The organism is Hymenobacter monticola, assembly GCF_022811645.1.
In the GTDB taxonomy this organism is placed as follows: domain Bacteria; phylum Bacteroidota; class Bacteroidia; order Cytophagales; family Hymenobacteraceae; genus Hymenobacter; species Hymenobacter monticola.
On record NZ_CP094536.1, the window covers coordinates 57,672 to 113,718 of the forward strand.

54 protein-coding genes and 1 pseudogene (2 of these 55 only partly in view) are annotated in these 56,047 nt (G+C 61.5%); 21 read left to right on the top strand and 34 right to left on the bottom strand.

Annotated elements, in window-relative coordinates:
- The 3 genes from MTP16_RS24375 to MTP16_RS24385 form a co-directional block, all read right to left on the bottom strand.
- On the bottom strand, window positions 1-314 hold the 5' end (the start) of the coding sequence (locus MTP16_RS24375) for a gluzincin family metallopeptidase (protein ID WP_243520684.1). The gene continues 1,615 nt to the left of window position 1, outside the view; the window shows 314 of its 1,929 coding nt (coding positions 1-314); its start codon is at window positions 312-314; its stop codon lies beyond the left edge, outside the window.
- A 24-nt stretch (window positions 315-338) separates the two neighbouring features.
- Window positions 339-2,732, bottom strand: a complete 2,394-nt coding sequence (locus MTP16_RS24380) for an AAA family ATPase (RefSeq protein ID WP_243520686.1) — start codon at window positions 2,730-2,732, stop codon at window positions 339-341.
- 295 nt (window positions 2,733-3,027) lie between these two features.
- The gene (locus MTP16_RS24385) at window positions 3,028-4,053 is read right to left on the bottom strand and encodes a site-specific integrase (protein WP_243520465.1); all 1,026 of its coding nucleotides are present in this window, start codon (window positions 4,051-4,053) and stop codon (window positions 3,028-3,030) included.
- A 289-nt stretch (window positions 4,054-4,342) separates the two neighbouring features.
- Here MTP16_RS24385 and MTP16_RS24390 point away from each other — a divergent pair, with 289 nt between their 5' ends.
- Together MTP16_RS24390 and MTP16_RS24395 are read left to right on the top strand one after the other, a co-directional pair.
- Complete coding sequence (locus MTP16_RS24390) at window positions 4,343-5,362, top strand: hypothetical protein (RefSeq protein ID WP_243520467.1); 1,020 nt, start codon at window positions 4,343-4,345, stop codon at window positions 5,360-5,362.
- Between the two features lie 59 nt (window positions 5,363-5,421).
- The gene (locus MTP16_RS24395) at window positions 5,422-6,345 is read left to right on the top strand and encodes a toxin-antitoxin system YwqK family antitoxin (protein ID WP_243520469.1); all 924 of its coding nucleotides are present in this window, start codon (window positions 5,422-5,424) and stop codon (window positions 6,343-6,345) included.
- A 19-nt stretch (window positions 6,346-6,364) separates the two neighbouring features.
- On the opposite strand, the gene MTP16_RS24400 is transcribed toward MTP16_RS24395, so the two are convergent.
- The 17 genes from MTP16_RS24400 to MTP16_RS24475 form a co-directional block, all read right to left on the bottom strand.
- Window positions 6,365-8,758 (bottom strand): multicopper oxidase domain-containing protein, encoded by a 2,394-nt coding sequence (locus MTP16_RS24400; protein WP_243520471.1) that lies wholly within the window; start codon window positions 8,756-8,758, stop codon window positions 6,365-6,367.
- A gap of 6 nt (window positions 8,759-8,764) precedes the next feature.
- Window positions 8,765-9,973 carry a DUF2231 domain-containing protein gene (locus MTP16_RS24405; RefSeq protein ID WP_243520473.1) on the bottom strand — a complete coding sequence of 403 codons (1,209 nt, stop codon included), beginning with the start codon at window positions 9,971-9,973 and terminating at the stop codon, window positions 8,765-8,767.
- Window positions 9,974-10,322: 349 nt separating this feature from the next.
- Entirely contained in the window at window positions 10,323-10,529 is a 207-nt protein-coding gene (locus tag MTP16_RS24410; RefSeq protein ID WP_243520475.1) for a heavy-metal-associated domain-containing protein, read from the bottom strand.
- 163 nt (window positions 10,530-10,692) lie between these two features.
- A complete protein-coding gene (locus MTP16_RS24415; protein ID WP_243520477.1) occupies window positions 10,693-11,337 on the bottom strand; it encodes a hypothetical protein in 645 nt (214 codons plus the stop codon).
- 162 nt (window positions 11,338-11,499) lie between these two features.
- Window positions 11,500-11,835, bottom strand: a complete 336-nt coding sequence (locus tag MTP16_RS24420; RefSeq protein WP_243520479.1) for a four-helix bundle copper-binding protein — start codon at window positions 11,833-11,835, stop codon at window positions 11,500-11,502.
- Between the two features lie 86 nt (window positions 11,836-11,921).
- Window positions 11,922-12,551: a helix-turn-helix domain-containing protein gene (locus tag MTP16_RS24425; protein WP_243520481.1), complete on the bottom strand. Its 630-nt coding sequence runs from the start codon at window positions 12,549-12,551 to the stop codon at window positions 11,922-11,924.
- 12 nt (window positions 12,552-12,563) lie between these two features.
- Entirely contained in the window at window positions 12,564-12,875 is a 312-nt protein-coding gene (locus MTP16_RS24430; protein ID WP_243520483.1) for a DUF6122 family protein, read from the bottom strand.
- Window positions 12,876-12,878: 3 nt separating this feature from the next.
- Window positions 12,879-16,100: an efflux RND transporter permease subunit gene (locus MTP16_RS24435; protein ID WP_243520485.1), complete on the bottom strand. Its 3,222-nt coding sequence runs from the start codon at window positions 16,098-16,100 to the stop codon at window positions 12,879-12,881.
- A gap of 102 nt (window positions 16,101-16,202) precedes the next feature.
- On the bottom strand, window positions 16,203-16,715 hold the full coding sequence (locus MTP16_RS24440) for a YybH family protein (protein WP_243520488.1): 513 nt from the start codon (window positions 16,713-16,715) through the stop codon (window positions 16,203-16,205).
- 34 nt (window positions 16,716-16,749) lie between these two features.
- Complete coding sequence (locus MTP16_RS24445) at window positions 16,750-17,895, bottom strand: efflux RND transporter periplasmic adaptor subunit (protein WP_243520490.1); 1,146 nt, start codon at window positions 17,893-17,895, stop codon at window positions 16,750-16,752.
- 11 nt (window positions 17,896-17,906) lie between these two features.
- Entirely contained in the window at window positions 17,907-18,536 is a 630-nt protein-coding gene (locus MTP16_RS24450) for a hypothetical protein (protein ID WP_243520492.1), read from the bottom strand.
- Window positions 18,537-18,548: 12 nt separating this feature from the next.
- The gene (locus tag MTP16_RS24455; protein ID WP_243520494.1) at window positions 18,549-19,793 is read right to left on the bottom strand and encodes a TolC family protein; all 1,245 of its coding nucleotides are present in this window, start codon (window positions 19,791-19,793) and stop codon (window positions 18,549-18,551) included.
- 103 nt (window positions 19,794-19,896) lie between these two features.
- Window positions 19,897-20,454, bottom strand: coding sequence for a heavy metal-binding domain-containing protein (locus MTP16_RS24460; protein WP_243520497.1), 558 nt, complete (start codon window positions 20,452-20,454; stop codon window positions 19,897-19,899).
- Window positions 20,455-20,542: 88 nt separating this feature from the next.
- Window positions 20,543-21,268, bottom strand: a complete 726-nt coding sequence (locus MTP16_RS24465) for a DUF305 domain-containing protein (protein ID WP_243520499.1) — start codon at window positions 21,266-21,268, stop codon at window positions 20,543-20,545.
- A gap of 62 nt (window positions 21,269-21,330) precedes the next feature.
- Window positions 21,331-22,278 carry a heavy metal-binding domain-containing protein gene (locus MTP16_RS24470; protein WP_243520501.1) on the bottom strand — a complete coding sequence of 316 codons (948 nt, stop codon included), beginning with the start codon at window positions 22,276-22,278 and terminating at the stop codon, window positions 21,331-21,333.
- Between the two features lie 68 nt (window positions 22,279-22,346).
- Window positions 22,347-22,478, bottom strand: coding sequence for a hypothetical protein (locus MTP16_RS25960; protein ID WP_262922685.1), 132 nt, complete (start codon window positions 22,476-22,478; stop codon window positions 22,347-22,349).
- A 131-nt stretch (window positions 22,479-22,609) separates the two neighbouring features.
- A complete protein-coding gene (locus MTP16_RS24475; protein WP_243520503.1) occupies window positions 22,610-23,092 on the bottom strand; it encodes a hypothetical protein in 483 nt (160 codons plus the stop codon).
- A 379-nt stretch (window positions 23,093-23,471) separates the two neighbouring features.
- On the opposite strand from MTP16_RS24475, the gene MTP16_RS24480 reads away from it, so the two are divergent.
- From MTP16_RS24480 to MTP16_RS24515, 8 genes are all read left to right on the top strand, one after another.
- A complete protein-coding gene (locus MTP16_RS24480; RefSeq protein WP_243520505.1) occupies window positions 23,472-25,745 on the top strand; it encodes a heavy metal translocating P-type ATPase in 2,274 nt (757 codons plus the stop codon).
- A 3-nt stretch (window positions 25,746-25,748) separates the two neighbouring features.
- Window positions 25,749-26,126: a cupredoxin domain-containing protein gene (locus MTP16_RS24485; RefSeq protein ID WP_243520507.1), complete on the top strand. Its 378-nt coding sequence runs from the start codon at window positions 25,749-25,751 to the stop codon at window positions 26,124-26,126.
- A gap of 9 nt (window positions 26,127-26,135) precedes the next feature.
- Window positions 26,136-26,759, top strand: a complete 624-nt coding sequence (locus tag MTP16_RS24490) for a helix-turn-helix domain-containing protein (protein ID WP_243520509.1) — start codon at window positions 26,136-26,138, stop codon at window positions 26,757-26,759.
- Window positions 26,760-26,897: 138 nt separating this feature from the next.
- Complete coding sequence (locus MTP16_RS24495) at window positions 26,898-27,470, top strand: DUF305 domain-containing protein (protein ID WP_243520511.1); 573 nt, start codon at window positions 26,898-26,900, stop codon at window positions 27,468-27,470.
- Window positions 27,471-27,824: 354 nt separating this feature from the next.
- The gene (locus tag MTP16_RS26050; protein WP_315999688.1) at window positions 27,825-28,361 is read left to right on the top strand and encodes a DUF6122 family protein; all 537 of its coding nucleotides are present in this window, start codon (window positions 27,825-27,827) and stop codon (window positions 28,359-28,361) included.
- A 173-nt stretch (window positions 28,362-28,534) separates the two neighbouring features.
- Window positions 28,535-30,802: a TonB-dependent receptor family protein gene (locus tag MTP16_RS24505; RefSeq protein ID WP_243520513.1), complete on the top strand. Its 2,268-nt coding sequence runs from the start codon at window positions 28,535-28,537 to the stop codon at window positions 30,800-30,802.
- 108 nt (window positions 30,803-30,910) lie between these two features.
- The gene (locus MTP16_RS24510) at window positions 30,911-31,546 is read left to right on the top strand and encodes a DUF305 domain-containing protein (protein ID WP_243520515.1); all 636 of its coding nucleotides are present in this window, start codon (window positions 30,911-30,913) and stop codon (window positions 31,544-31,546) included.
- Between the two features lie 79 nt (window positions 31,547-31,625).
- Window positions 31,626-32,603, top strand: coding sequence for a DUF4396 domain-containing protein (locus MTP16_RS24515; protein ID WP_243520517.1), 978 nt, complete (start codon window positions 31,626-31,628; stop codon window positions 32,601-32,603).
- Window positions 32,604-32,689: 86 nt separating this feature from the next.
- On the opposite strand, the gene MTP16_RS24520 is transcribed toward MTP16_RS24515, so the two are convergent.
- A complete protein-coding gene (locus tag MTP16_RS24520) occupies window positions 32,690-33,241 on the bottom strand; it encodes a heavy metal-binding domain-containing protein (protein ID WP_243520519.1) in 552 nt (183 codons plus the stop codon).
- 210 nt (window positions 33,242-33,451) lie between these two features.
- Between MTP16_RS24520 and MTP16_RS24525 the strand changes: the two are divergent.
- The 4 genes and pseudogenes from MTP16_RS24525 (at window position 33,452) to MTP16_RS24540 (ending at window position 37,415) form a co-directional block, all read left to right on the top strand.
- Window positions 33,452-34,702: pseudogene (locus MTP16_RS24525) on the top strand (hypothetical protein).
- Between the two features lie 11 nt (window positions 34,703-34,713).
- The gene (locus MTP16_RS24530) at window positions 34,714-35,559 is read left to right on the top strand and encodes a DUF6615 family protein (protein WP_243520521.1); all 846 of its coding nucleotides are present in this window, start codon (window positions 34,714-34,716) and stop codon (window positions 35,557-35,559) included.
- A 174-nt stretch (window positions 35,560-35,733) separates the two neighbouring features.
- Window positions 35,734-36,081 (top strand): helix-turn-helix domain-containing protein, encoded by a 348-nt coding sequence (locus tag MTP16_RS24535; RefSeq protein ID WP_243520522.1) that lies wholly within the window; start codon window positions 35,734-35,736, stop codon window positions 36,079-36,081.
- Entirely contained in the window at window positions 36,078-37,415 is a 1,338-nt protein-coding gene (locus MTP16_RS24540) for a type II toxin-antitoxin system HipA family toxin (RefSeq protein WP_243520524.1), read from the top strand. The genes MTP16_RS24535 and MTP16_RS24540 overlap by 4 nt, the downstream gene beginning before the upstream one ends.
- 97 nt (window positions 37,416-37,512) lie before the next feature.
- Here MTP16_RS24540 and MTP16_RS24545 read toward each other — a convergent pair whose 3' ends face one another.
- The 12 genes from MTP16_RS24545 to MTP16_RS24600 form a co-directional block, all read right to left on the bottom strand.
- On the bottom strand, window positions 37,513-37,899 hold the full coding sequence (locus tag MTP16_RS24545; protein WP_243520527.1) for a hypothetical protein: 387 nt from the start codon (window positions 37,897-37,899) through the stop codon (window positions 37,513-37,515).
- A gap of 16 nt (window positions 37,900-37,915) precedes the next feature.
- On the bottom strand, window positions 37,916-38,455 hold the full coding sequence (locus tag MTP16_RS24550; protein ID WP_243520529.1) for a hypothetical protein: 540 nt from the start codon (window positions 38,453-38,455) through the stop codon (window positions 37,916-37,918).
- A gap of 4 nt (window positions 38,456-38,459) precedes the next feature.
- Window positions 38,460-39,347 carry a hypothetical protein gene (locus tag MTP16_RS24555; protein WP_243520531.1) on the bottom strand — a complete coding sequence of 296 codons (888 nt, stop codon included), beginning with the start codon at window positions 39,345-39,347 and terminating at the stop codon, window positions 38,460-38,462.
- Window positions 39,348-39,374: 27 nt separating this feature from the next.
- Complete coding sequence (gene traM / locus MTP16_RS24560) at window positions 39,375-40,790, bottom strand: conjugative transposon protein TraM (protein WP_243520533.1); 1,416 nt, start codon at window positions 40,788-40,790, stop codon at window positions 39,375-39,377.
- Window positions 40,791-40,802: 12 nt separating this feature from the next.
- Entirely contained in the window at window positions 40,803-41,711 is a 909-nt protein-coding gene (locus MTP16_RS24565) for a DUF4138 domain-containing protein (protein WP_243520535.1), read from the bottom strand.
- 27 nt (window positions 41,712-41,738) lie between these two features.
- Complete coding sequence (locus tag MTP16_RS24570) at window positions 41,739-42,503, bottom strand: conjugal transfer protein TraK (protein ID WP_243520537.1); 765 nt, start codon at window positions 42,501-42,503, stop codon at window positions 41,739-41,741.
- 65 nt (window positions 42,504-42,568) lie between these two features.
- Entirely contained in the window at window positions 42,569-43,198 is a 630-nt protein-coding gene (locus tag MTP16_RS24575; RefSeq protein WP_243520539.1) for a hypothetical protein, read from the bottom strand.
- A gap of 19 nt (window positions 43,199-43,217) precedes the next feature.
- Window positions 43,218-44,318, bottom strand: coding sequence for a conjugal transfer protein TraG N-terminal domain-containing protein (locus MTP16_RS24580; protein WP_243520541.1), 1,101 nt, complete (start codon window positions 44,316-44,318; stop codon window positions 43,218-43,220).
- A 14-nt stretch (window positions 44,319-44,332) separates the two neighbouring features.
- Window positions 44,333-46,948, bottom strand: a complete 2,616-nt coding sequence (locus MTP16_RS24585) for a VirB4 family type IV secretion system protein (RefSeq protein ID WP_243520543.1) — start codon at window positions 46,946-46,948, stop codon at window positions 44,333-44,335.
- A complete protein-coding gene (locus MTP16_RS24590) occupies window positions 46,917-47,243 on the bottom strand; it encodes a hypothetical protein (protein WP_227610273.1) in 327 nt (108 codons plus the stop codon). The genes MTP16_RS24585 and MTP16_RS24590 overlap by 32 nt, the downstream gene beginning before the upstream one ends.
- A 9-nt stretch (window positions 47,244-47,252) precedes the next feature.
- Window positions 47,253-47,666 carry a hypothetical protein gene (locus MTP16_RS24595; protein WP_243520545.1) on the bottom strand — a complete coding sequence of 138 codons (414 nt, stop codon included), beginning with the start codon at window positions 47,664-47,666 and terminating at the stop codon, window positions 47,253-47,255.
- Window positions 47,667-47,719: 53 nt separating this feature from the next.
- Window positions 47,720-48,208: a hypothetical protein gene (locus MTP16_RS24600; protein ID WP_243520547.1), complete on the bottom strand. Its 489-nt coding sequence runs from the start codon at window positions 48,206-48,208 to the stop codon at window positions 47,720-47,722.
- Window positions 48,209-48,428: 220 nt separating this feature from the next.
- On the opposite strand from MTP16_RS24600, the gene MTP16_RS24605 reads away from it, so the two are divergent.
- The 7 genes from MTP16_RS24605 to MTP16_RS24635 all read left to right on the top strand — a co-directional run bounded on the left by MTP16_RS24605 (window position 48,429) and on the right by MTP16_RS24635 (window position 55,424).
- Entirely contained in the window at window positions 48,429-48,854 is a 426-nt protein-coding gene (locus MTP16_RS24605; protein WP_198979026.1) for a hypothetical protein, read from the top strand.
- 45 nt (window positions 48,855-48,899) lie between these two features.
- Complete coding sequence (locus tag MTP16_RS24610; RefSeq protein ID WP_243520549.1) at window positions 48,900-49,295, top strand: hypothetical protein; 396 nt, start codon at window positions 48,900-48,902, stop codon at window positions 49,293-49,295.
- An 87-nt stretch (window positions 49,296-49,382) separates the two neighbouring features.
- Entirely contained in the window at window positions 49,383-51,665 is a 2,283-nt protein-coding gene (locus MTP16_RS24615; protein WP_243520551.1) for a toprim domain-containing protein, read from the top strand.
- Window positions 51,666-52,034: 369 nt separating this feature from the next.
- Window positions 52,035-52,295 (top strand): hypothetical protein, encoded by a 261-nt coding sequence (locus MTP16_RS24620; RefSeq protein ID WP_196956832.1) that lies wholly within the window; start codon window positions 52,035-52,037, stop codon window positions 52,293-52,295.
- Between the two features lie 296 nt (window positions 52,296-52,591).
- Window positions 52,592-53,905 carry an ArdC family protein gene (locus tag MTP16_RS24625; RefSeq protein ID WP_243520554.1) on the top strand — a complete coding sequence of 438 codons (1,314 nt, stop codon included), beginning with the start codon at window positions 52,592-52,594 and terminating at the stop codon, window positions 53,903-53,905.
- 99 nt (window positions 53,906-54,004) lie between these two features.
- Window positions 54,005-54,283, top strand: coding sequence for a hypothetical protein (locus MTP16_RS24630; protein WP_243520555.1), 279 nt, complete (start codon window positions 54,005-54,007; stop codon window positions 54,281-54,283).
- A gap of 49 nt (window positions 54,284-54,332) precedes the next feature.
- Entirely contained in the window at window positions 54,333-55,424 is a 1,092-nt protein-coding gene (locus MTP16_RS24635) for a sensor histidine kinase (RefSeq protein ID WP_243520557.1), read from the top strand.
- Between the two features lie 332 nt (window positions 55,425-55,756).
- Here MTP16_RS24635 and MTP16_RS24640 read toward each other — a convergent pair whose 3' ends face one another.
- On the bottom strand, window positions 55,757-56,047 hold the 3' portion of the coding sequence (locus MTP16_RS24640; protein ID WP_243520559.1) for a response regulator. Its footprint extends 126 nt past the window's final position; the window shows 291 of its 417 coding nt (coding positions 127-417); the start codon falls outside the window, past its right edge; its stop codon occupies window positions 55,757-55,759.

Here is a 56,047-nt window from a genome sequence, read left to right on the forward strand (position 1 = left end):
AACCGCTGAATGGTAATCATGGCCACGGCATACAGCATCTGCTGATGGAAGCGCGGGTCACCTTCTGACGGAGCCAAGCCATCTTGTGCGAGTAGATAGGGGTCGTTTAAGTCTACTGGTGGATAAGCTGCCCCCGACGCCGGGTCCACATCCACAATCTCCAAGTATTCGCCTACTGGCCCCGGCTCTAGGTTTTCCCAGGCCACCGAAAGCGTGAGCTGGTTGATGGCAACGGTATCAAGCCTGGTCGTAAGACTCGGGTCAAACGCAAATACCCGCAGGCGGCGCTTAGGTGGTACAGGGTACGAAGCCATGGGTAGAAACTGTGCTAGGTCAACTTAATTAAGGCTTAGCGGAAAGAGGCGCGTTTGGTGCTTGGCGTCGCAACCGCACCCACGGTGGTCAGCACGTAAGTTCTTGGGCATATGTCCACATTGCTGGCAAGCCAAGGCCTCGGCTAGGTCGTAGGCGGCTTGGCCGAACTCACGCACGTCGTTATCCGACCAGTCGTTGCCCAATGAGTTAAAGTGAGCACCTACCTCATTGCGGATAAGCTTTATTGCATCGAGCTTTTCGTGGTGCCGTTTCAGCGCAATCTTTATCCAGTTTTCTTCCAGATGGGGTGCTATGGGATTCCCCTGAGCATCGCGCCGCACCCGCTGCACTTTGGCTTCTTGAAATAGCTTTTTGGTGGTGCGGAGTAAGTCTCCTAGCGTGTGCCCACGACCAGGCCTGTATTTCAAGCTGCACTCATAGTAGGCTGCCAAATTATCCAACACATTTTCCAACAGGACGCCGGCTTTAGACGCTACCGCTTGCCGGTCAAATATGTCTGCTTCCAATGCCAATGCCAATTCGGCTATCAAGATTTGGTCTTCATGAGGCCGCAAACCACGGGCTAAAGTCCAGCGTTCGAGCTTGAGGAGGTGCACACCGGCGCCACTTATTTTATAGTAATCGTGCCAGAGTCGGTTGTGCGTGGCCACAATGACTTGTTGGAAATTTGATGCTTGTGCGGCCAACAAGTCGGATATGCGGCGGAAATGCTGCGCATCAACAGAGGTAAATACGTCGTCGAGCACGAGCACGATCTGCTTCGGGTTGTCGCGCTTGGCTAGCGCTAACCAGAGGCAAAAACCAAACGTGTCGAGGTGAGATTCGCTAAAATAAGCTTGTGGCACGACGCCGCTTTTATCTTCAAAAGTGGCCTGCTGTTCGAGCGAAGCCCTTTTGACATCATCCATTTCGAGGCGGTGAAGACCGATTTTTTCACCGGGGTGTATGGCTTGATATAGGGTGTTTACTTCACCGATGATATCATCCAGAATGGTTTGTACAAATTCACGCCGCTTATTAACGACCAAAGTGCATGCACCGCGCAGCCTTTCTAAGCTGGTGTTTAGCCTAGCCACTTCAGCCGTGCTCTCGTTCAGCAAACGGGCCTGCGTTTTGATGTTATTATAAACGGTAAGTCGAGTTTGCAGACTCTCGTGTTCGCTTCCTACCGCTTCGCTTATTGCCATTAAACGCTCACTGAGGGCGACAATAGAAGCGCTTGTGGTATCGCTAGGCTCTGCAACGGCCAATTCGGCTTCATGTGCTTTCCAATCTAGACTCAGTGTCCCTACCGCTGCTGGTTCGTAACTCGCAAAGTGCGTAGTTAGAACCTTCGCTACCCGGACCGTTTCCCGGTTGCAACGGACATTCTCATCGGCCGCCGTTTTTAGACGAATTTGCGCATCACTTAACTTTTGTAGCAGCGAGCGGGAGGTCTGCAGCTGCTCAAGTTGTGACTGAATGCGCAGGCGAAGTTCATCTGCCTGCACTCCATTATCACATAATGGACAGGTGCTTGGGTCAGCAGGCAATGCTAAGTAGCGCTCAGCTGAGCTTAGTAGGCTAATCAGGTCAGAGCTGCGTTCATTGGCACCTTGGTTCAGGTCCTGTAAAGCAGTCTCAGCTGCATCCAACGTGCTTTTCTCTTTGATGTAATTCGTTTGGGCATTTTGCCACTGGGTAACAATAGCTGCTACCTGTTGCATGGCGGCATGCCCCTTTGCCAACTTGTCCAGTTGGTCTTGTAGGTCTCCAGTACTTTCCGCCGCTCGATACGTGGCCCAGGCTAGTGGGTCACTATCTGGCTCTCCCGACTGTTTTTCCTGTTCCCAAAGGGCGCGCAGGGTCTTCTCAGCTTGCGCTCTGGCAGATTCAGCGTTATTAAAAAGCTTTTCTACAGTATTGCAGTCAGTCCGCAACGCCGCCTCTGCATTGTCCACGCCAGTCACGGCAATAAACTCTTGAATGGCCTCGTAGCGTTTTGCCGGTGTGGCCTCGATGAGTTGTAGCAAGTCACGCCGCCGCAAAACCCGAATCTCGGGCATAATAGTGTCGGGGCTTCCTGCGGTGAGGACCACTGTTTTACCGCTCAATTTAGCCTTGCACGTGTGGCCAGCTTTCGTTGTCAGCTCAACCTCTACTGACTGAGCATCTTTGGTAAGCGAGGCAACGTGCTTTTGGGGGGCTTGGATACCAGGACGAAGCAGTGAACCAAAAGAGGCGTTACCGACCACATCAAGTGCATCTACGATGGTTGATTTGCCCGTGCCGTTCTCACCGAAGATGACCACGACATTGGTTTTCAACCCGCCCTTTTCAGGTGTGAATTTTACCGTAACCGGCTGCGTCGCCCCACGAAAGTTCGTGAGCTTAAGATGCGTAATGCGTTGTGGCATGGTCGGTATTGGTAGAGGGTGAAGGTGCAGATTGACTCTTTTCGAGCAACCGGTGCCAGTCACCGGCTTTGGCATTCCCAGTCGTAAGTAGCACAGTAGCTGCCTCCTCGTCTGAAGCACTGATAAACTCGTCAGCACGCAATGCCGACACTATTTGTGCGGCTAATTCTTCGTTGGCGGTAGGCGGCGGGCCCGTTGCGGCGGATAATGACTGGGGCATTTGCGATTTAGAGGAGAATATAAGTGAATTAAGGTAGGTTACGGCGCACTTTGCCCGAGTTCCTGCAGGTTAAAGTTAAAGCCCTAAATGCTGAGCAGCATTAAAGTCCTCCACATCGTTGAGGCGAGCGTAGCGCTCAATCATCGCATCGGTCTTTTGCTTGGTCTGGTTCTTAATGGCCTTGTTGGATTGGCCCTTCTGGACAGCCACCGTCACGAAGGAAGCCCGTAAGGAGTGAGCAGTAAAGTGCGCCCCAAAATGCTTTTGGACCAGCTCATTCATGCCCTTTGCTGTCAGCCGATGCTTGCTCAGGCGCGAGGGCTCGCCGGCCGCTCCCCGGGCCAAGCGCACGAACAAGGGGCCAGTATTTCGTCCCAGTAACTCTTTCCATTCCAGCACCGCCCGCACCGGGCAGAACAACTCGTCCGGGGCGTAGAACACCGCTTTGTTTTCCAGCTCCCCGTACTGGTTGGTTTTGCTGCTGCCCATGTCGATGAGCAGGGACTTCGAGGTGAGCCGCACGTGGTCGACGTCCAAGGCTTCGAGTTCCGAGCGGCGGAAAGCACCGGCGAATCCCAGCAACAACAGGGCCCGGTCGCGTAGTCCAGCGGGCGTGGCGCGGTCCAATCCGCGAATCACCTGCTTGAGATGGTCGACCGTGAAGGCCGGCGCCTGCTTTTGGCGTTTGCCCTTGAGACGGGCGATGCCATCGAGCACCGCGGCCAGTTCGGGTGCCGCGACGGCCGAGTCGTAGCCGCGCAGCTGGTGGTTTTTCTGAATGGCGGCCAAGTGACGCTTGAGGGTTGCAAACTTGCGCGGAGGCCGGGGTGCCGTGGTGGGCCGGGCATTAGCGCGGGGCTCGGGAGGCGTGTCGGCCAGGAAGGTCACGTACTCGATGAGCGTCGCCACGTCGGCTGGCAGCGGGCAGCGGTTGTGCTCGGCGCAGAACCGGTCGAACACGCCTAGGTCCGACAGGTAGGCCCGGCGTGTGTTATCTGCGCCCTGCAGGCCGGCGTCCAGGTAAGCGGACGCGGCCGACGAAACCGTGGAGGACAGGCTGGCTCCGAATGGTTGAGGAACTGGCGCGGGGAGGTGGAACATATATATAAGGAGTAGCCACAGCGGAAAGCCCGCGAAAGAAGAAAAATGACTGCTGCTCCAAAAGTAGGTAATTACCGTCGATAAGTCTTAATTATCGACGGTAATTAATGCAAGTTGAAGAGGACTGTGGTAACAGAGAACATAATGGATTCAAATACCAAAATTGGCATAAGCGCACAAGACCAATTCAACTTACATTTGAAGGCTGTATTAACGCCTACATTCAAACTTGGATTCGCTGGCTTCAGCTTAGAACTTATCGCAGAGCTACAATCAAACAGTCTTTTATATGCAGCAGGTGGGCAAAACGCAGCAAGTTTCAGTGTCCGAGCCAACATGGATTACAACTCATTGGAATGATACCATTTCTTTCTTCACGGAGAACGCTACAGACATAAAAGTCAACGTATTAGGTGCCGCGCTTGGTGCGTTCTTAGGCTTGGTTGCCGCGTATTATGTCTACAAACTGCAGGTATGGGCCTCTAACCGAAGTGAAAAGGAAGCTGCACGCCGAAAGCATCAAGAACACCTCAGCTATTTTGCTGGCGTTCTGCAAGACGTTTTAACGTATGCTACCGCCCAAGCGGACGCATTGGACAAGTTCGTGTCTGAGATAGCTGCGGCGCCCACAACTATTCAACGACTTGGGCTAGTCGTTAGCGGTTCTGTAGGCCGTCTGAACAGGGCAGACAGTGAAGCTACCTTCCATGCTTACAATGCCCTATTTGCCGATAACGCTGAGCATGAAAAGAATTATAAACGCATGCTTTCGCTTACTGATTCTTTGACCGCTCGCGTTGGCGCAGTGCGAGACTCGTTCGAACGCTATAGAGATAGTGCGTACCAGCGCCATTTGCGCTTCAAAGAACAAGTGCAAAAGTCATCCAACGATGTGGCTGCTTTATTGGATGAATATGATGCTTCCCGAACGGAGCGTATCATCAAGCGCGCTGACCCTACAGCCCAAATCATTGCAGAAGCGGAGCTAGGCAAGCTAAATGACTTATTGCTGGATTACGGAAAGCTAAATGCTCGGGTGGTTCCACTTGAATTGTATATGGAACAATATGTACGTCCCTTGAAAGAGTGGCTCAGTGAAAATAATCGCTTTCTCACTCCCAAAGGCAAAAACCTTCGCGAATTGCTCAAGGATGCTTCCGTCGTCTTCACCGACTTGAAGAAAGATGCGTTAGATTTTCAAGCAGCTTTTGCTTCTGGTGATATTCGCAAGACCATCAAAGCTTTAAGTGAGTCGCGCGATGCCTTAAGTTCATCTGTTCCTGAACAGCCAAGCTTGCATAAGGAATAGCTGGTGTCATGCTTCTAAAGGTTATATATTAATAAAAGGCCCATTTTACTTTCCCATTTATGGCAAAACGCTACTTTCTACCCTTTCTACTTCTACTAGTAAGTCTCCCAACGCTGGCCCAGCGGCCCAAGCCTGCCGCCGTTACTCTGCCCCCGGCCGATACGGTCTACTTTGACCGCGACTGGGAGCGCACCGAAACGCTGGAGGAAGTCAGCTACGCCCGCATTGCCCGCCACGACGCAGCCGGTAAAACCGTGGGCACCGTGCGGGACTACTTCTACCCCTCGTGGAAAAAGCAGTGGGAGGGCAAAATGGCCAGCGAGTCACCGGACAAGCCGACCGGTCTGTGCTGCGGCTGGCACGAAAACGGCCAGGTCAGCTTCCGAGGCACCTACCTGAACGGAGTGCAGCAATCGGATTTTCGCAGCTGGCAGCCCAACGGACGCGAAATCAAGTGCACCTATACAACCGAGGATGCCCTGCCCCTGAGCAATGCCACCATCCATTGCAGTACCTGCGTGCATTTGAGTCGGAAAGTGTTTGAAGTGGACGTGCCGGAGGGCACGGCCGGCATCGTGTACAAGCTCGACATCCGCGACGGCGAAACGGCCCCGTCGTGGTCCACGGCCATCGGGCTGGCCAGCGCGCTGAGCAACCCCGCCACGGGCACGGTTGCTTTGCTATCCATGGTATCGGCCACGCTCTCCAAGCAGAACACCGGGCCCACGCCGACGGTGAGCACCAAGTGCCGCTGGTACATCACCACGGACCCGGCGGCGGTGCAGCAGTTCATGGATACGAAAGGCTCAATTACCATCCCCAATTCGTGTTTGCGGGTGGCCAGCAACACGCCCCAGGAAACCCGGCCTATCACCCTGCCACCGGGCACGCGCCGCCTGTACGTCTGCGTGAACAACGATAATTACCGCGCCGACGCTACCGCTACCTTGAGCGTGACAGCCTTGGTGAAAGCCTGTAAATAAGCAGCGCCGGCTTCTGCCTTTAGTAGTGAATAGTCAGGCCGGCGCCCCACTTGTAGTCACTGTCATAGTTTGTGCTCAGGGAAAAGTACTTGCTGACCATGTAGCGGAAGGCGACGTTGTACTCACGGTCGGTGTTCACCAGCAGGTCGGCGAAGAAGTTGTTACTCAGGGGCAGGTCGGTGCGTTCCAACTGCAGACGCACCTTGCCGTTGCTGTCCAGGCGCAGCTCCGAGCGCACGAGCAGCGGCAGCAGGTAGTAGGCGCCCACATCGAACACGCGCCGGTTGTTCTTGGTGTTGCGCTCGCCCTCCGCCAGCAACGTGCGGTTGTTGCGGTAGTCAAAGCCCACGAACGCGGCGAGAAACTGCCGGTTATCAAGGTAGCGCAGCAGGTGGGTTTCGGTCTCGAAGTTGCCCTGGTAGTTCACCCGTCCCTCAAATTCCAGCGCGTTGCGGTTGTTGGTGAGGGTAGTTTCCAGGAAAGCGCCCTGCGAGTGCGCCATCAGGTCGGCCCAGAGGTAGGGCCGGTTGTCTTCCTTTTTCAGCTCCTCGTAGTCGGTGCGGGCGTACTGGTTCTGCGGGGTGCCCTCGTAGCTCACGATGCGGGCCATGCCGGCCATCATGTGGTAAAGGATGTGGCAGTGGAAAAACCAGTCCTGCTCCTCGTTGGCATCGAACTCGATGGTGACCTTGCCCATGGACTGGATGTCGAAGGTGTGCTTCATCGGCGAATAGGCGCCCTGGGCGTTGACGAGCCGGAAAAAGTGCCCGTGCAGGTGCAGCGGGTGGCGCATCATGGTGGTGTTGGTGAAGGTCATGCGCACGTTCTCGCCCTTGCGGATGGGAATCTTGTCGGCCTCGGACAAAGTCTTGTTGTCAAACGACCACACGTAGCGCAGCATGTTGCCGGTCAGGGTCAGGTTAATTTCCCGCCACTGCTTGGTGGAATCCAGCGTGGTGGGGTTGAGGGCCCGCAGCTGGTTGTAGTTGAAGTCACCGGCACTGCCGCTCATTCCGGCCATTCCTCCCATGTCCATGCCCGCCATGCCGCCCGTATCCTGCATGCTGCCCATGCTTTTGCCGGCTTTTTCCTGGGCATTCGCTGGCCGGTTCTGCGGCGAGGGGGCCGTGGTGGCGGGTGCCGAGCCGTGCTGCATGTCCATCCCTGGCATCTGCGAGCCACTGGCCGGCTTCTGGCCCGACATGCCCATGCCTTTCATTTCCCCACCGCTCTGCTGCTTGGTCATGCCGGCGCCGCCCATGTCCATGCCACTCATGTTGCCCATGCTGCCCATTTCGCGCATCATCTGGAAGTAGTTGATGCGGGGCAGGTCAGGCGCTTTCATCGGCTCGCCCTCCCCGATGTAGGTGGAGGTGTAGCCCGTGATGTCGTTGGCCGTGGCCCGAAACTCGGCTGCGCCCATCGCGGGCACCGTGACCAGCAGGTCGTAGGTTTCGGCCGTGGCAATTTCGAGCTTGGTGACCGGGAAGGGCTCCACGTTAATGCCGTCGGCAGCAATTACCTGGATGGGGCCGCCGGCGTACTGCAGGAAAAAGTACGAGGAGGCGCTGCCGTTGATGACGCGCAGGCGCACCACTTCCCCGGGCTTGGCGTCCTTGAAGTAGCCCTTTTCCTGCCCGTTGGTCAGAAACTTGTTGTAGTAGATGTCGGTCAGGTCCATGGCCGGCATGCGGCCCCACTCCTGCTTGAGCTTGTCCTTGAAGTAGCCGGCGGCCAGGGCCTCGCCGTAGCTCTGGGTGGCCCCTTTCTGCACCGCAAACCACTCGCCGGTGCGCTTAAGGTAGCGCAGCACCTCCTTGGACTTGTGGTCGGTCCAGTCGGAGAGCACCAGCACGTACTCCTTCATCTCGTAGGGAATCCGCTTGGGGTGAATGACGATAGAGCCGTACACGCCGTCCTGCTCCTGCAGCATGGTGTGGGAGTGGTACCAGTAAGTGCCGCTCTGAATCAGGGGGAACGTAAACGTGTGGGTGCCGCCGGGCTCGACCGGTGCCGTGTTGAGGTATGGCACGCCGTCCTGCTCGTTGGGCAGCAGCAGGCCGTGCCAGTGAATGGAGGTTTCCATGTGCATCTGGTTGTGCACCCGAATCACGGCCGTGTCGCCCTCGTTGAAGGTGAGCGTGGGGGCCGGAATCTGGCCGTTTATGCCGATGGCCCGGCGGGTGCGGCCGGTGAAGTTGACTAGGCGCTCGTCGACGTACAGGTCGTATTCTACCCGTTTGCCCACGTAGCTGCTGCGGGGCGTCACGACTTTGCCTTGCAGCTCGGCGGCCGGCGGCGCGGACTGGGTCAGGTGGGGCTCGGTGCCCTTGCCCATACGCATGCCGGGCATGCTCTGGGCCCAGGCGGGCAAGGTGGCCAGCAGCGCAGCCAGCAGAAGGATTACTCGCATCGTCAGTTAGTTATTGCTTTTGGGTTGGTTGCGCGCCGGGTTGTTGTCCTCGAAGCGAAACTTGTCCATCGGGCTGGGCATGGCCATGCCGGGCATCGTCCCGGTGCCCTTCATCTCCATTGGCTTGCCATCCTTGCCTTTCATGTCCATGTCCTTCATATCGCCCATGCCGGGCATGGACTCACCCTTTTTCATGCCTGGCATCCCCGACATGTCGTTTGATGCTTGGCGGGTTGCGCCGGGTTTCTGACCGCCGGCGGGCTGCATGCCGGGCATGTTCTCCATCCCCTTCATCGTGCCCATGTTGCCCATAGCAGGTTGGTTCCGGGGTGTGTTTTTCGGGCGGGCGGGCCCCATGTCCATGCCCGGCATGTTGCCCATGTCCATTTGAGCGGGCTGCGCTTTGCGGCCAGGCGCTTGGGCCGAGGGGCGCGGGGTGCTCATGCCGGGCATGTTCATTCCCGGCATATCCGCCATGGCCCCCGGCCGCACGCTGCGGCCTGCCGGTGCTGGCTGCCGTTGGCTGCCCCGCGGTTGGGTGGGCATGTTCATGCCTTCCATCGGCTCCATGGATTGGCTGCGCTTGCCTGGCTGGGCGGCCTTGGGGTCCATGTTCATGCCTTCCATGCCGGGTTGGGCGTTGTCTGGCGGTGTGCCGGCTGGTTGGCGAGTCCCGTCGCTTGTGCCGGGCTCTTCGCTGTGGGCGTCTGCATCCGAAGTCGGCATGTCCATGCCGGGCATTTCTTCCTCCCCACCGTGGCCGTGGCTTTTATCGAGCAGGTTGCCCTGGGGACCCACGCCCTCCACGTACACCAGCTGCGCGCCCCGGTGCCCGGCCACGGAAAGCGCGCCGGCCGCCGCCACTGCCGCCACCAGCACCAGCACCTCGTAGGCCCGGCGCTGCACTTTAAAGTAAAACCCGATGCCGGCTAACAGCAGCGTGATGCCCGAGAGCCAGGTAGTGTAGCTGGCAAACTGTTCGTGGGCCGCGAATACCGCCGCTGCCCGGGGTGATAGGCCCAGGGGCATGGCATGAAACACGGTGCTGGCCGCTACCGCCCCGGCGAAGCCCCCGGCCATTACCGCCAGCGCAATCCAGCGCACCTGGGGCCAGTCCTTAAATACCAGCAGGGCCTGCAACGCCGCGGCGAGCATAATTAGGACAATGGGTAAGTGCACCACCAGGGGGTGCAGATTGGGAAAATCTGAAAACATAGAGCCGAATGAGCTAAGGCTGGTGCACGGAAAAACCCCGGCTCACTGCAAGCAGCAGCGCCGGGGCATTTCCCGATGGACGATGGAGAGGCGGTGCGGACCGCCGGCCCGGGATTTGTTGCTATTCTCTGTAGTGTACCATACGTAGCCGGGCCGAGCCAATGTTTACACGCCAAGGGCCAACCAGTTGCATAATTTCAAGCACCCCGGTAGCTGAGCAAATGCATCGTTCTTGGAGGTAGGCTGCTTTAGAGGGACGTTAAAACACAAAACGCCCGGCTGCGGGGCCGGGCGTTTTATCGGTTTTGATGGTTGCGGTCTAGGCGCCACAGGAGCCCAACTGGAATGACTAGGCCTTAGTCGCCTTGAATCCAGCATCTTCCACCAAGGCCAGCACCTGCTCTTCGGTCACGTCACCGGTCACGGTAAGCACCTTGCTGGGGTTCACCGTGTCCACTTGCCAGGAAGTGATGGCTTTCTCGCCGTTGAGGGTGGGAGTTACGGCTTTGATGCAGCTGCCGCAGTTGATGTTGGTGTTGAATTGAAGGGTTTTCATGGGAGTTAAGGAAGTGTCGCCCAAATCGGGCGGGTTCGATATAAGAACACCCAAAACTAGCGCGCGGTGCACCGTTAGGGGTACAGAATTAAGCTTCAGGCTTGCATGATTTGTGGCCGCTATTCCGCCACCGGACTGCTTGCCACTGCACTGACCGATGTTTTTAGTGGTGGCCCATGCCTCCGCTTAGCAGGTGTTTGCCCACCGCAAAGAGCACCAGCAGCACTAACCCGGCGATAAGCAAATAGCGGCCCCAGGGCGTCGGCAGAGCATCTGCGTGGCCCGCGGCCACGGCTTGGGCGTGAGCCTGCTTTTGCTGCCGCCACTTACCGATGCGCCCCCAGGGTTTGTAGACCGAAATGGCGGTGGCCGCCAGCAAAACCACCAGCGCGGCGGCTGCGTCGGCCAGCAGCTGCAGGCGCAGTCCGCGCAGGTCAGTCACGGATAGGTCGGTTTTGGCAGCTACTTCGGCCAAGTAGGTAACGGGCTGCATGTGCAAAAGCAGCAAGAGTGTGGCACCCACGGTGAGCACCAGCTTCACCAGCACCCAGTAATGCTTGAACAAGCCCCAGGGCGTGCCCAGCGCCTGCACCACGCCGGTGGCCAGCGCAGCCAGGCTGGAAGGCACGATGATAAACCAGCCACTCAGCCCCATGGCCAGGTAGGCCGTGCGCACCAGCAAGGCATCGGAACTGGTGAGGCCGGTGATGGCCAGAGCCAGGAACACGGCCACTGCACCCAGCCAGCCCACCGAAAACGTGATGTGGGCGGTGAGCATGAATTTACGCAGGGTGGGAGCCAGGGTCATCGGCGGGGCGGTTGAGGCGGGTAAATGACCCCGCAAAAGTAGGAGTGTCGCATAAGCTAGGCGTACAGAATTAGGCCGCGGACCAGCATAATTACCAGGTGGTAGCTCACGAAAAAGCCAGCCCGTACGCGACGGACTGGCTTCACAAGGTATTGAGAATACTTAAGCGGCAATGCCCTGACGGCAGGCCTGCTCGCAGCGGCGACAAGCCTCAGCGCATGCGCGGCAGTGCTCGGAGTGGGCACCGTGCTTTTCGCATTCGTCGGCGCAGGCCTTGCAGATTTCAGCGCACTCGCGTAGCAGATGGGCGGCGTGCTCCGAGCCGCGGGCCACGAGGCGGGCGGTGAGGGCACACACGTCGGCGCAGTCGCGGTCCAACAGGACGCAGCGGGCCATCATCTTCACATTGTCTTCCTGCAGGCAGGCCGTAGCGCAATGCTCACAGGCGGCGATGCAGGCGTTGAGGGCGTCGAGCAGGCTTTGGTTTTGGGTATGCATGGTTAAGAGGTGTAAGTGAACGAATAGGGCAGCCCAACTGGGCAGCTGACTAAGTATACCTGCTCTGTGGCCCACAGTTTTACATATTAATCTTTTTCCCTTGCATGATTTGGGGCCTCGTCTTTCACAACCGAAACCATTTCGGCGCGCAGCAGCCGGCGATACGCGGAAGGCGAACAGCGGGCCAGGCGCCGGAACTGGCCGGAGAAGTGTGCCAGGCTGGCGTACCCCAGGCGCCGGGCAATGAGGCCCACGCTCAGGGAAGAAGAAAGCAGCAGCTCCTGGGCATAAGCCAGCCGTTGACTTAGAATGTAGGCCGCCAGCGTCTTGTCACCCACCAGGCGGGCAAAGGCCGCACTCAGCTGCCCGTGGGTCAGGCCCAACTCCCGGGCCACCGCCGCCCCGAAAGCCCGGTGCCGCAGGCTTTCGCCGGGCTCGCGCAGCAAACGGTTTACCGCCACGCTCACCCGTTCCACCAGGGTCTGGTGAAAGGTTTCGAGTAAGGCAAACCGAGCCGCTTCGAGCGTGGCCCGCAGGCGGGGCCAGTCCAGCTCTTCGGCCGCGCCCGCCACCGTGGCGGCGCCCAGGCGCACGTCGAGCACCTGCAATCCCAAACCTTCCAGCTCCTGCCGCACCACCCGGATACCGCGCGCGCAGACCATGTGCTTGATGTAAAGCACAGTAGTGGGCGGAGCAGAATCGGGGCGATTAGGCATCAAGAAGGGAGGTTAAGGCAGGTAGATGCCGCGCTGCCAGCACTCGGTGTAGTCGAGCACCATGTGCAGCAGAAAGCCCACGGCCCAGATGCGGGTCCGCTCAGGCAGCAGCAGCAGCACGTAGCCGCCGATGGCCCAGTAGGTGTGAAAAGTGTGGAAGTTGATGCTACAGCGGTCCGGGTCGTAGAAGGGCGTGGCCCACAGGTGGTCCAGGTCGAGCAGCAGAGCAGCGGCCAGCACCAGCCATACGCGCCGCCAGTGGGGGCGGTGGAAGGACAGGGCGTACAGCCCCGGTACCGTGATGTGGAAAAAGGCGTGCAGCATAACCTAGCGGGTGGGCAGCACCGGATTCCGGTCCGAAGCCGGCGTAAGCGGCTGCGCGTCGAGCTCTTGGGGGTGGTCGTCCAGGCCCGTTTCCTGGTGAGAAGCGAAGTATTGGGCCAGGGCCTTTTCGCCCACCAGCCAGAACACCACGGGCGTCACGATGATGTCGAGGAAGGTGGAGCTGAGCAGGCCGCCCAGAATCACGGTGGCCACCGGATACAGGATTTCCTTGCCGGGCGCGTCCTTGGCCAGGGTGAGCGGCACCAGGGCCAGGGCGGCCACCAGGGCCGTCATCAGCACCGGCACCAGGCGTTCCAGGGAGCCGCGGATAATCATCGGAATGCCGAACTTCTCGCCCTCGTGCTCCACGAGGTGGATGTAATGCGAAATCATCATGATGCCGTTGCGCGAGGCAATGCCGGTGAGCGTGATGAAGCCTACCAGCGAGGCAATGCTAAACGTGCCACCCGTGAGCAGCACCGCCACCACCGAGCCGATGAGGGCCAGCGGGATGTTGAGCATAATCTGGCCCACCATCCACGAGGACTTGAAGTGCGAGAATAAGACCAGGAAGATGCCAGCCAGCGAAAACAAGCTCAGCCACATAATCTTCTGCGAAGCCGACTGCTGGCTCTCGAACTGTCCGCCGTAGGTAAGGTAGTAACCCGGCGGCAGCTTCACCTGCGCATTTACCTTGGCCTGAATCTCCTTGACGGTGGAGCCCAGGTCGCGCTCGGCCACGTTCAGCGAGATGGTGATGCGGCGCTGGGTATTTTCGTGGTTGACGGTGTTGGGACCCGGCTCGTAGACAATATCAGCTACCTGGCTCACGGGTATCATGGCGCCGCTAGGCGTTTCGATGCGCGTCTGCCCAATGGCGGCGATGTCGTTACGCTGCTGCTCGGGCAGCTTCACCACTAAGTCAAAGCGCTTCTGTCCGTCAAGCATCTGCGAGACGACGGCGCCCTGAAACAGGGTTTCCAGGTCGCGCACTACTTCGCCCCGGGCCATGCCGTAGGCGCGCAGGGCCTCATCGCGGGGCCGGATGAGCAGCTGCGGAATCTGCACCTGCTTCTCGACTTGCAGGTCCACCACGCCGGGCACGGTTGCAGCGGCCGTCCGCACTTCGTTGGCGTAGCGGCGCAGCTCCAGCAGGTCGTTGCCGAATACCTTGATGGCTACCTGGGCCCGTACGCCCGACAAGAGGTGGTCCAAGCGGTGGGAAATGGGCTGGCCGATGTTGACGTTGACGCCCGTAATCAGGCTCAATTTCTCGCGCATGTCGGCCAAAATCTCGTCGCGGCTGCGCATGGTTTTGCCTTCCTTTTCCAGCTCCTCCTCGGTCTTGAAGGCCACCTCGATTTCCGAGTTGTTCACCGATTCGGCGTGCTCGTCGAGCTCGGCGCGGCCGGTGCGGCGGGCGGTATAGGCCACTTCCGGAATCTTGAGCATCTGTTGCTCGCCCAGGCTGCCCAGTCGGTTGGATTCGGTGAGGGAGGTGCCAGCCGGGGCCGAGAAGTTGACCGTGAGCGAGCCTTCGTTGAAGGGCGGCAGAAACTCGGTGCCGAAGAAAGGAATCAGCGCCATCGCCGCCACGAACAGCGCCCCGGTTACCCCGAGTATGGCCTTAGGGTGCTGCAGGCCCCAACCCAGCAGGCGGGTGTCCTTTTTCTTGAGCCAGCGCACCAGCCCGCCGTCGGTTTCGGGGTGGTCCATCTGCTTCATCTTCGGCAGCAGATAGTAGCAGAGCACCGGCGTGACGGTGAGCGACACGAACAGCGAGGCCACGATGCTGGTGATGTAGGCGATGCCCAAGGGCGCGAAAATGCGGCCTTCCATGCCCTCCAAAGCAAACAGCGGCAGGAACACCAGCACCACGATGATGGTGGCGTACACGATGGAATTGCGCACCTCAGAGGAGGCGGCATAGATGACCTTGAGCACCGGCTGCGGGTGAGCCTTTTGCTTGTTTTCACGCAGGCGGCGGTACACGTTTTCCACGTCCACGATGGCGTCGTCCACTAGCTCACCGATGGCAATGGCCAATCCGCCGAGCGTCATCGTGTTGATGCTGATGCCCGCCGCCCTAAACACCAGGGCCGTGACTAGCAGCGAGAGTGGAATGGCGACCAGCGAAATGAAGGTGGTGCGCACGTTCAGCAGGAAGGCAAACAGCACGATGACCACGAGAATGGCGCCGTCGCGCAGGGCTTCCTCGACGTTGGAAATCGACGACTTGATAAATTCCGACTGCTTGAACAGGCGCGTGTTGACCTGCACGTCTTTGGGCAGCGAAGGCTTCAATTCTACCAAGGCTTTCTCCACCGCTTCGGTCAGGCCCACGGTGGCGGCGCCGGGCTGCTTCTCGATGCTGAGAATTACGGCCGGCTTACCGTTCACGCTGCCGTCGCCGCGCTTGAAGCGGGCACCAAATTCTACTTTGGCAATGTCGGCCACGCGGATAGGCGACTGCTCGCGGTAGCCGACGATGATATTTTCGATGTCCCCAACCGAGCGCAGCCGGCCCAGGTTACGGATGAGGACTTCCGAGCCCTGGCGGTCGAAGAAGTTGCCGGTGGTGTTGAGGTTGGACTGGCGCAGGGCTTCCTCTACCTGGTTTACCGTGAGGCCCGTGGCGTTCAGGCGCGGCATGTCCAGCAGCACCTGGTACTGCAGGTTGTCGCCGCCAATGGGAATGACCTGGGCCACGCCCGGAATGGAGAGCAGGCGCTGGCGCACGGTGTAGTTCGCCAGCGTGCGCAAATCGGCCGCGTTCGTTTCTTTCCCTCCCGACAGTCCCACCAGCATAATCTGACCCATAACCGAGGAAATGGGGCCCAGCACCGGCGTGATGCCCTCGGGCAGCTGCTCGCCGGTGGTTTGCAGCTTCTCGCTCACAATCTGGCGGGCGGTGAAAATGTCGGTGCCGTAGTCAAACTCCACGAACACCATGCCCAGGCCGATGGCCGAGTTGGAGCGCACCGCCGACACGCCGGTGGCCCCGTTCAGGGCCGTTTCTACGGGTAGCGTCACCAGGGCTTCCACCTCTTCGGGGGCCATGCCGGGCGCTTCCAGAAACACCGTTACGCGGGGCCGGTCCAGGTCGGGCAGCACATCCACCGGCAGCTGGCCAGCCGTGTAGGAGCCGGCAATGATGAGGCCCACGGCAAAGGCCAGCATCAGCAGGCGGTTTTGCAGGGCAAAGCGAATTATCTTGTCAAGCATCGGTTGTTAGCGCAAAGAGGAAGAAGCGAGAGTGGCCTAGTAGCCCCTCCCCTCCGGAAATTCAGCAGCGTCTTGGATGGTAGCCCAGGCCCGCCGGATAGCTTATTTTTTGACCCGGGGGGTGCGGGCCGAGGAGTGGGTGCTCATGATTTGCCACTGCCCGGCGGCGTTTTTGCGCAGCACGGACGTGGCCACCCCGCGGCGCACGATGGGTGCTTTGGCTTCCTTGTCCTGGGGGCCTTTCTTGAGGTTGATGGTGTAGGTATAGGTTTCCGTCGCAAATGCGTAGGGTCCGTCTACCTGCACGGCAGCTTTGTAATCGCTGAAGGTGAACGCGCTGAACTCCTTGAGCTCGGGACCCAGGTGGTGCTCGGCGTAGTGGCGGTAGGTGCCTTCCACGCCGCCCGACTCGAACACCTGAGAGTTGGCCGTGAACAGGCGGGCGGTGCCCGTGGTGTCCAGCTTTTGCACGGCCTGCTGGTACTTGGTCAGCACCGCTTTCACGGCAGCCTCGTCGGCGGCGGAGCTGGCGGCCGGAGCCGTCTGGGCCTGGGCGCTGGCAGCGGTGAGGGAAAGCGTGGCGGTCAGGACCGCGAGGGCAAAGAGGTTTTTCATGGGGAGGGAGGAAGCAGCCACGGCGGAGGGGGACCTATTGGTTGAGGTAAATGGATTTGAGCTGGTAGGTGCCGGTGGTGACCACGCGGTCGTTTTCGTTGACCTGCCCCTGCACGAGCACGGTCTGCTGGCCGTTGACGGCCCCGGGCTGCACGAAGCGAATCTTGAACCGCTCGGGCTCGGTGTGCACGAACACCACGGGCTTGCCATTCAAATCGGTGATGGCCGAGGTCGGCACCACCAGCTGCGGGGTGCCCCCGCCGGTCTGGCCCACGACCTGCACGTTCACGGCCTGGCCGGCGCGGTAGGCGCTGCCTTCCTGCGCGTCCAGCTCCAGCACCAGCTGGCGGGCCTGGTTCACGGGGTTCACCACGTTGCTGAACACTACGAGACTGGCGGGTACGCCGGCTTGACCTTGCAGGCCTTCCACCCGGAACCGGGCCCCGGGCGTGACCTTGGCCAGGTCCTGGGCAAACACCTGGGCTTCGACGCGCAGCTTGCCAGGGTTGATGACGCGAAACAGCTCGTCGCCTTGGTTGACCTGTTGGCCCACGGCGAGGTTGAACACGTCGACGGTGCCGCTCACGGGCGAGGTGATGCTCACGCGGCGCTGGCTGGCCTGCCCGTTCTGGATGCCGGCGTTCTGGCGGGCCTGGCGCAGGCGCAGCTCGGCGGCCACCACGTCCTTGCGGGCGGCGATGTCGGCGATGCTTTGCAGGCGGGCGTAGTCCTGCTGGGCGGCGCGCAGTTCTGCCTGAGCATTGGCCCGCTCGGTGCTGAGGCCGATTTGCTGAGTCGCGTCCAGGGTTTGCTCGATGACGGCCAGCGTCTGCCCGGCGCGCACGGTTTTACCCACCTGCGCGGCGAGGCTCACGATGCGCCCCGTCTGGGGCACCACCACTCGGCCTTCGCCCCCGGCCGCGGCCGATACCGTGCCGTAGAGCGTGGCCCGGCTGTAGGTGGTCGAGTAGGCGGCCAGGCTTGTGCGCACCTCGAACAGGAACTGGCTTTCCTTGGGCAGCAGCACCTCGTCGGTGGACGCCACGCCGGTGCTGGCTTTGGCGGTGCCGCCGTGGTCTTCGCCCCCGTGGGCCTGCACCAGGCCGGGTGGTAGGAGCAGTACCGTGAGTACCAGTCCCGCGGCGGCCGTAGCCGCCAGGAATTTATGCTTGGTTTTCATATCGGGTCGCATTAAGGGAAAGGGGTGCGGCGGCTGGCGGTCAACGCCTGCTCCGAGGTTTGCAGCACTGGTTCCGGGGGCTGACGCCGGCGCCGCATGAGCAGGGCCGTCAGGCCGATGCCGAGCACAAAGGCGCCGACCAGGGCCAGGATGGTTTTCCAGGAAGAGAAAAGCGAAGTGGCGGCGGCGGGGGCTGCGGCCGCTACGGGCAGCTTCTCTCCTACCTTGATGCCTTCGAGCAGCAGCAAGTCGGCCGTCTCGCCGGCCACGATGTTGAGGGCAAAGCTGTAGGCCTTGTTGGCCGGAAACTGGCCTTCCACGAGGTAGATGCCCGGCTCCTGCTCGGTCACCGCCCATTTCAGGTTGGCATCTTCCGGGGTGGTGAGCGTGAGCTTGGCGCCCTTGATGGGAGTATTGGTGGCGTAGTCCGAGAGGAACAGGCGCAAATCGGCGGGCTTGCCCCCTTCCAGGGGCTCGTAGCGCAGCAGCGCCTCGAACTGCTCGGAGAGCGCGGCCACCGAAAACGAGGTCGCGCCGGCCGCCGTGCCCGCTTTGGGTCCGTCGCCGTGGTCCTCGCCCCCGTGGGCGTAGGCCGTGCCGCATAGCAGCAGGCCCAGCAGCATAATGAGGAGTTGTTTCATGATGGTTGACGGTTATTCGCCCCGCAGGTAGTTAAGCTCGACCAAAGCCTGGCGGTAGTCGCGGATGGTGGTCAGGTAGGTATTCTGGATGGCAAAGGCCTGGTTCAGGCTCAAAATGAGCTGCAGGTAACTCACTTCCCCGGCCCGGAACAGGCGCTGGGACTGGCTGATGATGGCCCGCGACTGGGGCAGGCCAGTCTGCTCGTAGTAGCCCAGCGAGGCCGAGAATTTGCGCGTATCGGCCACGGCTTGCTGGTATTGAGTGCTGAGCTCCAGGCGCTGGGCCTGCAACTGGTAGCTGGCCGCTTGGGAGCGGGCCGTGGCTGCCTGCAGCTGCGAGCGGTAAGTCCAGAACCAAATGGGCACCGACACCCCAAATTGGAAGCGGTACTTTAGGGCTGAGTTCTCAAACGCCTGGTTCTGATAGCCCACCGTCAGAGCCGGCGTACGCCGGGCCCGCACCAGACTGATGCCCGATTGGCTGAGGGCTACGTTTTGGGTGGCAGCGGCCAAAGTGGGGCTGCGCACCAGGGCGCTGCTGTCTTCGGCGGGCAGGCCCGCGAGGAGCGCCGTGCTCGTTTGGACCAGCTCCGCGCCGGTGCGGCCCAGGTCGGTGCTGGTAGCCAGGGCTTCGCCGGGTCGGCCGAGCAGCAAACCCAAACGGCGTTGGGCGGCCTGGCGGTCGGCGGTGGCTTGCTGCAGCAGCACGGTCACCTGCCGGGCTTCGGCGTCGGTGCTGATGCGCTGCAGCGAGGTGACTTCGCCGGCCGTAAACAGGCGCTCAGTGGCCACCCGCAATACCCGGAACAAGCTGTCTTGGTAGGTGAGCTGCCGCACCTGCGCTTCGGCAAACTGCAGGCTCAGGTAGGCCAAACGCGTGTCGCGCAGCACGCTGGCCCGGCTCACGTCGCGGTTGCGCTCGGCCAGGGTGATACCGGCTTGTGCCACGCGGGACTGCTGGCGGTACACGTTGGGCAGGTCGATGGTTTGCACCACGCCCGGAGCCCACATCTCGCCCGTGGGAGCCGAAAACAGAAAGTCCGGGTTGGCGGGCGCAAACGAGCCGCGCTTGAGGGCGCGCTGCTCCTCGATTTCGCGGTCTGACTGCCGCAGCCGCGGATGCCGGCGCAGGGCCTGGGCCTCGGCACTATCCAGGCCGATAACGGTTTGCGCGCGCACCACGGCCGGGCTCAGTGCGAGGAGCACCAGGGTCAGCATCAATCGGTTCACCACGCGTTTCATTTTCAAATACTTCATATAATCAGGTTGAAGCCAGTCATAGGGCCGCCCACCGTTGCAGCAGCAGACGGCCCAAGACGGAGAAGGCCCGGACGCACTGCGTCCGAAAAACAGGCTCCGCCTAGGCTTTTTTGACCAGGGCCATGCCGCACTTGGGGCAGCTACCGGGCTTGTCGCTGGCACTGCCTTCGCAGTTCATGGGGCAGGTGTAGGCGGCCGACACGGTCTTGCTGGCCTTGGCGGCCGTGTCCAGCTTGTCGAAGCGCACGTTCAGGGCCTCGCTGCCGTTTTTCAGGCTCACGATGGCGGTGCGGGCTTTGGCGCCGGCGGGCAGCTTGGCCACCACGTAGTCGGTGCCGCCAGCCGTCAGCGGCACGGTGGCCGTCTTGTTGTCGGTGGTCTGTACCATCACCGAACCCGTCAATGTCTTATTGGACACGGCGGCCATCTTGTCGCCCAACAGGTAGATGCGCAGCTCAGTGGGCTGCTGCACCAGCTCCATGTGGTAGGGCTTGGCCGAACGCACCATGCCGCCGTGCGGAGCACTGTGGGCGTGGGTTTCGCCGGGAGCAATGTGCTTATCCGCTGCACCGGCGCCGTGGGCGTGCTGAGCCTGCGAGGCCAGGGGTGCGAGGGCGAAAAGAGCGGCGGCAACGAATGAAATCTTTACAATCTTCATGGGAAACGGGTAATTGATATGGTGGGGATGGGTGAGAATAGGCACAAGTCGCGCCCGCCAACCGGCGGTGCGACCTGCCTCCCGGGCATTACATCTTGTCGGTGTTCTGGTCGTGCCAGGCCTTGAAATCGGCGATTTCCTTCTCCTGGGCGGTAATCATCATCTGCGCCATCTCCTTGAGCTTGGTGTCCTTGCCGTGGGCCAGTTCGGCTTTGGCCATGTCCACGGCGCTCTGGTGATGCACCGTCATCATCATGTTGAAGTTCATGTCTGGGTTGGCCACCATGGGGGGCATGTTCTTCATCATGCCATCCATCGAGGCCTTCATCTTGCTGGTGAAGGGGTCGGCCGGGTCGTTGGGTTTGTAGTTGGTCGGGGCGCTGTCCAAGCGGGTGGCCACGGCTTCGAGCTCGGTGATTTCTTTAAGTTGGTCGGCTTTGATTTTCTCGGCCATCTGGCGCATGGTGGCGTCCTTGCCGTCGCGCAACTGAATGTCGGCCATGGCCACGGCGCCCTTGTGGTGCTCCAGCATGTGGTGAGCGAAGTCGTGGTCAGTATTGCCTTTGGGCTTGCTGGCCTCCATCTTCTGCATCATCTCATTCATCGAGGCCATCAGCGGGGAGTCACCGCCCGCGGCGCTGCCCGTAGCCCCGGCCGAGTGGTCCATGCCGGCCATGTCACCGGAGGCGGCGCCTTCCGTAGTGGGCGTTTCAGTGGTCATGGCCGTCGAATCGGCGGTCTTGTCACTGCTGCAGCTGGCCACCAGCAGGGAGCCCGAGCAGAGGGCGGCGAGGAAAAAAGCGGACTTTTTCATGGGTTTGGTTGGGTTAGTGGAAAAATGAAATGGGGAAGCAGGGATGGGGCTAAGCCTGCACGCTAGGCTTTCACGTTGATGGTGAAGTCGCCGGTGTGAATCTTGCCCGCGTGGTTGAACTGCAGGAAGACGCGGTAGAGGCCGGGCTTTTCGAAGTTGGTGTTAAAGCCGATGTTGGGTCCCTTGTCGGCCTGGTCGTTGGGGTGCACGTGCAGGTATTGCTCGGTGTCCTCGCTGATGACCACCACGTGGCCCAGCGCGCCGAGATAATTAGCGAGGTCCGTCACCGGCTGCCCGCCCTGGGTAATGTTGATTTTCATGCCCAGCAGTTGGCCCACTTTCAGGTCTTTGTCAAATGAGAGGGTGGCCTGGTAGCCGTCCTTTTCCCACTGCATGTCGTCGTTCTTGAACTTGACCGGGGCATACGCCGCGCCCTTCACTGTGAGGGGCTGGCGGCCCAGTTGGTGGCCCGAGCCGGTGGGTGTGTAATCCTGGAACAGCACGTAGTCGCCACCCTTGGGGAAGGTGTACTGGACTTTGTAGTCGCCGGCCGCCGTGTACTCGGGGTGTTCGTGGTAGAACTGGCCCAGGTCCTTGGAAACGATAATGAGGTGAATCTTCTTCTCGTGCACCACAGCCAGGGGCACCGGGGCCGACTCATTGCCCGTTTCGCGGGGCGTGAAAGCCAGGGTGGTGGGCTGCCCGGCGGTTACTTCCGTCGGCGTAGGCACGAGCTTCATCTCGTAGGTTTTGCCGTTGGCCACCTTGTCGTTGTGCTCCAGGTTCATGCCGCACTTGGGGCACTTGTCGCCTTCCTTGGTGCTGGTGACTTCGGGGTGCATGGGGCAGGCGTAGGTGTGGCCGCCGCCGTGCTCGGCGGTGCCCTCGGCCGGGCCGTTGGTGGGCGTAGTGACGGTGTCAGTGGTTTTGCTGGACTCCGTTTCGGACGAGCAGCTGGTGACGGTGAGGATGCCGGCCAAGGCCAGCAGGGAAAGCGGTATGCGGTGCATAAAAAGAGAATGGGGTTGAACAGAATGGGGGGCTACACCGAGTAGCCCAGGGTGCTGTTGCCGGGCGGCTAGGCATGCCACTGCTGCCAGAGCACGAAGCCCAGCACGGTGGCCACTACGGCGTAGAGCAGGTAAGAAAGCAGACGACGAACCGGGCCTTTGGGGGCGGGTGCGCCCGCTTCTTCGCAACAACTCTTCATTGTTGGGCGGGATAAAACCAGGAAGATGAGGGAGGGGGCGCAGCCAGGCGCCGGGCGGACACGCCAACGCAAAGGCTCGCCCCAGACATAGCAGCGCTATGCCAGGGCGAGCCTTGGGCACGTCAAATCAATCAGACCGTCAGGGACTGAATAAAGATTCGGATGTCGGGTATTTTGGGGGGCAGGTGCTCGCCGGGCACCAGAACGACCGCATGGGTACGGTCCCACTGTCCGGCCGCGGGCCGGAAAAAGAAGTCGCTACTGGCCGGCAGCAGCGCCGGCGCGGACGCGAGCAGCTGCTTTTCGCCGGGCGTGGCGAGCGACTTAAGAATAGCGGCCGAGTTGTCTTTGCAGCAGTCATCCTGGCCCGCGGGCTTGGAACTGTGCTTGGCATGGTCATGCTTGCCCTTCGTGGACTGCTGCTGGGCCGGGCCTTTGCCGTGACCGTGGCAGCCGGGATGCGAAGGCTTCTGCGGCGGGGTGACCTTGGCCATCGGCGCCGCAACCACCGGGTTGATGGTCGCGCAGTAGCACTGGCCCACGAACACGTTGACGAAGACGAGCAGGAAGCTCGTCGCCAGCAAACGGCGGAAAGGGAACAGGCTACGGAACATGAGAGGCGCTAAGCAACCGCAAAAGTAGACTTCTCTACGAAAAGGCGGTACCGCCTATTTACCCCATTTTTAAATAAAGAGTTTCCGGGCCGTTCCCGCGGCAGGCCGCTGAGCCTCCAAAAAAGGACCGCAAAGAGCCACCAGGCACTTTTAAGCGGCGGTTAGCCGAAATGCTCCCAATTGATGACCGCAAAATTATGCAAGCCTTCGGCCGGATTATGTAAATCCATTGCCGGCCCTCTACGTGCAAATTATGCAAGTTTCAGGTGGGATTCCGTACCAACCCCGCCGCAGGTGCGCCGTTCCTTTGTAAGGAGCTTTCTAGCCCGGGGAACATTGTGTTTTCCGGCCCAATGCAGCACTACAGCTGCTTATTTCTATGGAACCAACAACCAAGACCGAAACCCTCGACATTGAAGGCATGACCTGCGCGTCGTGCGCCTCCTTCGTCGAAAAGTCCCTGACCCGCACGCCCGGCGTGCAGCGGGCCATGGTCAATTTCGCCACCGAAAAAGCCACCATTGACTATCTGCCGACGCAGGCCACCCCGGCCACCTTAAAAGAGGCCGTAATCAAGGCGGGCTACGGCGTGACCGAGCGGACCCCCGATACGTCAGCCGCGGACCGACAGGCCGAAATCGACCAGCAGAAAGCCCTGGCTTATACTAAGCTCAAGCGCCGCTTTTGGGTAGCCACGGTGCTGGCCATTGTCATCATGCCCCTGAGCATGCTAATGCTCTGGCCCGCGATGATGGCACGCGTGAACATGCAGTGGCTGAATTATGGCCTGCTGGTGCTCACGCTGCCGGTGCTGCTGTATAGCGGACGCGAGTTCTATACTTCGGCCTGGAACGGCTTCAAGCACCGGGCCGCCAACATGGATACGCTGATTGCCGTGGGCACCGGCGCGGCTTTCCTCTACAGCCTCGCGGCCACGGTGGTGCCGGGCTGGTTTATGCGTCAGGGCATCATGCCCGAAGTGTATTACGACACCACGGCCACCATCATAGCCCTGATTCTGCTGGGCAAGGTGCTGGAGCTGCGGGCCAAAACGCAAACATCTGCGGCCATCAAGGCCCTGATGGGTTTGCAGGCGAAGACGGCCCGGGTGGTGCGCCCCGACGGCCAGGAAGTCGATGTGCCCATTGAGCAGGTGCAGCTTAACGACCTCATCGTGGTGCGTCCCGGCGAGAAAGTGGCTACTGATGGAGTCATTGAGGAAGGCCACTCGGCGGTGGACGAGGCCATGCTCACGGGCGAAAGCCTGCCGGTGGAAAAGAAAACCGGTGACCCGGTGTTCGGAGCCACGCTGAATAAGACCGGTTCCTTCCGCTTCCGGGTGACCAAGGTGGGCGTCGACACCATGCTCTCGCAGATTGTCAAGCTGGTAGAAGACGCCCAGGGTAGCCGCGCCCCGATTCAGCGGCTGGCCGACAAAGTCAGCGCCATTTTTGTGCCCACGGTGGTGGTCATTGCCATTCTCACCTTTGTGCTATGGTTTGACTTGGCGCCCGTGGAAGCGCGTCTGCCCTTGGCCCTGGTCAACTTCGTGGCGGTGCTCATCATTGCCTGCCCGTGTGCGCTGGGGCTGGCTACGCCCACCGCCATCATGGTCAGCACCGGCAAGGGCGCCGAGCACGGCGTGTTGATTCGCAACGCCGAGGCGCTGGAGAAAGCCCACCAGGTCAACACCGTGCTGCTGGACAAAACCGGCACCATTACCCGCGGGGAGCCCGCCGTGACGGACTTTGTGCCGGCCGAGGGCCAGGATGCTGCCCAGCTGCTGCAGGTCGTAGCGGCCGTGGAGCGTCAATCGGAGCACCCGCTGGCCGAGGCCGTGGTGCGCTACGCTGACGCGCAGGCAGCCACTGCCATTGCCGCCACGGGGTTCCAAGCCATCGAAGGCAAAGGGGCGCAGGCGTCCGTGAACGGGCAGGCAGTGCTCATCGGTAACTTCCGCCTGCTCGATGAGGCCGGTATTTCGCTTTCACCCCTGGTGCGCCGGCAGGCTGACGAGCTGCTTGGCCAAGCCAAGACCGTTCTCTACATTGCCGTGGGCGGAAAGGCAGCGGGTGTTATCGGGGTAGCTGATACAGTCCGCGAAACGTCGGCGGTGGCCATCAAACGGCTGCAAAGCATGGGCCTGGAAGTGGTGATGATGACCGGCGACAACCCCCAGACCGCGGCGCAGGTAGCCGGCCAGGTCGGCATCAAGCGCTACTTCGCCGAGGTGCTGCCCGCCGACAAAGCCGGTAAGGTGAAGGAGCTGCAGGCTGAGGGCCGCATCGTGGCCATGGTGGGCGACGGCATCAACGACGCGCCCGCCCTCGCGCAGGCCGACATTGGCTTGGCCATGGGTGGCGGCACCGACGTGGCCATGGAAGCGGCGGGCATCACACTCATGCGCTCGGATTTGCAGGGGGTGGTCACGGCCATTGAGCTCTCGCGCCAGACCATCCGCACCATCAAGCAGAACCTGTTTTTTGCCTTCATCTACAATACGCTGGGCATTCCTATTGCGGCGGGCCTTCTGTATCCCTTCTTCGGCATTTTGCTTTCGCCCATGCTGGCGGCCGGTGCCATGGCCCTGAGCTCGGTATCGGTGCTCACCAACTCGCTGCGCCTGCGCAGCTTCTCCCCCGCTAAAAACTAAGTTATGGACAGCTCCGAAATCATTGTGACGCTGACGGGCCTGGCCCTGTCGGCCTTCGTTATCTGGTACTTCTTCTTTTCCACCCGCCAGACGGCCAGCGCCGTTTCCACCTCCAGCGGGGTGCAGGAAGTGGACATTACTGTCAAAGGCGGCTACTCGCCCGACGTGATTGAAGTCGAGCGCGGCAAGCCCGTGCAGCTGAGCTTCTACCGCGACGAGGAAAACAGCTGCTCGGAGGAGCTGCTGATGCCCGACTTCAGCATCCGCCGCGACCTGCCCGCCTTTAAAACCACCCTGGTGGAGCTGCTGCCCCAGCAGGCCGGTACCTTTACGTTCACCTGCGGTATGGGCATGCTGCGCGGTAGCTTAGTCGTCAAATAGATGCCGCTCATGAACTCCCAACTCCGCTCCGGCTTCACGCTGCCCGCCCCCGGTACCCACCGGCTGCTGATTAAGAATATGGTGTGCCCCCAGTGCATCCGGGTGGTGACGGAAGACCTGACCGCCCTGGGCCTGCAGGTGCACCGTGTGGTGCTGGGCGAGGCCGACGTGACCACGGCCGACGGCCAGGAGCCCGACCTGGAACCCGTGCGTGCTAGCCTGCTGGCGGCGGGCTTTGCCCTGCTCGAAGACCCGCGGGCCCAACTGGTGGAGCAGATTAAGACCCTGCTCGTGACGCTCATTCACTACCCCGAGCCGGGCCCGCGCCTGCTGACCTATTCGGATTATCTGGTCCAGCACCTGGGGCGCGACTATCATTATTTGTCGCACCTGTTTTCGTCGGAGGAAGGCCTGACCATCGAGAAGTTCATCATCCGCCAGAAGGTGGAGCGGGCCAAGGAGCTCATCGGCTACGGCGAGCTGAGCATTGCTCAGGTGGCCGGGCAGCTGGGCTACAGCTCCCCGGCCCATCTCTCGCGGCAGTTCGGGCAGGTGACGGGCCTGACGCCCTCTGAGTTTCAGCGGCTCGGACCCGCCAGCCACGCCCGGCGCAGCCTGGATTCGCTGCTGTAGCCTTCGAAATTATGCAAGGAAAAAGGCCAACGGTGTAAAAACCGGGCGGGTAGGCTGGGCGTTTATAATGCTCACCATCAGACCCCACCGACCGTGAGCATGAACCGCTTATTCCGTTTGCCTATTCTATCCCTGCTTGTGCTTGTTTCCCTGTTTTCGGCCTGCAAAGACCACGACATGGACGACATGAAGCACGACAGTCCGTTGATGAAAATCATGATGGACATGATGACCCAGATGGACGCGCAGGCCAAAACCCAGGACCCCGACCACGACTTCGCCGCCCAGATGGTGCTGCACCACGACGCGGCCATCAAGATGAGCGAGGAAGAACTCCGGGCGGGCAGCAACCAGGAGATGAAAACCATCGCCCAGGACGTGATTACCAAGCAACGCGCCGAAATCACGCAGTTCAACACTTTCCTGAGTGGGCACCAGCCCATGCAGCCGCTGGTGCCGCAGTTCAACCAAATTCAGAAAACCAACATGGACCGGATGATGGCCGCCAGCAACGCCCGCGCCATGACCATGCGCACCGATTTGGACTACGCCCAGATGATGGTGGACCACCACCAGGCGGCCATCGACAACTCCGAGGCGCTGCTCCAGCACGGCCGCAACGCCACGATGCGTCAGCTGGCGCAGGCCATCATCACCGACCAGCGCCAGGAGATTGCCACGCTGCAAAACTGGATTTCGCGCAACCGGTAATCATTGGCTTTACCCTATCCAAAAAGGCAGCTCCTGCAGGGCTGCCTTTTTTGCTTTTAGAGAGCGGTGGGTAGCCCGGTTTGCCACTCACTGGCTTATTTCACGGAAAGGTACCTAATGCGCACCCTGACTGTTTTACGCCTTATCCTATCCGTGGTCGTTGGCCTGGGGCTAGCCGGTTGCCGGTCCTCCGCCGTTGTCCCGTCGTTCCCAGCTACTGCCGGGTACCGTCACCCGCGACTGGCACCGCGCGTTGATACGGCGACGGTCGTTCCCGCCCAGGAGCGCCCTGCCACCCTGCCGCAGCGGGTAAAGACAGCGGTTCCGCCCCGGGGCGCGGGCGCGCCGGACTATGTGTCCAAGCAGAAAAGGAGCCCGGCGGACCGGCCGGATAGCAGCTTTGCCAAAGTAACGCCCGGGGGTACTGCGCGCGGCGCCACCCCGCCGGTGGCCCCGGGCGGGCGCCGACAGTATGCCACCGCCAAGTTATCCAGTGCCCAAACGCTGGTGCACTATGGCCTGCACTTTGTTTTTCCGGTCGTGCTGGCGCTGGTGTTTTTTCCCTTGGTGTGGCAAACCGCTTACCTGGTGATGCTGGCCACCATGGCCATTGACCTGGACCACCTGCTGGCCAAACCCATTTTCGACCCGCTGCGCTGCAGTATCGGCTATCATCCGCTGCACTCCTTTTACGCCATCCCAGTGTATGCTCTGCTGCTTTTGCTGCCAGCGACACAGATTGTCGCCGTGGGCCTGCTTTTCCACCTGTTCACCGATACGGTGGACTGCTTGTGGAACTTCAGCCACTGCCACGAGTGCTACCTCAACTCCCGGATTTATGCCTTGCGCAACCGGGTGCGGAAGCTACTGGGCCGTGAAGTAATCGAGTAAATAGGATATAAAAGTTTGGCGGGTGGCGCGCTTTTACGTTTTCTGGTGGGAGCGGTAAGTGGGAGCCCGGAAATTATGCAAGTCATGGTTAAGCGTTTCTTATTTGTAATAATTCCAAATAAGCCGACCTTTGTGGCATCTTCCCAAGCAAAGGTTACCTGATGACTCATTTTTTGCGCTGTTTTCCTGCCGTTTTTCTCGGCGGTTTCACTCTTTCTACCCTCTTTTCGCTCCCCACGGCCCAGGCCCAGCAGGTGCCAGCTCCGGACACCACCCGCCGCCAGACCCTGAGCGAAGTCACCGTGACGGGTGCCGCTACGCACTTTGCGGCGCCCGTGGACGGCACCACGATTACGGCCGGGCGCCGCAACGAACTCATCAAGCCCCGTGAGGTCAACGCTAACCTGGTGCAGAACAACATGCGCCAGGTGATGGCCCGCGTGCCCGGCCTGATGGTGTGGGAAAACGATGGCTCCGGCCAGCAGATTAACGTGGCCACCCGGGGCCTGAGCCCCAACCGCAGCTGGGAGTTCAACACGCGTCAGAACGGCTACGACATGAGCGCCGACGCGTTTGGCTACCCCGAAGCCTACTACAACCCGCCCATGGAAGCCGTGGAGCGCATCCAGCTGCTGCGTGGCGGGGCGGGCCTGCAGTTCGGGCCCCAGTTCGGCGGCCTGCTCAACTACGAGCTCAAGCGCGGGTCCCGCGACAAGAAAGTCGAGATTGAAACCAGCAACACGGCCGGCTCCAACGGTCTGTTCAACTCCTACAACGCCGTGGGCGGCACGGTGGGCAAGGTGAACTACTACGCCTACTACCGCCACCGCCAGGGCAACGGCTGGCGGCCCTTCAACCAGTTCAGTGTGGACGACCTGCACGGCAACGTGCACGTGGCCCTCACCGAGCGCCTGACCCTGAACGCCGAGCTAACCTACCTGACCAACCAGCTGCAGCAGCCCGGTGGCCTCACCGACGCCCAGTTTGCGCAGAACAGCCGCCAGAGCACCCGGGAGCGCAACTGGCTCAGCACGCCTTGGCTGATTCCAGCCCTGACGCTGGACTACAAGGCCAGCGAGCGGACCCGCATTAACCTGAAAACCTTTGGCTTAATAGCGTCGCGCAACAGCGTGGGCTTCGTGGCCGCCCTGCCCGCCCTAGACACCGTGAACCGCCGCACCCGGCAGTTTGCTCCCCGCCAAGTGGACCGCGACGACTACCGCAACCTGGGCGCCGAGCTGCGCCTGACCCAGGACGTGGACTTTTTGGGCCGCACCCACACGCTGGCCACCGGCCTGCGAGCCTACCGCGCCACCACCGAGCGCCGGCAGCGCGGCACGGGCACCACGGCCTCGGACTACGACCTGAGCTTGACCGGCAGTGGGCTGTTCACGAACGAGTTTGAGTTTACCACCACCAACGCCGCCGCCTTCGCCGAGCTGCTGTTGCACGTGAGCCCCCGGCTGAGCTTCACGCCCGGCGTGCGCTACGACTACCTGCGCAACTCCGGCACCGGCTACTTGGGTCGGGCGGCTAATGGCACCGAAAACCGCGTGCCCGACCAGAAAAGTCAGCGCAACGTGCTGCTTTACGGACTGGGCAGCGAATTTCAAGTGTCGCCCACCACTAACCTGTACGCCAACTACTCGCGGGCTTTCCGGCCCGTGCTGTTCGGCGACCTGATACCCCCGGCCACGGCCGACGTCATCGACCCCAACCTGAAGGACGCCCGCGGCTACACCGCTGAGATTGGCTACCGCGGCAACTACAAGAATTGGCTGCGCTTCGACGTGGGCTACTTCTTCCTCAACTACGAGGACCGTATCGGCACCATCCGCCGGCCCGTGCCCGGCGGCACCGCCGGCCAGACCCAGCAGTTTCGCACCAATCTGGGCCGCACCCAAACCCACGGCCTGGAGGCCTACGCCGAGCTGGACTTGATTCACTCGATTACCGGCAACTTCAACCTGCCCCACCTCGACCTGTTTGCCGCCCTGAGTTTGCTTGATGCCCGCTACGGCAGCCTGCCTGTAACCACGCTCACCGGCACGGGCACCAATACGCAGATTGTGGAAAGCAACCTGGAGGGCAAATACGTGGAAAACGCTCCGCGGCAGACCCTGCGCACGGGCCTCACTTTCGCTCACAAAAGCTTGTCGGTGACGGGGCAGTTCAGCCAAGTGGGCAAGGTATACGCCGACGCTAACAACACCGAGGAGCCCACGGCCAACGCCCAGACCGGCGCTATTCCGGCCTACCAGGTGGCCGACTTCTCCGCTACCTGGAAGCTGGGCCGCGAGGGCCGCTACCGCCTCAGCGGCGGCGTAAACAACGTGTTCGACGCCCGCTACTTCACCCGCCGGGCCGGTGGCTACCCCGGTCCGGGCATCCTGCCCGCCGACGGCCGCACGTGGTTTGCCGGGCTGGGCCTCACGCTGTAACGGCGGCGTTTAACTCGGAAATTATGCAAGCCTGGGCGGGATTGTCGCAAATCCACGCCTGGGCTTTGCCGTTTTTAAGGGTAGCTTTTTTATTAACGACCGCTACCCATGAACAAGATATTTCGAATGCCCCTGCTCGCGTTGAGCCTGCTTGGGGCTACCCTTTCCGTTACCAGCTGCGACAAGGACGACGACAACGGCTTGGAGCTCATCGGCCACGACGAGAGCGTGTACATGCGCAACATGCACGAGGGCATGGCCATGATGGAGTCCATGCCCAAAACGCAGGACCCGGACAACGACTACTCCACCATGATGATTATGCACCACCAGATAGCCATCAAAAACAGCCAGGAGGAGATTAAAAGCGGCAAAAGTGCCGAGATGAAGGCCATGGCCCAGACGATTATCGACAAGCAGCAGGCCGAAATCGCTCAGTTCAACGCCTTTCTGGCGGGCCACCCGGCGCACGCCCCGGCCGTCCCCGAGTTCAACGCCCTGCAGATGATGAACATGATGCAGATGATGAAGGCCGTGGATTTGCGCCCCCTCACCGGCGACCCGGACTTCGACTTTGCCCAGCTGATGATTGACCACCACCAGGCCGCCATTGAGAATTCGGACGCCCTGCTCAAGTTCGGCCGCGACAACGCCACCAAGGTGCTGGCCCAGCAAATCATTACCGACCAGAAGATGGAAATCAAGATGCTGCAGGACTTTCTGCTGGCCAACAAGAAATACTAGGACTTTCCTCACTCGTATCCCTAAGCAGCGAACCCTCGGGTTCGCTGCTTTTTTACTTTGATTCATGCCCCTTATGGAAATGCACAATACTCCCTGGGCACCGAACTGGGCTCTCTGGGTCTGGTTTGGCCTGACGCTGCTCTCGGTGCTCTACGTGGCCTGGGACCTGTTCACCCGCACGCCCGAAATGAAGGTCATGAAGTGGGGCTGGGTTCTGGTCACGCTCTACACCGGCCCGGTCGGCCTGCTTATCTACTGGTTTTCATGCCGCGAGCCTTCGCCAGGCACCCACGAGGCCTTTATAGCGCCGCTCTGGAAGCAGGCCGTGGGCTCCACAATTCACTGCGCAGCGGGCGACGCGACGGGCATCATCGTGGCCGCGGCCCTCACCGGCTACTTTGGGCTGAGCATGGGCGTGGACATCTGGATAGAGTACGCCGCCGGCTTTGTCTTCGGCCTGTTCATCTTCCAGGCCCTGTTCATGAAAGACATGATGGGCCTGAGCTATGGGGAGGCCCTGCGTCAGTCCTTTCTGCCGGAGTGGATGTCGATGAACGCCATGATGGCCGGCATGCTGCCCACCATGGTGATTCTGATGACCCGCGACATGCGGGCTATGGAAGCCACTTCGCCCTGGTTCTGGGCGGCCATGTCGGCCGCAACGCTGGTGGGCGTGGTGGTCTCTTACCCCGTCAACTACTGGCTGGTTAAAAACCAGCTCAAGCACGGCATGGGCACCGAGCGCGCATTGGGCAAAGGCGGGGCAGCACAGGAAGAAGTCAGTGCTTTGGCGCATGCCGGCCATTCCATGGGCGGTATGTCGCACTCCGTGGCCCCCGCGACGGCGCACGGCGGGCACGCCATGGCCGCGATGCCTATGAGCACGGAAGGCGGAGCCCAGGTGTCGGGCGTGCGCAAAGCGGCGGTCACCTTGATAACGCTGGTGATGCTGGCGGTCGGCTATTGGTTGGCGGCTCGCTACGGCGACTTATCCATGCGGCCGGGCGAGCCGATGGAAGCCATGCCCGGCATGGATATGCCGGGCCACCAAATGTAAAAAGCCAGCGCAGCCCCCAACGAGTTGTGGGGCCGCGCTGGCTAAATCAACATGCAGGGTGTTAGCCTGCAGCGGTTAACCAGCGTTTAGGCTTTTTTTACGAGGGCCATGCCGCACTTGGGGCAGCTGCCGGGCTTGTCGCTGGCACTGCCTTCGCACTTCATCGGGCACTCGTAAGCCGTGCCGGCCACCTTGCCGGCTTTGGCGGCCGCGTCCAGCTTTTCAAACCGGGCGCTGAGCGAGCTGCCGTTGGCTTTCACGCTCACGATGGCCGTGCGCAGCATCGAACCGGCGGGCAGGGCGGCCACTAAGTGGTCGCCGGCGGGCGCGAGCTTGACCGTGCTGGTTTTGCCCGTCGTGCTGAGCAGCATGACGGAGCCCGTGGTACGGTCAACGGCCAGGGAATTTTCTTTGCCGTCGAGCAGGTACACGTGCACTTCGTTGGCGTGCTGCACCAGCTCAATGTGGTACTTGCCCGCCGTGCGCACGGTGCCCCCGTGGGGAGATTTATGCGAGTGGGTTTCCCCGGCGGCCTTGTGACCGTGGGCAGCGGCGCCGGGCTTGTGGTTGTGCTGGGCCGAAAGAGAAAGCGGAGCAGCCAGCAGCGTAGCGGCCAGCAGTAAGTGCGAAGTTTTCATGAGGGAAAGCTGAGGTAGTGCGACCAGTGGCCCATGGTGGGAATACTGCCGGCAATGGTTGCTTGGGCGGGCAGTTATCATCATTTGTGCCAGTTTCATCGGAAGCAAGCAACTGAGCCGACTGAAGGAGGAATGGGGCGCCGGATTTGAGTTGACCGCTATTGAGCACTTCTGTGCATCTTAGCTGCTTTATTGGCCTTACGCTCCTTTATGTCCGCCGCTCTACCGCCCCTTATTCAGCAATACAAGGCCGATTCCGAGTCCGTTTACAACACCTGGTTTATCAACAACGAGGAGCGGCTGAAGGCCTTTCGCTCCATCCGGCGCGGGGTGCAGCAGGTGGTCAAGGACATCAAGGCGGGCAGCTTCGGAAATGACTTCAAGGGCACCTCGCTCGAATTCGTGCTCAGCGTCATCAGCGAGCAGAAGCAGGTGTTTCAGGGCGCGGCCCACCCTTTCTACTGGAAGCCCAAGCTGCGCATCCCCGACATCTACGAGCACGAGGACAACAAGCGCGCTTTCGGGCAATTCCTGGAAAGCTGCCTGGCCGCCACCACCGAGCAGCAGCTGCTCAAGGAAATCGAGATACTCGACCGCCGCAAAATCAAGGGGCTGGGGCCGGCCGTGGCCAGCATCCTGTACTTCCTGCACCCCACCTTGATGCCGCCCTGCAACACGGCCATCGTCAACGGCTTCAACGCCCTGTTTGGCCAGAAAATCAAGCTGGGCTCCTGGCCGGAGTACCTGCGCATGCGCGAGCAGCTGCGCGATTTGAACCTGACCCACCGCCAGCACCTGAGCCTGGACTACAGCGCACTGGCCGGCCTGCTCTTTGACGTGGGCGTGAAAAAGATGATTGCCGGCGACCAGCAATTCACCACCGACGAGGAGCGCGACAAGTACCAGCAGCAGGCCCAGAAGCGCCACAAAGAGGTGCAGTCCGAAGCGCAGGAGGAAAACCAGCACACCGAGATGCAGCACCACCTACTGCGCATCGGCAAGGCTCTGGGCTGCGACGTGACCACGGCCATCAACGACCGCAACCGGCTATGCGGGGGCCAGAAGCTGTCTTTTCTCTGTCTCGACCAGCACCCCGAACTGCCCGTGCCGGCCGACGTGGCCAGCACCATCCGCCTGATTGACATCGTGTGGTTTGCGCCCGGCACGAGCCGGGTAGTGGCCGCCTTCGAGGTCGAGAAGAGCACCAGCATCTACAGCGGCATCCTGCGCCTGACGGATTTGGCGTTTTCCATGCCCGAGCACGAGACGGCGTTGTACCTGGTCGTGCCCGATGCCCGCTAGAAGGAGGTGCAGGTCCAGCTCTCGCGCCCGGCCATCCGAGCTGCTGGCGCCACCATCCACTACATCCTGTTCTCCGAGCTGCGCCAGCATTGCGAAGCGTTATGCAAGTTTGGCGACTCTCCGGCCGCCATGCGCAAGATTGCGCGGTCAGTTTCCTAAGCTAGCCCTCAATGTTAACCGACCCCATCCGACAGGCCATTCTACTTGGTTTTCCTCCGCCGATGAGCCTTTGCGACTATTCCAGCTACCTTTCCCAACGGGTATATCGCCATCTCTCGGATGTTTTCCGCTTTGGGTTGAGCTTCTCCGAATTGGGAATGACCGACCATTTTATCCTGGACTTGGCCAGGTTCTCGCACCGGAACCGGTCCGCCACTGTCAAGGTATACAAGACGTCGTGGCCGGTGGAAACCGTGTTTGGCAACGACATTGATTTATTCGTGGGGGACGGGACCGGCCAGTACGACTGGTACGCGCTGCAGGCCAAGGTGATGTCCCACGAAGGCGAGTTCAATGATTTGAAAATCAAAGTTAAAGGCGAGTTTCACCAGTGGCTCAAGCTGCTGCTACACGAGCGGTTGTTTGGTTCTCAGGCCTTTTACCTGTTGTACGTAGGCAAGTCAAAGACCAATTTTCCAACGATTAAGCCGACCAGTAAGGATTGTCACGGGGTGGCCCCCATCGGGGACTATGGCCTGAGCTTGGTGAAAGCGCTGGACATTCATAAGACAGTCACGCGCACTACTCCCATGAAGTTCACCGAGGTGTTTCCTGACCTGGTGGAGCCGCTGCGGAGCATCTTCTGCTGTCCCCGCCCATTGCCGAAGACCGCGAGAAAATACACCGAAAACGAAATTGTTACCCCTGCTTACCGGCAGGTGTATGCGCGGGATAAAGACGAGGACCCTTACCAGGGTTACAACATTTCGGACCATGTTCTGCCCGATGGCTTTGCTCCGCTTCGCGTCCTGATTGACCTGAACCCGGATGCCGTTGCTGACAAGAATGTCCGCTAAACCATACAAGCGCACTATTTTCACTTGTTGACTTAGTGTATTCTTTGCGCATCATTAATTGCCAAAAGTGGCAATAATGTAATGTATGCGTATCATTAATAGGGCACTTGGTTGTTTGCAATAGGCCTTATTAATGCTATCTTTGCGTAGCATTAACTGGAAGATTGGCAGTTAATGCTGCTTAAACGCATCATTATGGACTGGTACGCTTTGTCAGACGTGGCCGCGGTGCAAGAAATTGGCCGCAACCTGCAGCTTATTCGGCTGAATCAGGACATTACGCAGCAGGAGCTGGCGGTGCAGACGGGCTTGAGTCGGCTGACCATCAGCCAAGTCGAAAACGGCCGGCCCGCTTCCACGCTCACGTTGGTGCAGCTGCTGCGCGCGTTGGGGCGGCTCGATGTGCTGGAAGTGCTGGAAGAGTCGGCCACCATCAGCCCCTTGCAAGCGGCGCGCCTGGCGCGCCAGCAGCGGCAGCGGGCCAGCCGCCGCAACGAGGACGCTTCAACAACTGGATTATGAGTGCGCTGATAACTGCCACGGTATCTATCTGGGGCAAGCCTGTAGGAGCCGTGTTGTGGGATGAAAAACGGCGCATTGGCGTCTTTGAATACGAGCCTTCCTTTGTTCGCACGGGACTGGAGCTAGCGCCCATTATCATGCCGCTGCCAGTGGGACGGAAATCGCGCAAATTTGATTTTGCCACGCTCAACCGGGAAACCTACCAGGGCCTGCCCGGCCTGCTGGCCGACAGCCTGCCCGACCGGTACGGGCGCCAGCTCATCGACGCCTGGCTGGCTTCTAAAGGGCGGGACGCGGCTTCCTTTACGCCCGTGGAACATCTATGCTACCTCGGCCACCGGGGCATGGGCGCGCTGGTGTACGAACCGGCCTCGCAGCCCGCGCTGGAGAAAGGCGCCTCGCTGGAAGTGGGCGAGCTCGTGAAATTTGCCCGGCAGGTACTGACCAACCGGGAAGGCTTGCACACGTCGCTGGCCACCAACGCCGCCGAGGGCTTGGCGGAAATCATCAGCGTGGGCACTTCCGCTGGCGGCGCCCGCGCCAAGGCCGTTATTGCCTATAATTCCGTTACTAAGGAAGTCCGCTCCGGGCAGGTCGATGCCCCCGAAGGCTTTGCGCACTGGCTGCTCAAGCTCGACGGGGTGACCAACGCGAGCTTAGGCGACCCGGCCGGGTACGGCCGCATCGAGTACGCCTACCACCTGATGGCCCGGCAGGCGGGCCTGCAGATGACCGACTGCCAGTTGCTGGAAGAGAACGGCCGGGCGCATTTCATGACACGGCGCTTCGACCGGGTGGACGGCAGCCAGCGCTTGCACATGCAAACGCTGTGCGGGCTGGCTCACTTTGACTACAACAAGCCCGGGCTCTACACCTACGAGCAGGCCTTTCAGGTCTTGCGGAAGCTCCAGCTACCGCACCCGGCCGTGGAGGAGCTCTACCGGCGCATGGTGTTCAACGTGGTGGCGCGCAACCAGGACGACCACACCAAGAACATTTCCTTCCTGATGAACCCGGCGGGCAAGTGGAGCTTGTCCCCAGCGTACGACGTGACGTATTCCTACAACCCCACGGGCGAATGGTCCAGTCAGCACCAGATGTCGCTGGCGGGTAAGGTCGATGATTTTACAGCAGAGGATTTCCTGCAGCTGGCCAAGAACGTGCAGGTGAAAAAGCCCCGGGAGATAATCCAGCAGGTAGTCGACGCGGTAGCTAGCTGGCCCACGTTTGCGGCCGAAGCGGACGTGCCGAAAAAGCAGCAACAGGCTATTGCCGAAACGCACCGCCTACCGCTCTTCAAGGACCTTAATCAGCTGAGCCCTTCGGCGTCCTAACAGTATCAGTACTGCTAGGATGCCGAAGGGCTCAGCAAGGGTTCAAGTGCCAAGAAGGCGGTATTTTCAAAGGAGCGAGTAGCAGAAATTACCTCCCTTACTGCCCAATAACATACACGGGCACGGCCTGCGCGTCGACGCCACGTCCTGTTTCCTTCTTTACCTCTTTGCCATCTAGTAGGATAGCGCAGGTGATTTCAGATGCTGCCGTGCCCCCGTCGATGCTGGCCAGGATGGTCAGGTTGTCGCCCCGTTTCATGGTGCGCTTAAACCGGTAGCTGGCCGGGAGGGGCGTATTGTTGAGCGTCGTGTTGCCGCCGCTTTCGTTGGTGTAGCTCAGGTAATCCGATACCGGGGCGTTCGAGGTGACCTTGTACTCTACCTGGTATTCTTTCGGTCCGGTGGGAGTAGCGTCATCTTTTGAACAGCCGGAGGCCGCAGTCAGGGCTGCGCAGCTCAGCAGCAGATAGGCAAGTCGTTTCATAGTTCAAAAAGGAGAGTTAGCGGAAGTGATAGCGCAGGCCGACACTGGCCATACCCGGCCAGCGGTCGACGAGCGGGTTATTGAAGAGGTAGCCCTTGGTGCCGGTGGCCACCAGGGAGAGGCGGTTGCCCAGGAAGACATCGGCTTCGAGGCCGGCTTGCGGGCCATAGGTGAAGCGCTGGGGCTCACCCGACCCGGTAGCCAGCTCCCCACTGCGGTTTTGGTTGGTCCACTCGTAGCCGGCGCCCGCCCCCACCAGCAGATGGAAATAGGCCACTTCCCCAAGGCGGAACAGTTGGGGAGAGAGCAGCACGCGGCCCTGGTAAACCGAGTACTCCCCGCGCGCCGGCAGCGTGCCGTGTTCGTAGCCCCCACTCAGGCGCAGGGCCAGGCGGTTGGTAAGCATGGGCGTATAGCTCAGCTCGTAGTAGTCGCCCTTTTCGGAGCGGCCGACGTGGGCGCCCCAGGCGGCCAGATGTTTAACGTGGCGCTGCGCGGAGGCCGGCAAGATGCCGGCCCCGGCAGTCAAAAGCACAATAAAAAGAAGCTTTTTCATAGGGCTAGCGCGGCCTGTTTCGGTCCATTTTAATGAGCGCATTCCGGCTCAGCGTCGAGGCGTACACAGCTTCAGCGGCCTGGTGGGCCGGCCCCGCCTGCGAGGCTTCCATGAACAATCGGTCCCCCTGCTCGCGCAGCTGCATGGCCTTAATCATGTTGTCGTTGGAGGAGTTGAGAGCGGCCATCCGCTCCCCCTCCGTCATGGCGTAGCGGCCCGGGTTTTTCAGGGTGGCCTGCATCTCCACGCTTTGCGCGGTCATCTCGTCGGCAATCTTGTAGTAGTTCACGGCCATGGCCAGTTTGCGCTTGGCCATCATCTCCTCGGCCGCAAAAAGGGAAACCGTCGACTCCTCGCGCTTGGCCTGGTACTGGTCGCTGGTCAGGTTGCCGTTGGGGTCGGTTGAGCTAGTGCCGAAGCGCGAGAACACGTCGTACATGGTGTTCACGTCCTGCGCGGGGTTGGTCAGCTGCAGGGCCTGGCGCAGGCGCTGGGCCTTGGCGTAAACCGGCATCATCTGGTTGGTTTGGCTCCGGCCGGACATGGCCAGGGCCCGCGCAAACAGTTCCTGCGGGTTGGAGAGCCGCAGGTCCTGAATGCTCTGCACCTTCCGTAGGTCCGCCTGCACCTGCTTCTGCAAGTCCAGGGCTTCCTGTGTCAGGCTGCGAACCTCGCCGGTAATGTCCTTGGTAACACCGGCAATCTGACGAGCATCCTTGACAACTTGGTAGTTTTTGACCGTTTCGGTCCATTGCGCGAGACGCTTGGCGAAATCCCCGATGTGCACGCCCATATGCACCGGGTCGTTCACGACCATCTGCGCCCGGGCCCGACTAGCCGGAGCAAGTAGCAACGCGACGGCCACCAGGGCCGGAAAAAGAGTCTTTTTCATGGTTGTAGAGTTGGTGAATGGAAAGGGTTAGCGTCCCGACGCCGTGTCCGGTCCCAACTGGCCGGCGGCCGCCGTGGTAATCAGGATGGGGTAGCCATCGGGCAGCAGCACCTCCCGCAGCTTGGTGCGGGTTTTCGGGCGGCTTAACACGTTCATGGCCACGCGCCCACCCACGCCCACCACTGAGTTGGCGGCCGAGGCCGAGCGGTCGATGGCGGTGCTCACTTCCTGCATGGATTGCTGCTGCAGGTCCTGGCCGGCAAGGCTGGCATCTTTGGCGACCCGCTTGACCGGGTCAATCATGATGCCGGGCAGGTAGTTGTAGTCGTAGATGCTGGCCGCGACCCTGGTGGGCCCGAGGCGGTTTACTTCCAGCATCACGTTGTTGGTGCCCACGCTGGCAATGCCGGCAAAAACGGAATTCTTGGGGAAGGTCACGCCCGACACCACCGCGTCTTCCTGCAGGCGCAGCAGGACCACCGAGCCGGTGCGCACCTTCTGCTCCCCGTTAATGACGCACTTGAAGAACACGTCCGGTGTGAGCTCGGCCTGGCTGCCCTGGGCCATCATTCGGGCGGAGTTGCCCACCTTGACGGTGTTAAAGCCGTCCCTGCCGGCAGCGTTAGCACGATTGGCCAGGGTTTGCGCGGCCGCTTTAGGGTCACGAAAGCGCTTGCCGGTCATGCGCTCGTAGGCGGCGCGGGTTTCGGGCGGCGAGGAGCCCAGCATGGCCAGCACGTCCGGGTCCGTTTCAAACGGGGTGCCGTCGGTATCGGTCGCAGGCAGCAGCCCGGCCCGTAGGCCCCGCCCAGCCCGGTAGTTCGCCTGGCGGGCCGAAGCGCCTACTACCTGGCCGGGGCGACGCCGGGGCACCACCAGCGTTTGCGCGTGATAAGAACCCGTGGTGGGGTCCTGCAGGGTCGTTTCAATGGTGTCCACATCAGCCGCGGCCAAGCGGGCTTCCTCCTGATGGCGGCGAGCAGCCAGGGTGGCCGCCGCGGCCCGCCGCTTCCGGCGCAGGGCCTGACCCAGGGTATCGGCCACAAAGGCTTCCACTACTTCATCGGTGTTGGGGCGTACCGGCGTGCTCTGGGCTTCCTGTTCCAGCCGACGCTGCTGCTCGATTTGCGCCGAAGGCGAAACAGGGGCGGTTGGCTCGGTGGGCGCAGCCTTAATCTCCGGCTCAATGTTTTCCGAAGCCGCCGCCACGACTTCCTTTTGTTGCTGGGCGGCCTGCGTGGCCGAGCGCAGCCAGAGGAACAGGCCCCCGGCGACCAGCAAGACCAGCAGGCCGGTCAGGGGTATCCAGTTGTTGCGCAGCAGCCCCAGCGGAGTTGCTTTCGCCTGGTCAGCAGCGGGCCGGTCCGCTCCCAGGCGTCCGTGGTCGTCGTGGTCGGCTGAGCCCGTGGAATGAGATTGAGTATGTGGGTTTGCAGGTTCCATAAGAAGGCAGGGTTAGATGGTGGAGGCCCGATTGATGACCCGCGACGGCACCGGCAGCACCAGCACCCGGGCCCCGTTCAGCTCGCGCAGCGTCACTTCCAGGTAACCCCGGTCGGTCGCCGCGTAGAGCGGAATGGCGTAGGTGAGGTAGCCGGTGGTGCGGCCCGACACAACCTGATTGGTCCCGCCGCCGGAAGGGGCCAGTGGGCGGCGCGCCTCGTTCTTTTTCTTGGCCAGAAACTTCTTCTGGGCGTTTTCCACCAGCTGGAAGTCTGTGAAATCGACGTTGTAGTCGATGGCCGAGTGGTTGATGACTTTAAAGCGCAGGTAGGTAAAGTCCCGGTCGTTGCGCACGTTGGCCAGCGAAAGCACCAGGTCGTTGTCGACCACGGCCACCGACTGGTGCTCCTCCTTGGACTTGCGCAGCGCGGTGAGCTTGCCTTCCACTGCGGCTTTCTTTTCCCGCTCCTTGTCCAGTGCCAGCTCATTCTCAGGAGCCGAGCCCGACACGGAGCCAGCACCATAGTTTAGGCCCAGGGCCCCGTCTTTTTGGAAGTCGTAGAGCTGGAGCACGGGTCGGTTCACGTACACCAGTCGTCCCATCCAGTACTTGCTGCCAAAGCGGATGAGCATGGGCGTTGGCGGCGCGGACTTGCGGCGGGCGCGCACAAACACGGCGTTGGCTTCAATCTTAACCAGGTAGTTGTTGGCCATGCCCACATCAACCAGCGACACGGGGCCGCTGAACACGAGGTAGGTGGTGGAACTGTCCGACACGGCCACGTCCAGCAACGTGGGCGCGGCGGGCACCGCGGAGGAGGACGGCCGCAGCAGGGCCGACGGGGCAGAAGTGGTTTGCGCGGAGCTGGCCGAGGCCAGCAGCACCGGCAGGCCCAGGGCCAGCAGAAGTTTAGAAAACATAGGAATAGGCGTTGGGATGGGAGAAGCTTATTTGCCGGGGGTAGCAGACGAGGCCTGACCAGGGGCCACTGGGGAGACCGGGGCGATGCCGGCGTCGGGAGCCCCCACCCCCGCGCTGCGCTGCGCTTCCTGCAGGGCGCGCTGCCGGTCAGCTTCCTGCTCTTTTAGGGCTTGCAGCTCCTCGCGCGACACCTGGGGGTTGTAGGGGATGTAGTCGAAGTTGGTAATCAGCAGGCCGTAAGGGTTGGCATCCGAGCGGTTGGTTTCGGCCAGGTTGAACTTGGCGGCCAGCGGCAGGGGCTCCTTTTGCTCGCCCCCAATGAAGATGCGCTGCTTGATGTATACCCGGCCCGACCAGGGACGGTGGTTCATATCTACGAGCACGCTGTCCACCGTCACCACGTTGCGGGCGGCGTAGCGCTCGTAGTTCTGCAGCACCTGCCCGCGGGTGAACCCGTCGTAGATGCGCCGGCCCCCGCGCCCTTCGATGAGCGGCAGGGCGGCATCCAGGTTGGTTTTGTAGGTGTACTGGTCGTGCCCAAACATGGTCAGCATGAAGTTGCGCACCAGGTTGCGGGCCTCGTAGGCGGTGTGCGTTTCGGTAGTCGGCGCGGAGAGGGCGGCCACCGAGCCGGTCTGGCCGACCACGTACACGCGGCGGCCACTGTTCTCATAGGCGCGGTACACCAGGAAACCCGCCGCCAGGGCCACGAGCAGCAGGGCCAGCACGCTGCCCATGGCAAGGTTGCGCATGGTGGAGAAAGAGGTACTTAGGTTTTTGGCAGAATCCATTTAAAATGCGGTTTAAGTCATCAAGAGGGGATGTAGGAGGCTGGGATTTTCTTCCCCACGGCCCCTTATTTGGCCAGGGGCAGGGAGATTTGCAGGCCCCGGTAGGGGTAGGTTAGTAAGCCGGCGTCTTTGCCGCCATCCTGGCTGGCATAAGCGTAGAGCACCCCCTGAACCGTGACCGGCTGCGCGGGCCGCATTGGCACCACTTGGCCGCCCCGGTCGATGTCGCTGATGAAAAATCCGCGCAGTGAGTCTTTGGCGGAGGGCAGTTGCAGCTTGCCGATGCCGGGCTTGCTCTTGCCAAAGCCCATCGGCTTCCAGCGCAGCACGACCGCAAAAGGTATGCAGTAGCCGGGTCCTACTTTGGGGTAGCCCCGCTGGGCGCTTCGCAAGCCGGCCGGCAGGGCGAGGATGGCCGCGACCGGGGCCTGGCTGGTTACCGAAACCAGCTCCAGGTACCCTTCTTCGGGCAGCATCTGCGCTACCCCGGGCTCCACGTTCACTGCTGACGCCGGCAGGGCCGGAGGCAACGTAGTGGCTGCTTTCCAGGCTTCCGCTTTGGCTTGCTCAGCAGGGCTGTTGGCGTTGGTTTGCAGCGCGTCGACAAGGTGCGTGGCCGCCTTTTCCTCCTGGGATTGGCAGGCGCTGGCCAGGCCCAGGGCGAGCAGGGCCAGGTAACGGGTTGAATGGTTCATCAGAAAAAGGAAGGATTGGTTAAACCGTCCACAGCCCGGAGGGCCGTTGCCGGTAGGAAGGGTTCAGCGCGTCTGACATGGTGATGGTGGGCAGGCCCGCCGAAGCCGAGCTGCCGCCACTTGGTGACGGTGTTCCGCCGCCAGAGCTGCCACCACCATCACCGCCGCCACCGCCCGCGCTGCCGCTGGCTGCTTTGCTGCCGCCGCCCATGGCGCGGCCGATGGCGCCGGATACGCCGTGCCCGCCGCCGTTCATGCCCGCCGAGACGCCGGCCCCCGCCGCAGCTGCCGAAGCGGCCATGCCCACCACCGAGCCGACAAAGCTTTGTGCGGCCGAGGAGCCGATGATGAGGCTGGTCAGGTAGGGTACCATGAGGTAGAGCATGATGAAAGCGACCGACACCACCAACTGCTTGGTGTCCTGCTCGACGGCTGCCGGCCCCGCGAACACCCCGCCAAACGTGGTATTGGAGGATGTGTAGTAAGTGTAGAGCAAGTCCAACAGGGCAAACGACAACCCCCAGAACTGCACGGCCAGGAAGTTTTGCAGCCACTTCATCGCCAGCTGGCCGAAGGAGGGAATGACCGACAGGCAGATGGAAATGGGGCCGCAGACAAACAGGAACCCGAGGATGAACTGCTGGATGAACTGCATGATTTGCCGAATTAGCAGCACCACTTCCCCGGTCACCAGCTGCAGCAGAATGTTGGTTAAGCTGAAAGAGGTGATGGTTTTGAGCAGGTTGCTGATTTCGTCCACCCCTTGCTCGACCACCGTTTTCTGCGAGAGGGTGTCGGCGCTGCTGATGGTGGTGCCAAGCGCCGAGGCGGCCGTCGAGCCGTCCGGGGTGGCAAAGAGCCGGGTGAAATTGGCGACCCCCGAGCTAAGCGTGTCAATCAGCTCCTGGTAGAAGAAGAGTAGGAAGAATATCCACACCGCCTTAAGGATGGGACCCCAGTCCATGGAGAGCCCGTGACCCGAGAGGAAGCCCCGCCCGACCGTGTAGAGCAGGGCAATGAGCATGAAGGTGGGCGTGATGAAGCGGCAGGCGCGCAGCACGATTTGCAGGGTCTGGTCGCAGGCGCTCAGAAACGTCGGGTCGGCTCCGTAGGCGACCATCAGGTAGAGGCCGCTCATTTGGCCAGCACGCCCATGCGGGCCTGTTTATCTTCCACAAACTGGTCCACCGCATAGTCGAGACGCTGCACCTTCACGGGCTCGTACTGCGGGTTACCCTCGGCGTCCAGCTGCAACCGGCCGCTTTTGTCGAGCACCGGCTTGCGGTTGGTTTGCTGGTAGAACTTCACCAGCTTATTGAGGTAGTTGCGCTCCACGGGCTTGGAGGTGAGAATAGCATCGAGCTGCGGGGAAGCTTCTACCCCGAATATCTTGCCCTTGGCACCCTGTTTGATGAAGATTTCGCGCAGTGCGTCCGTGGAGCGCACCGACTTAATCAGGTCCATCTCGTGGCCGGTTAGCCCCAGTGGGGGCTGCAATTGCGCCAAGGAGTCGGGGTTGACGTGGCGCAGGATAATCTTGGTGGCCGAGTTGTTGATGATGGCCGGGCCAATCTTGCTGCTGGTAATCTCGGTGATGCCCTGGGTGATGATGGTGACCGAGCCGTTGGTTTTGCGGATGGTGCGGTACATGGACTCAATGAACTCCGAGAGCACCCCCGAGAGCATGGTCCAGGCCTCGTCCAGGGCGATGTACTTGATGTCGTCGGGAAACTTGCGGAACAGGTCCAGGCTCAGTTCGGTGATGAGCATGGCCACCACCGGGTACAGGTCGGGGTCGGCCTGCACCTTGGCCAGGTCAAAGCAGATGAGCCGGTACTCCGACAAATCCACGTCGCGCTGAGCGTTGAGCACCCGCTCGTAGCGGCCGCCGGTGATGTACTGGCCCAGCACCAGAAAGAACTGGTGCATGTCGATGTACTTCAGGTTTTTCTGGTACTGCCGGCGTGCCCCGTCCAGTGGGTCAGCTTCTTGCCCTTCGCCGGGCACCGCCACGGGCTTCTGCATTTCGTGGTCGAACTGCTCGACGAACTTATAAAAGCTTTCCATTCCCGGAAACTCCTCATCCTTCTGATTCAGTCGGTCGCTCTCGTTCAGGCAGGCATAATACTCTATCAGAAAGCGGCTCAGAATGGTCCGTTCCGACTTGTCAAGGCCGGTATCCTTGCCGCCCTTCCAGAGCGCAGCCAGCAGGGCCAGGTGGAAGTTGGTTTTCTCGTCGTTGTAGAGCCACTTGCCCGACGCGTCGCGGGGCACGATGAAGGGGTTGAACTCAATCGGACGGGTGGGGTCGTACTCGAAGTAGGTGTTGTCGAAGTCCTCGCCGTTGAGCGACTGCAGCACGTTGCGGTAGGTACCGCCCACGTCCATGATAATCTGGCGGGCGCCCTTCTCGAAGCGCTGCACAATCAAATTGCCGAAGGTGTAGCTCTTGCCCGAGCCCGAGGGGCCGATGACAATGGCGTTCTGGTTGTCTAGGGCCGTGTTGAACAGGTTTACCTGCACCAGGTTGCGGAACCTATCGGTCAGGTACTCCCCCACCGGGTCGGTTTTGTAGGTAGCCGTCCAGTGGGTATAGCACGCCCCACGGTCGGAAGAGCAGGTCAGCCAGCGGTCCGGCACCTGCCAGGCGTTGCCGGGCAGCAAACCGAAGAACACGGGCAGGGCCAAATAGCTTTCCACCACGCTTTCCGTGCCGAACATGTAGCGGAACGCCGCCGTGGCCTTCTCGACGTTTTCGCGCCGGCTGTTGTCGTTGGTGTCCCAGAGCAGCAGCGAGAGGTGCAGGCCCACAATCTGCTTGTTCTCGGCTCGTACTTCCGCCGTGAACTCTTCAACTTCGGCCGCCCGCAGCGCATTGTCCTGGGTGGAGAGAAACGAGAGCGAGGCGTTGAGCTTGCGGTCGGTATCCAGCGAACTGAGCTCGGCGCGGGTGTCCTGCACGAGCAGGGCCTGCGTCAGCACGTGGGGGCACTGCAGCACGTGGGTGAGCGGGTAAAGCATGGGCGCGGTCACCCCGTAGCTGTTCTTGACCGCCGCGTGGGCCTCGCTGCCCTGGCCCACCATTGAGAGTATGTTGACCTTGTGCTCGCCCACGCTGAGCGTGCCCAGGTCGTTGCCGATTTCGCGCTCCTGCCGGGTGGGCTGGCCGTCGAAGTTGAGATTGAAGTACTGCAGGTAGAGCTGGTGCATCTCGCGGCTGCTCATGCGCTCAAACGCCACGCCGCCCAGGTTCTTGAGGCCTTGGGTGAATTCCACGGCGCTGGCCTCGGCCACCTCCAGGGTGTGCACGAGCTGCGCGAAGGGGTTCTTGATGAGGGCTTCCCCGGCCCGGGCCACCAGGGCATTCACGGCATTGGTACGGGTGGTTTTCACCGCAACCGGCGCGAAGGATAGAAACAGGTAGGACTTCTGGAACAGCACCAGCCGCTCGAAGAAGTGCTTGTTCATCTTGCCCTCGAAGTAGGTCTGCTGGGTCTTGTCTTCGCGGTAGGGCCGGTCGTAGTAGATGTCGGTTTTCTGCACGATGGTGCCCACCGGCAGCGGGCGCAGCACGCCCACAAGCGCCGTTTGGAAGGCGTCGTAGTCTTCGACCGTCCAGCTTTCCATTTCGGCCGGCTCAATCACGAAGCCCACGGCGACGCGGCCGTCCTTGAAGACCACCTTGTTCTCTTCAAAGGAATGCACCGGCATCACCGCGTTAAACGCGGTTGTTTTGGGTGTTTTTGCCATGAGCGGGAAGGGGTAATAGCCCCACCGCCAGGCGGCGGGGCTGAATGAAGGTGTAGGAGAGCCACCCCATCAGGAAGCCCGGCGCTTGCGTCCGGGTGAGGTAGCGCAGGCCCAGCAGCAGGCCGATTTCCGACAGGATGACCAGCAGGTAGACCATGCGCGGAATCTTGACGGCCATGCCCAGAAAGCCGAGCAGCAGCACGGAGCCGATGAACAGGCCCACCAGCAGGCCCAGGTCCTGCAGGTTCATACCCAGCACCTGAGCAGGCCGCTCGATGGATTTATAGGAGCGCATGGCAGCGGCTTAATTGGTCAAGCCCCCGCCCTCGCTGCCGCCCACGGCACTCACCAGGTCGTCCTTGAAGAGCTGGAAGCCGAACCAGAGCAACACCCCGCCCACAAGCCAGCCCAGGGAGCCCAGCGCGTCGGGGGAACCTTGAATAAACTTCATCACCACCCGAATCAGGCCGATGATGAGGATGATAGCAAAAATGACCTGCACGATGCCAATCACCTTCTCCTTGACCTGCGTGAGCGCCGCTTCGGCGCTTTGGGCCCGGGCCGCGCCGGTCGAGAGGGCCAGCACCGTCAGTAGCGCGTAGCCGCGCTGCTCCAGCTTGGAGGGTTGGTAGGTCTGGCCGGCCGCCAGCAGATTCAGGCCGTGGGCGGCGACAGTAGTCGCGCCGCGGCGCAGGGAGGTGAACAGGGGTGTTTGCATGGAAAAAGTAGGAGGGTGAAAGGGTGAATAGGGTGAGCGTAAAGGCCCGCGCCTCAGGCGGTTGCGGGTGCGGCGCGTTGGTTTTCCAGCGCCTCGTTCATCACCAGGCGCATTTTGGCCCGCCGCTCGGCGGCGGTCAGCTCCACGCCGCGGTTGTGCGCGTCGGTCGCCGTGGGTGCCGGGGCCGTGATGTAATTGTGCTTGGCGCCTTCGGGCAGCTGGCCCGCTTCGGCCGTAGCCGTGGGGGTCTGGTCTTCGGCCTGACTGCCATCTGCGATTGATGCGGCCGTTTCCGTCGGAGCGTCCGCCGGGGCTGCTTCCGCTTCTGCCCCCGTCACGTCGGCCGCTGCGGCTGTTGCGGTAGGCGCTTGCGGCGGCGCATCCTGGAAGTCGGCCAGCCGATAGTGCCGGGTGCGCAGCGAGGCGTGGTTGCCGTCAAGGGCGGGCGGAGCCAGGGCGCTGCCGGTGCCAGCTGGCATGGCGTAGCGCCACCAGAGCCCGCCTAGGGCCACTAAGAGCAGAAAGAGCACCAACCACAGCATGGGTTTCAAGCAACAGGTCGAAGTTTTTTATGAGCAATTGCGGCAACTATACGGAGCATTTCCGTATAAGTTCTGCTTTAGGAGAAGTTTTGAAGCAGTTATGCCGAAGCTTTGCGGGTGTTATTGCCCAGAAGCCGACGTGGTTAAATGCCCGCAGCAAGTGCGGTAGTGCAGACGGCCAGCTGGTTTGCTACCTTGCGCGCCCTCCAATTGCTGCTGCATGAACACTTCTATTCCCACTCCCCCGGCTACCACCCCAGTAGAGCCGGTCAATGCGGGCTTTCCTGACCCCGCGCTCATCGTTTCCTATGCCACCGTTCTGCGCTACATCCGCCACCGCCTCAACACGCTACTGCACGGGCAGCTTAAGCCCTGGGCCCAGCAGCACAAGTTCAACTACGCCCGGCTGATTGAAATCAAAAAGCTGGAGGAGGAAACCCAGGCCGTGCTGCTGCAGCGCCTGATGACCCACTTCCAGTTCCCCACCGAGCTGCTGCGCATCATCGTGCACCAGTCGCGCCGCCACTTTTTCCTCTTCACCTCGCCCGACAGCCTGACCCGGTTCAAGGCTGAGCTCAACCTCTTCGACAACCCCCCCTTCGACGCCCCGGCGTCAGCTACTACGCCCACTTCATCCCCTAACTAGCGGAAAGGCCCTGGAGCCTAACCGCTCCACGTTGCTCTTTTCCCTATGCCTGCTTCCGTTGCTTCCCGCCGCCCGGCGAAACCTGCGACTACCCCGGCCGCCCTGGGTCCCCAGCTGCCCAATCCGGCCCTGGCCATAGCTTATGACGAGGCCCGGCGATATGTGCAGCTGCGCCTGCGCAGCCTGCCCCACGGGGGCCTGCGGGCCACCTGCACCGCCTTTGGCTTTCCTTACACGACCAGCGTGGGCCTGAAAACCGGCAGCCTGCAGCGCGAAGAATACCGCCTGGTGCAGAAGCACCTGCGCGTGTTCGGCTTCGAAACAGAGCTGGTGCGCCTGTACGTGAGCGGCCAGCTCTGCGAGCACTACCTCTTTGCCGACTCTGCCCTGCTCGCAACCCTGCGCGAGCAGCTGGCCGCTCACGAGCAGCTGGTCAGCTAGCCGCCCCTCCCCTGTTGCCTTCTGGCTCTTATTCCCGCCCCGGCTTCCGGCGGCGCGGCTGGTTTGTACCCCTTCCTTTCCCTATCTATGCCCGCAACTCCTCCCCCGCGCGACAACGACCCTCAGGAGCTCGACCGCTTCAAGCAATCCATCGACCTGGTTGACTACGCCACCCGGCGCCACGGCTACGACGTGAAAAAGGCCGGCCCCCGCGGCCACTGGCACCAGCTGGAAAAGGACGGCGAGATGCTCATCGTCTCCCGCAAGGGCGACCACCAGGTGTACCTGAACCCCGGCGACGACCGCGATTCGGGCTCTATTATCGACTTCGTGAAAACCCGCGAAAACCAGACGCTGGGCCAGGTGCGGCAGACTTTGCGCCAGTACCTGGGCGAGCCCGAGCAAGGCTGGCAGGCGGCCACATCTCCCCCACCGCCCACCCCGGCGGCGTACGCACCCACGCCCACCGGGCCGGCTGAGATGGAATCGGAGGCCGAGCGCCGGGCCCGCCTCGTCGCGGCGGTGATGGGCACCCACGCTTCGCTAACGGACCGCACCTACCTGCACCAGCGTCACTTGTCGGACGAGACCATCGACAGCCCCGCCTTTCAGGGGCGGGTATTTACCAGCCAGCAGGGGAACTTCCGCAACACGGCTTTCCCGCTCTACAACGAGCACGGCATTGCTACGGTGGAGCAGCGCAACAACGAGTACAAGCACCTGCTGCAGCTCCCTAAAACCGGGGTGTGGGTGTCGCATCCCACCGAGGGCAAGGACACGCCGGTACAGCGCCTGGTGGTGTCGGAAAGCCCCGTGGATGCCATGAGCTACCACCAGCTGCACCACCGCGGCGCGCAAGGGCAGCCCAACACGCTGTACGTGGCCACCAGCGGCACCGTAACCGAGCGGCAGGTGGAGTTGATTCAGAAGCTCATCGACAAGCAGGAGCCGAAAGAAGTGGTGCTGGCCAACGACAACGACGCCGCTGGCCGGCGCTTCAACATCAATTACCTCAACGAGCTGCAGGTGCCGCGGCGGGCCCGCGAAGTAGCCGATGGCCAGGTGGCTTACGACGAGGCGCCCCGCCCGGTGGAGTGGCACGCCACGGCCGCTGGCAAGTACCACACCGCCCTGCGCGTGGAGTATCACCACGCCAGCCGCGCCGAGGGCACTGAGCAAATGAGCCAGCTAACGGCCCAGGTGCAGCAGATACGGCCGGCGGCGGACGAAGCCGTGGCCTTGGAAGTGCAGCGGGCCACCCGGCAGGAAACCGTCGTGCGCCTGGTCGTGCCCAACGCTGATAGCTACGCCCTCGAAGACCTGGCCCGCACCCTGCACGCCCAGCGCGAAACGCAGCGCGAGCAGCTGGAACGCCAGCCTCAGGAACCCGGCCGGCAGCCCGAGAACTTCATTCGCACCGAGTACGCCATCAGCAAGGACTTCAACCGCGACCTGGAGCTGCTCAGCCAGGGCCTCAGCCGCGAGCAGGTAGCCCAGCAGGCCCACGCCGACGAGTTGGCCAAGGAGCAGCAGCGCCAAGTGAAAGCCCGCCAGGAACAAGAGCAGCGCCAGCAGGCCCAGCAGCGGGAAGCAGAGCGAGAGCAGGCCGCCCAATCTCCCGAAGCCCAACGCCGGGAGGCTGAGCAGCAGCAGCGCCAGGCCGCTGGGCTCGTAGTCGCCGCGGCCACCGGCGACCCGGCCCTGCAGCGGGCGGTGCAGCTGACGGTGACCGAACCCACCCCGGCGGACGAGGCCACGCCCAGCCAGGCCCAGCAGATGCGCGAGCTGCTGCGCAAGGCCGGGGCGCAGGTAGAATTGCGAGCGGAAACGGACCCCGCCAGTGGCCAGCTGCGCAGTGAACTCGACGTCCGCTACCACCCCCACGGCACCCCCGGCGGGCTGCGTCAACTCAGTCAGACGCTGGACGCGCTGGATAAGTCACCGCTCGTTGCGCTCAAGGAACCCGTACAAGAGCAGGCCGAGCGCCGCCAGTTAGCCGCCGCTCCCCCGGAGCAGCAATCGGTGACGAAAACAGCCATCATTCGCATCGACGAGCCCGAGCCGCGGCCGGGAGCTAACGGTCAGGCGGAAGCCGTCGCGGAGCAGCTGCGCGACGCGGGCCTGAACACCGGCTCGCTGCGCAGCGCCACCGACCCGGCCACCCACCAGCGCCACAGCGAAATCGAGGTCAGCTACCGGCTCGACCAGCCCAACCTGGCGCGGGTAAGTGCCGCGCTCGATGACGTGGCCCGCCAGCCTGGCGCCCACCTGCACGAGCACGCTGCCGACCGAGCCGAGCGGCACCGTCTGGCACCGAGCGGCGTTACGGCCAGCAACCTAGCCGAGCGCAACGCCGGTCCCGAGCGGTAAAAGCCGGCTGATTCCAAGGCCAGGCGCCCGAACATGTGCGCTGATTCTTTAGTTTTGCAGGAATAGCAAGCTGCTCACCATGCTGGCAAAAACAGGTCCCACTTCTTTTCATGCTCCGTTTGGCCTGCTCCTGGCAGACCAGACCCTGGCACCCGCTGCTCTGCGGCCGCTGCCTATTTCCGAGCGCCCGGCCCTGTTTGTGGGTCCGCATCGAGGCTAATCCACCTTCCTGGTAAACGTCCCACCGCAGCTCTGCGGTTGCCCGCGGCTTGCTTATAGCCGGCGGATGGGACTGTTTTTTTCAGCCCCCGCTAGTGCGGGCGGGCCGGAACCCTCTTTGCATTCCCTTCCACGCTAGTACCCTCCGTTATGATATCTACCGGTCACCGGCCATTTTCCAACTTCTGCCCGGCCATGAAAGGCCTGATTTTACAGCTTATCCGGGACGAATACCAACCCCTGTTGCAACTACCACCGACCCTGTCGGCCGAGGCCTGGTCCGAGGCCGTTACCAAGGCCAACCCCATCCTGTTTTACCTTAACGACGGGGCCCCGCTGATTCAAATTGGGGAAGCGTCCCGCCAAAGCCTGCTCAAGTTTCTCAAGCAGCAATTTGGCTCCGCGCAGTAAGTCGCTGCTCGGCTCGCTGAAACGCCCGGTTGGTTATCCAATCGGGCGTTTTATTTTAAAGCCTAACCTCCGGCCTCCTATTCAGAAGCACAGTGCCGCGCCATTCCACCGTCCGCAGGTTACAGCTGCGACCCATACCTAAGGCAGTTCAGACGCCAGGGGCAGTGGGGGAGAAATGTTTAACTAAGGGCAAATAAATCGTTAATTGTTGTTAAAAAAGCAACAAAAGACGCCAAAAATGCGTTTAATAAGTAAGGAAACGGTTTTAGAAACAGTCACTTAGCCCTTACTTAGCGATGAAAAAGCAAGCCCGCCCCGCCGCCCAAAACACTGCCCGCCCCGATGTGTACCAGATTGTAACCGACCGGGTAATTGAAGCCCTCGAAGCTGGTCAAATTGCTTGGCGCAAGCCCTGGCACGCGGCCTACGGCTTGCCCCGCAACTACGTCAGCGGCCGGGCCTACACCGGCATCAATGCTTTTCTGCTGCACCTGGTCGGCGGCACCCCGTTCTTTCTCACGTTTCGGCAGGCCAAGGAGCTGGGCGGCAACATTCGCAAGGGTGCCAAGGGCATGCCCGTGATTTACTACAACGTCACGACCCGCACCGACAAGCAAACCGGCGAAGAAGAGAAAACGCCCTTTATCAAGTATTACACGGTCTTTTCCGTGGACGACGTGGAAGGTGTGGACATCGTCCTGCCCGAGCAGCCGCAGGACCGGGCGCACGAGCCCCTGGCCGCAGCCGAAGCCCTGGTAGCTGGTTGGGCGACGTGTCCCCGCATCGAGCATGGCGGCGCGCAGGCCTACTACGCCCCCGGTCCCGACTTTGTGCAGGTTCCCCGCCCGGAGACTTTCACCAGCGGCGAAGCCTACTATTCAACCCTGTTTCACGAACTGACCCACGCCACCGGCCACGCCAGCCGCCTGGACCGCCCTGACCTAGCCGAAGCGCTGCGCCCGAGCGGCCGCGCCGGTTATGCCCGTGAGGAGCTGACCGCCGAGATGGGCGCCGCTTTTCTCTGTGGTCACGCGGGTTTGAACCCGAGCGCGACGCTGGAAAACACCGCCGCTTATCTGCAGTTTTGGCTGGAGCAGCTACGCGGCGACAAAAAGCTGGTGGTGCAGGCGGCCAGCCGGGCGCAGCGGGCAGCCGAGTTTATCCTGGGCAACGCGGACGGCGGTGATAACGAGCCCAGCACCCCGGAACCGACCCCGCTTAGTGCAAGCCCCGCGGGCATGGAGATAAACGACGACCCCGAAGCGGCCCCCACCACCGTGCTGCCTATCGATGCCGGGGCCGTACTTCCCTGTCCGGCTCTGCCCACCTTGCCCCTGGTTACCTTGGGACAGGAAACGCTGCCCACTCTTACGACTGTCGTGGTATCCACGCAGCGCATCGAGCTTTCGCGCTTGATGGAGCACCCCACTTTTACTGACGAGCAGCGCCGCACCGCCACGGCACGAATTCTGGCCGAAGCGGACCCCGCCCGCCTAGGCCGCTGGCTGACCAATATCATGCGGCAGATTGCCGAATGGGAGGAACACGCTTTGGCTGAGGAGGCGCGGCAGAACCCGCACTTCGCTGCCTTGGAGCAGGCGCAGGAGTAGCCTTTACCTAAGTAACCTCGCTCAGCAACGGGCGGGGCCGGGGGCGGTGGGGTACCCGTCGCATTATCCTCATTGTCTTGCTTTAAATTCTTCTTGCCCATGCCCTTCCCTCCCCCACCGCCCCCCAGCGGTATCGCCAATCCGCAGCGGCGTTTCACGGACCTGCTGCGCCACGGTCGCTTTTCTTTTACCGAGCGCGAGCTGATGGAGCACCTGCGCATGACGTATCGCACCATCAAGCAGCGCGAGGCCGACCCTTCCACGCTGACCATTGCCGAAATACTTCGGGTGGCTGACCTATTGGATGAGCCAATTGAAGCGTTGTTGGCGGTGATAATAGCTGAAGTTCGGGCGGCAGCCACGAACAAAATACCCTGACAAGCCTGCTAGCATCCAATTAACTTTGTGGGGATTATAGCGCCGTTGCATGACCAACTATCCCCTACTGTTCAGCTCTCTTTTAGACCGCGGCAAAGCGGTGCATTTTGCTTACCACGTGCAGGAGCAGCGGGTGGTGTATGTCAGCCAAGCCTACGAACTTGTAATAGGAGGGCGCCAGGATACGGTAAACGAGGAACTGCCTGGCTGGCTTGCCCGCATCCACCCAGATGACTTGCGACACCTGCGCCAGCGCCTGCCTCACGCCCTGCTGGGCGAACTGGTCCAGGACGTCGAGGTGCGTGTGATGCAACCCGATGGCCGTATCCAGTGGCTGTGCTTCTCAGCAGCCCGGGAGGAACTCCGCGACGGACAGGTTTACCTCAGCGGCACGGTGCTGGACATGACCCGCTCCAAGGAGACGAGCCTGAACGCGCAGAAATTCAACACCAAGAAAGACGCCACGCTGGAAATCCTCTCCCACGACCTGGCCGCGCCGCTGGCCCTGCTCCAGCAGCTAACCGAGGAGCTGCGCCACGAAGCCCAGGGCCGCGCAACGGAGGCCATGCAGCAGTTGCTGCAGCTGATGCAGCGCACCTGCACCGAGGGCGTAAACCTGATTCGCGACTTCGTCGACAACGAGTTTCTGGAGTCGGCCAACGTGGTGCTGCACCAGGAACGCACGGACCTGGCCAGCTGGCTGGCAACCATCATGGAGGAGTACCAGCGCTCCGAGCGCCACACCCACCTGCGCTTTGCGTTCGAAGCCCCGGCGCAGCCCGTGTACGTGTGCCTGGACATTAACAAATTTCAGCAGGTCATCAACAATCTGATTTCGAACGCCATCAAGTTTACCCCCGACGGCGGCTGCATCACCCTGCGCCTGGAGCAGTGCGCCGGCCGGGCCGTGGTACGGGTGGCCGACACCGGCGTGGGCATTCCTGAGCCGCTGCAGCCCGTTCTCTTCGAAAAATTCACCAAGGCGCGCCGGCCCGGCCTGCGGGGGGAGAAAACCACCGGGCTGGGCATGTCCATCATCCAAACCATCGTGGAACTGCACGCGGGCACGATTCGCTTTACCAGCCGCGAAGACCAGGGCAGCGTGTTCATCATCGATATACCCGCCTTGCCCGCAACCTAGGGTGCTGCCAGCGAGCCGGCAACGGCTGGCGCAGCAGCAGGCCCACCGGCCGTGCCCGTGCTATCCGGTACCGGTTCATCACCGCGTCGCGCATTGCCGGCGGCTACTCATCGTAAGTGGTACCCGCTGGCCACTCAACTTGCAGCATAAAGCCGGCCTGCTGCCGGGCCCGGGAGGGTAGCGGATTCTCGATTTACAAAGCGCCGAATGGGTGCAACCAGCAAGCCCTCGCAGAGCACTAAAACGCCAGAGTCAACTTGCGGCAGCGGAGCTGGGTTTCCGTTGCCGCCATTTTACAATTAGCTGAACTTGCCCTGGCTTCCCTCTCCGAACTACTCCGCCACGGATGGAAAATGCGTCTGCAGCAGGTCACGCATCTTGGCTTCCGTCAGGGGCTTGGTTAGCGTGCCGGCAATGGGAAGCTCCTGCACCCGGGCCAGGTCCTGGGGGTTGACAGAAGTGGTAAGCAGCACGATGACAATGGGCTGGCGCTGAGGCCAGGTGAGCTTTTGGTAGGCTTCCAGAAACTCGATGCCACTCATGACGGGCATGTTGATGTCGAGCAGAATCAGGGAGGGGCAATTGGGCGTTGGCACCCCGCAGACCTCGGCCAGGGTGTCCAG

Bases quoted from the DNA above. Each gene is read 5' to 3' on its own strand.
- MTP16_RS24455 (WP_243520494.1), bottom strand. From the start codon at position 19,793: ATGAAGTATTTGAAAATGAAACGCGTGGTGAACCGATTGATGCTGACC.
- MTP16_RS24480 (WP_243520505.1), top strand. From the start codon at position 23,472: ATGGAACCAACAACCAAGACCGAAACCCTCGACATTGAAGGCATGACC.
- MTP16_RS24610 (WP_243520549.1), top strand. From the start codon at position 48,900: ATGCCTGCTTCCGTTGCTTCCCGCCGCCCGGCGAAACCTGCGACTACC.
- MTP16_RS24460 (WP_243520497.1), bottom strand. From the start codon at position 20,454: ATGAAGATTGTAAAGATTTCATTCGTTGCCGCCGCTCTTTTCGCCCTC.
- MTP16_RS24415 (WP_243520477.1), bottom strand. From the start codon at position 11,337: ATGACCCTGGCTCCCACCCTGCGTAAATTCATGCTCACCGCCCACATC.
- MTP16_RS24470 (WP_243520501.1), bottom strand. From the start codon at position 22,278: ATGCACCGCATACCGCTTTCCCTGCTGGCCTTGGCCGGCATCCTCACC.
- MTP16_RS24625 (WP_243520554.1), top strand. From the start codon at position 52,592: ATGAAAAAGCAAGCCCGCCCCGCCGCCCAAAACACTGCCCGCCCCGAT.
- MTP16_RS24580 (WP_243520541.1), bottom strand. From the start codon at position 44,318: ATGGTCGCCTACGGAGCCGACCCGACGTTTCTGAGCGCCTGCGACCAG.
- MTP16_RS24425 (WP_243520481.1), bottom strand. From the start codon at position 12,551: ATGCCTAATCGCCCCGATTCTGCTCCGCCCACTACTGTGCTTTACATC.
- MTP16_RS24405 (WP_243520473.1), bottom strand. From the start codon at position 9,973: ATGTTTTCAGATTTTCCCAATCTGCACCCCCTGGTGGTGCACTTACCC.
- MTP16_RS24490 (WP_243520509.1), top strand. From the start codon at position 26,136: ATGAACTCCCAACTCCGCTCCGGCTTCACGCTGCCCGCCCCCGGTACC.
- MTP16_RS24515 (WP_243520517.1), top strand. From the start codon at position 31,626: ATGCACAATACTCCCTGGGCACCGAACTGGGCTCTCTGGGTCTGGTTT.
- MTP16_RS24440 (WP_243520488.1), bottom strand. From the start codon at position 16,715: ATGAAAAACCTCTTTGCCCTCGCGGTCCTGACCGCCACGCTTTCCCTC.
- MTP16_RS24400 (WP_243520471.1), bottom strand. From the start codon at position 8,758: ATGCGAGTAATCCTTCTGCTGGCTGCGCTGCTGGCCACCTTGCCCGCC.
- MTP16_RS24535 (WP_243520522.1), top strand. From the start codon at position 35,734: ATGCTGCTTAAACGCATCATTATGGACTGGTACGCTTTGTCAGACGTG.
- MTP16_RS24445 (WP_243520490.1), bottom strand. From the start codon at position 17,895: ATGAAAACCAAGCATAAATTCCTGGCGGCTACGGCCGCCGCGGGACTG.
- MTP16_RS24590 (WP_227610273.1), bottom strand. From the start codon at position 47,243: ATGCGCTCCTATAAATCCATCGAGCGGCCTGCTCAGGTGCTGGGTATG.
- MTP16_RS24555 (WP_243520531.1), bottom strand. From the start codon at position 39,347: ATGAAAAAGACTCTTTTTCCGGCCCTGGTGGCCGTCGCGTTGCTACTT.
- traM (WP_243520533.1), bottom strand. From the start codon at position 40,790: ATGGAACCTGCAAACCCACATACTCAATCTCATTCCACGGGCTCAGCC.
- MTP16_RS24595 (WP_243520545.1), bottom strand. From the start codon at position 47,666: ATGCAAACACCCCTGTTCACCTCCCTGCGCCGCGGCGCGACTACTGTC.
- MTP16_RS24620 (WP_196956832.1), top strand. From the start codon at position 52,035: ATGATATCTACCGGTCACCGGCCATTTTCCAACTTCTGCCCGGCCATG.
- MTP16_RS24615 (WP_243520551.1), top strand. From the start codon at position 49,383: ATGCCCGCAACTCCTCCCCCGCGCGACAACGACCCTCAGGAGCTCGAC.
- MTP16_RS24635 (WP_243520557.1), top strand. From the start codon at position 54,333: ATGACCAACTATCCCCTACTGTTCAGCTCTCTTTTAGACCGCGGCAAA.
- MTP16_RS24565 (WP_243520535.1), bottom strand. From the start codon at position 41,711: ATGTTTTCTAAACTTCTGCTGGCCCTGGGCCTGCCGGTGCTGCTGGCC.
- MTP16_RS24410 (WP_243520475.1), bottom strand. From the start codon at position 10,529: ATGAAAACCCTTCAATTCAACACCAACATCAACTGCGGCAGCTGCATC.
- MTP16_RS24395 (WP_243520469.1), top strand. From the start codon at position 5,422: ATGGCAAAACGCTACTTTCTACCCTTTCTACTTCTACTAGTAAGTCTC.
- MTP16_RS24520 (WP_243520519.1), bottom strand. From the start codon at position 33,241: ATGAAAACTTCGCACTTACTGCTGGCCGCTACGCTGCTGGCTGCTCCG.
- MTP16_RS24430 (WP_243520483.1), bottom strand. From the start codon at position 12,875: ATGCTGCACGCCTTTTTCCACATCACGGTACCGGGGCTGTACGCCCTG.
- MTP16_RS24545 (WP_243520527.1), bottom strand. From the start codon at position 37,899: ATGAAACGACTTGCCTATCTGCTGCTGAGCTGCGCAGCCCTGACTGCG.
- MTP16_RS24570 (WP_243520537.1), bottom strand. From the start codon at position 42,503: ATGGATTCTGCCAAAAACCTAAGTACCTCTTTCTCCACCATGCGCAAC.
- MTP16_RS24530 (WP_243520521.1), top strand. From the start codon at position 34,714: ATGTTAACCGACCCCATCCGACAGGCCATTCTACTTGGTTTTCCTCCG.
- MTP16_RS24380 (WP_243520686.1), bottom strand. From the start codon at position 2,732: ATGCCACAACGCATTACGCATCTTAAGCTCACGAACTTTCGTGGGGCG.
- MTP16_RS24485 (WP_243520507.1), top strand. From the start codon at position 25,749: ATGGACAGCTCCGAAATCATTGTGACGCTGACGGGCCTGGCCCTGTCG.
- MTP16_RS24510 (WP_243520515.1), top strand. From the start codon at position 30,911: ATGAACAAGATATTTCGAATGCCCCTGCTCGCGTTGAGCCTGCTTGGG.
- MTP16_RS24435 (WP_243520485.1), bottom strand. From the start codon at position 16,100: ATGCTTGACAAGATAATTCGCTTTGCCCTGCAAAACCGCCTGCTGATG.
- MTP16_RS25960 (WP_262922685.1), bottom strand. From the start codon at position 22,478: ATGAAGAGTTGTTGCGAAGAAGCGGGCGCACCCGCCCCCAAAGGCCCG.
- MTP16_RS24465 (WP_243520499.1), bottom strand. From the start codon at position 21,268: ATGAAAAAGTCCGCTTTTTTCCTCGCCGCCCTCTGCTCGGGCTCCCTG.
- MTP16_RS24390 (WP_243520467.1), top strand. From the start codon at position 4,343: ATGCAGCAGGTGGGCAAAACGCAGCAAGTTTCAGTGTCCGAGCCAACA.
- MTP16_RS24585 (WP_243520543.1), bottom strand. From the start codon at position 46,948: ATGGCAAAAACACCCAAAACAACCGCGTTTAACGCGGTGATGCCGGTG.
- MTP16_RS24550 (WP_243520529.1), bottom strand. From the start codon at position 38,455: ATGAAAAAGCTTCTTTTTATTGTGCTTTTGACTGCCGGGGCCGGCATC.
- MTP16_RS24600 (WP_243520547.1), bottom strand. From the start codon at position 48,208: ATGCTGTGGTTGGTGCTCTTTCTGCTCTTAGTGGCCCTAGGCGGGCTC.
- MTP16_RS24575 (WP_243520539.1), bottom strand. From the start codon at position 43,198: ATGAACCATTCAACCCGTTACCTGGCCCTGCTCGCCCTGGGCCTGGCC.
- MTP16_RS24420 (WP_243520479.1), bottom strand. From the start codon at position 11,835: ATGCATACCCAAAACCAAAGCCTGCTCGACGCCCTCAACGCCTGCATC.
- MTP16_RS24630 (WP_243520555.1), top strand. From the start codon at position 54,005: ATGCCCTTCCCTCCCCCACCGCCCCCCAGCGGTATCGCCAATCCGCAG.
- MTP16_RS24475 (WP_243520503.1), bottom strand. From the start codon at position 23,092: ATGTTCCGTAGCCTGTTCCCTTTCCGCCGTTTGCTGGCGACGAGCTTC.
- MTP16_RS24540 (WP_243520524.1), top strand. From the start codon at position 36,078: ATGAGTGCGCTGATAACTGCCACGGTATCTATCTGGGGCAAGCCTGTA.
- MTP16_RS24385 (WP_243520465.1), bottom strand. From the start codon at position 4,053: ATGTTCCACCTCCCCGCGCCAGTTCCTCAACCATTCGGAGCCAGCCTG.
- MTP16_RS24450 (WP_243520492.1), bottom strand. From the start codon at position 18,536: ATGAAACAACTCCTCATTATGCTGCTGGGCCTGCTGCTATGCGGCACG.
- MTP16_RS24605 (WP_198979026.1), top strand. From the start codon at position 48,429: ATGAACACTTCTATTCCCACTCCCCCGGCTACCACCCCAGTAGAGCCG.